At 69.6% G+C, this 44,847-nt stretch carries 54 protein-coding genes and 4 pseudogenes; 15 read left to right on the top strand and 43 right to left on the bottom strand.

What is annotated here, in order from left to right; translation table 11 throughout:
• Nucleotides 1-59: 59 nt before the first annotated feature.
• Nucleotides 60-221 carry a hypothetical protein gene (locus tag ACFVS6_RS14820; protein WP_031140725.1) on the bottom strand — a complete coding sequence of 54 codons (162 nt, stop codon included), beginning with the start codon at nucleotides 219-221 and terminating at the stop codon, nucleotides 60-62.
• Between the two features lie 220 nt (nucleotides 222-441).
• Here ACFVS6_RS14820 and ACFVS6_RS14815 point away from each other — a divergent pair, with 220 nt between their 5' ends.
• Nucleotides 442-885, top strand: coding sequence for a hypothetical protein (locus ACFVS6_RS14815; RefSeq protein WP_389703848.1), 444 nt, complete (start codon nucleotides 442-444; stop codon nucleotides 883-885).
• A 29-nt stretch (nucleotides 886-914) separates the two neighbouring features.
• Here the strand turns inward: ACFVS6_RS14815 and ACFVS6_RS14810 are convergent, their stop codons facing one another.
• Complete coding sequence (locus ACFVS6_RS14810; protein WP_389703847.1) at nucleotides 915-1,496, bottom strand: DUF2231 domain-containing protein; 582 nt, start codon at nucleotides 1,494-1,496, stop codon at nucleotides 915-917.
• Nucleotides 1,497-1,780: 284 nt separating this feature from the next.
• Here ACFVS6_RS14810 and ACFVS6_RS14805 point away from each other — a divergent pair, with 284 nt between their 5' ends.
• Nucleotides 1,781-2,095, top strand: a complete 315-nt coding sequence (locus ACFVS6_RS14805) for a hypothetical protein (protein WP_389703846.1) — start codon at nucleotides 1,781-1,783, stop codon at nucleotides 2,093-2,095.
• Nucleotides 2,092-2,358: a DUF4235 domain-containing protein gene (locus ACFVS6_RS14800; RefSeq protein ID WP_389703844.1), complete on the top strand. Its 267-nt coding sequence runs from the start codon at nucleotides 2,092-2,094 to the stop codon at nucleotides 2,356-2,358. The genes ACFVS6_RS14805 and ACFVS6_RS14800 overlap by 4 nt, the downstream gene beginning before the upstream one ends.
• A gap of 177 nt (nucleotides 2,359-2,535) precedes the next feature.
• On the opposite strand, the gene ACFVS6_RS14795 is transcribed toward ACFVS6_RS14800, so the two are convergent.
• Nucleotides 2,536-2,697, bottom strand: a complete 162-nt coding sequence (locus ACFVS6_RS14795; RefSeq protein ID WP_389703842.1) for a hypothetical protein — start codon at nucleotides 2,695-2,697, stop codon at nucleotides 2,536-2,538.
• A gap of 110 nt (nucleotides 2,698-2,807) precedes the next feature.
• A complete protein-coding gene (locus ACFVS6_RS14790; RefSeq protein WP_389703840.1) occupies nucleotides 2,808-3,041 on the bottom strand; it encodes a DUF6479 family protein in 234 nt (77 codons plus the stop codon).
• Between the two features lie 216 nt (nucleotides 3,042-3,257).
• Here ACFVS6_RS14790 and ACFVS6_RS14785 point away from each other — a divergent pair, with 216 nt between their 5' ends.
• The gene (locus ACFVS6_RS14785) at nucleotides 3,258-3,731 is read left to right on the top strand and encodes a hemerythrin domain-containing protein (protein WP_381621213.1); all 474 of its coding nucleotides are present in this window, start codon (nucleotides 3,258-3,260) and stop codon (nucleotides 3,729-3,731) included.
• 150 nt (nucleotides 3,732-3,881) lie between these two features.
• Here ACFVS6_RS14785 and ACFVS6_RS14780 read toward each other — a convergent pair whose 3' ends face one another.
• From ACFVS6_RS14780 to ACFVS6_RS14755, 6 genes and pseudogenes are all read right to left on the bottom strand, one after another.
• Nucleotides 3,882-4,418: a cysteine hydrolase family protein gene (locus ACFVS6_RS14780; RefSeq protein WP_386515898.1), complete on the bottom strand. Its 537-nt coding sequence runs from the start codon at nucleotides 4,416-4,418 to the stop codon at nucleotides 3,882-3,884.
• A gap of 253 nt (nucleotides 4,419-4,671) precedes the next feature.
• A pseudogene (locus ACFVS6_RS14775) lies at nucleotides 4,672-4,881 on the bottom strand (helix-turn-helix domain-containing protein); the annotation flags it as partial.
• Between the two features lie 152 nt (nucleotides 4,882-5,033).
• Nucleotides 5,034-6,353 carry an alcohol dehydrogenase catalytic domain-containing protein gene (locus tag ACFVS6_RS14770; RefSeq protein ID WP_389703838.1) on the bottom strand — a complete coding sequence of 440 codons (1,320 nt, stop codon included), beginning with the start codon at nucleotides 6,351-6,353 and terminating at the stop codon, nucleotides 5,034-5,036.
• Nucleotides 6,354-6,557: 204 nt separating this feature from the next.
• Entirely contained in the window at nucleotides 6,558-7,709 is a 1,152-nt protein-coding gene (locus ACFVS6_RS14765; RefSeq protein WP_389703836.1) for an aromatic acid exporter family protein, read from the bottom strand.
• A 79-nt stretch (nucleotides 7,710-7,788) separates the two neighbouring features.
• Nucleotides 7,789-8,193 carry a DUF1622 domain-containing protein gene (locus ACFVS6_RS14760; protein WP_389703834.1) on the bottom strand — a complete coding sequence of 135 codons (405 nt, stop codon included), beginning with the start codon at nucleotides 8,191-8,193 and terminating at the stop codon, nucleotides 7,789-7,791.
• A gap of 118 nt (nucleotides 8,194-8,311) precedes the next feature.
• Nucleotides 8,312-9,082 carry a VOC family protein gene (locus tag ACFVS6_RS14755; RefSeq protein WP_389703832.1) on the bottom strand — a complete coding sequence of 257 codons (771 nt, stop codon included), beginning with the start codon at nucleotides 9,080-9,082 and terminating at the stop codon, nucleotides 8,312-8,314.
• A 379-nt stretch (nucleotides 9,083-9,461) separates the two neighbouring features.
• Between ACFVS6_RS14755 and ACFVS6_RS14750 the strand changes: the two genes are divergently transcribed.
• The 7 genes and pseudogenes from ACFVS6_RS14750 (at nucleotide 9,462) to ACFVS6_RS14720 (ending at nucleotide 13,861) form a co-directional block, all read left to right on the top strand.
• On the top strand, nucleotides 9,462-10,127 hold the full coding sequence (locus ACFVS6_RS14750; RefSeq protein ID WP_389703831.1) for a HemK2/MTQ2 family protein methyltransferase: 666 nt from the start codon (nucleotides 9,462-9,464) through the stop codon (nucleotides 10,125-10,127).
• Entirely contained in the window at nucleotides 10,111-10,371 is a 261-nt protein-coding gene (locus ACFVS6_RS14745; RefSeq protein ID WP_389703829.1) for a CDGSH iron-sulfur domain-containing protein, read from the top strand. The genes ACFVS6_RS14750 and ACFVS6_RS14745 overlap by 17 nt, the downstream gene beginning before the upstream one ends.
• On the top strand, nucleotides 10,368-11,411 hold the full coding sequence (locus ACFVS6_RS14740) for an iron-containing redox enzyme family protein (RefSeq protein WP_389703827.1): 1,044 nt from the start codon (nucleotides 10,368-10,370) through the stop codon (nucleotides 11,409-11,411). Before ACFVS6_RS14745 ends, ACFVS6_RS14740 begins: the two co-directional genes overlap by 4 nt.
• A 208-nt stretch (nucleotides 11,412-11,619) precedes the next feature.
• Nucleotides 11,620-12,084, top strand: a complete 465-nt coding sequence (locus ACFVS6_RS14735) for an SAM-dependent methyltransferase (RefSeq protein ID WP_389703825.1) — start codon at nucleotides 11,620-11,622, stop codon at nucleotides 12,082-12,084.
• An 11-nt stretch (nucleotides 12,085-12,095) separates the two neighbouring features.
• Nucleotides 12,096-12,644, top strand: a complete 549-nt coding sequence (locus ACFVS6_RS14730) for a flavoprotein (protein WP_389703824.1) — start codon at nucleotides 12,096-12,098, stop codon at nucleotides 12,642-12,644.
• Nucleotides 12,645-12,681: 37 nt separating this feature from the next.
• Nucleotides 12,682-12,837: pseudogene (locus ACFVS6_RS14725) on the top strand (NUDIX domain-containing protein); the annotation flags it as partial.
• 583 nt (nucleotides 12,838-13,420) lie between these two features.
• Nucleotides 13,421-13,861 (top strand): hypothetical protein, encoded by a 441-nt coding sequence (locus ACFVS6_RS14720; protein ID WP_389703823.1) that lies wholly within the window; start codon nucleotides 13,421-13,423, stop codon nucleotides 13,859-13,861.
• Between the two features lie 13 nt (nucleotides 13,862-13,874).
• On the opposite strand, the pseudogene istA reads toward ACFVS6_RS14720, so the two are convergent.
• Nucleotides 13,875-15,354, bottom strand: a pseudogene (istA, locus tag ACFVS6_RS14715) (IS21 family transposase).
• Between the two features lie 338 nt (nucleotides 15,355-15,692).
• Between istA and ACFVS6_RS14710 the strand changes: the two are divergent.
• The 4 genes from ACFVS6_RS14710 to ACFVS6_RS14695 all read left to right on the top strand — a co-directional run bounded on the left by ACFVS6_RS14710 (nucleotide 15,693) and on the right by ACFVS6_RS14695 (nucleotide 18,094).
• Nucleotides 15,693-16,238, top strand: a complete 546-nt coding sequence (locus tag ACFVS6_RS14710) for a YbhB/YbcL family Raf kinase inhibitor-like protein (protein ID WP_389703821.1) — start codon at nucleotides 15,693-15,695, stop codon at nucleotides 16,236-16,238.
• 122 nt (nucleotides 16,239-16,360) lie between these two features.
• Nucleotides 16,361-17,254 (top strand): AraC family transcriptional regulator N-terminal domain-containing protein, encoded by an 894-nt coding sequence (locus tag ACFVS6_RS14705; RefSeq protein WP_389703819.1) that lies wholly within the window; start codon nucleotides 16,361-16,363, stop codon nucleotides 17,252-17,254.
• Nucleotides 17,255-17,549: 295 nt separating this feature from the next.
• A complete protein-coding gene (locus ACFVS6_RS14700; protein ID WP_389703818.1) occupies nucleotides 17,550-17,864 on the top strand; it encodes a hypothetical protein in 315 nt (104 codons plus the stop codon).
• A gap of 77 nt (nucleotides 17,865-17,941) precedes the next feature.
• Nucleotides 17,942-18,094, top strand: a complete 153-nt coding sequence (locus ACFVS6_RS14695) for a hypothetical protein (protein ID WP_389703816.1) — start codon at nucleotides 17,942-17,944, stop codon at nucleotides 18,092-18,094.
• Between the two features lie 267 nt (nucleotides 18,095-18,361).
• Here the strand turns inward: ACFVS6_RS14695 and ACFVS6_RS14690 are convergent, their stop codons facing one another.
• The 32 genes and pseudogenes from ACFVS6_RS14690 to ACFVS6_RS14535 form a co-directional block, all read right to left on the bottom strand.
• Complete coding sequence (locus tag ACFVS6_RS14690) at nucleotides 18,362-18,829, bottom strand: hypothetical protein (RefSeq protein WP_389703814.1); 468 nt, start codon at nucleotides 18,827-18,829, stop codon at nucleotides 18,362-18,364.
• Entirely contained in the window at nucleotides 18,830-19,471 is a 642-nt protein-coding gene (locus ACFVS6_RS14685) for a hypothetical protein (RefSeq protein ID WP_389703812.1), read from the bottom strand. It lies immediately after the preceding gene.
• Nucleotides 19,472-20,618: 1,147 nt separating this feature from the next.
• A complete protein-coding gene (locus tag ACFVS6_RS14680) occupies nucleotides 20,619-21,425 on the bottom strand; it encodes a class I SAM-dependent methyltransferase (RefSeq protein WP_389703810.1) in 807 nt (268 codons plus the stop codon).
• 484 nt (nucleotides 21,426-21,909) lie between these two features.
• Complete coding sequence (locus ACFVS6_RS14675; RefSeq protein ID WP_389703808.1) at nucleotides 21,910-22,794, bottom strand: phosphotransferase enzyme family protein; 885 nt, start codon at nucleotides 22,792-22,794, stop codon at nucleotides 21,910-21,912.
• Nucleotides 22,795-22,930: 136 nt separating this feature from the next.
• A complete protein-coding gene (locus ACFVS6_RS14670; RefSeq protein WP_389703807.1) occupies nucleotides 22,931-24,820 on the bottom strand; it encodes an ATP-binding cassette domain-containing protein in 1,890 nt (629 codons plus the stop codon).
• Nucleotides 24,821-25,146: 326 nt separating this feature from the next.
• Nucleotides 25,147-25,473: a hypothetical protein gene (locus ACFVS6_RS14665; protein ID WP_389703805.1), complete on the bottom strand. Its 327-nt coding sequence runs from the start codon at nucleotides 25,471-25,473 to the stop codon at nucleotides 25,147-25,149.
• A 50-nt stretch (nucleotides 25,474-25,523) separates the two neighbouring features.
• Nucleotides 25,524-26,318: a hypothetical protein gene (locus ACFVS6_RS14660; protein WP_389703803.1), complete on the bottom strand. Its 795-nt coding sequence runs from the start codon at nucleotides 26,316-26,318 to the stop codon at nucleotides 25,524-25,526.
• The gene (locus tag ACFVS6_RS14655; protein ID WP_389703802.1) at nucleotides 26,315-27,190 is read right to left on the bottom strand and encodes a sigma-70 family RNA polymerase sigma factor; all 876 of its coding nucleotides are present in this window, start codon (nucleotides 27,188-27,190) and stop codon (nucleotides 26,315-26,317) included. The genes ACFVS6_RS14660 and ACFVS6_RS14655 overlap by 4 nt, the downstream gene beginning before the upstream one ends.
• Entirely contained in the window at nucleotides 27,187-27,405 is a 219-nt protein-coding gene (locus ACFVS6_RS14650; protein WP_389703800.1) for a hypothetical protein, read from the bottom strand. Before ACFVS6_RS14650 ends, ACFVS6_RS14655 begins: the two co-directional genes overlap by 4 nt.
• 761 nt (nucleotides 27,406-28,166) lie before the next feature.
• On the bottom strand, nucleotides 28,167-28,853 hold the full coding sequence (locus ACFVS6_RS14645) for a hypothetical protein (RefSeq protein WP_389703798.1): 687 nt from the start codon (nucleotides 28,851-28,853) through the stop codon (nucleotides 28,167-28,169).
• Nucleotides 28,850-29,063, bottom strand: a pseudogene (locus ACFVS6_RS14640) (hypothetical protein); the annotation flags it as partial. The pseudogene ACFVS6_RS14640 and the gene ACFVS6_RS14645, both read right to left, overlap by 4 nt.
• A 264-nt stretch (nucleotides 29,064-29,327) precedes the next feature.
• Nucleotides 29,328-29,555 (bottom strand): hypothetical protein, encoded by a 228-nt coding sequence (locus tag ACFVS6_RS14635; protein ID WP_389703797.1) that lies wholly within the window; start codon nucleotides 29,553-29,555, stop codon nucleotides 29,328-29,330.
• A gap of 203 nt (nucleotides 29,556-29,758) precedes the next feature.
• The gene (locus ACFVS6_RS14630) at nucleotides 29,759-30,742 is read right to left on the bottom strand and encodes a hypothetical protein (protein ID WP_389703796.1); all 984 of its coding nucleotides are present in this window, start codon (nucleotides 30,740-30,742) and stop codon (nucleotides 29,759-29,761) included.
• Between the two features lie 28 nt (nucleotides 30,743-30,770).
• On the bottom strand, nucleotides 30,771-31,721 hold the full coding sequence (locus tag ACFVS6_RS14625) for a phosphotransferase (protein WP_389703794.1): 951 nt from the start codon (nucleotides 31,719-31,721) through the stop codon (nucleotides 30,771-30,773).
• Nucleotides 31,721-32,872, bottom strand: a complete 1,152-nt coding sequence (locus tag ACFVS6_RS14620) for a hypothetical protein (protein WP_389703793.1) — start codon at nucleotides 32,870-32,872, stop codon at nucleotides 31,721-31,723. The genes ACFVS6_RS14625 and ACFVS6_RS14620 overlap by 1 nt, the downstream gene beginning before the upstream one ends.
• 13 nt (nucleotides 32,873-32,885) lie before the next feature.
• A complete protein-coding gene (locus ACFVS6_RS14615; RefSeq protein WP_389703791.1) occupies nucleotides 32,886-33,545 on the bottom strand; it encodes a histidine phosphatase family protein in 660 nt (219 codons plus the stop codon).
• 244 nt (nucleotides 33,546-33,789) lie between these two features.
• On the bottom strand, nucleotides 33,790-34,281 hold the full coding sequence (locus tag ACFVS6_RS14610) for a hypothetical protein (RefSeq protein ID WP_389703789.1): 492 nt from the start codon (nucleotides 34,279-34,281) through the stop codon (nucleotides 33,790-33,792).
• Entirely contained in the window at nucleotides 34,281-34,481 is a 201-nt protein-coding gene (locus ACFVS6_RS14605; protein WP_389703788.1) for a hypothetical protein, read from the bottom strand. The genes ACFVS6_RS14610 and ACFVS6_RS14605 overlap by 1 nt, the downstream gene beginning before the upstream one ends.
• Before the next feature lie 91 nt (nucleotides 34,482-34,572).
• Nucleotides 34,573-34,875 carry a hypothetical protein gene (locus ACFVS6_RS14600; RefSeq protein ID WP_389703786.1) on the bottom strand — a complete coding sequence of 101 codons (303 nt, stop codon included), beginning with the start codon at nucleotides 34,873-34,875 and terminating at the stop codon, nucleotides 34,573-34,575.
• 98 nt (nucleotides 34,876-34,973) lie between these two features.
• Entirely contained in the window at nucleotides 34,974-35,324 is a 351-nt protein-coding gene (locus tag ACFVS6_RS14595; RefSeq protein WP_389703784.1) for a hypothetical protein, read from the bottom strand.
• A 30-nt stretch (nucleotides 35,325-35,354) separates the two neighbouring features.
• Nucleotides 35,355-35,570, bottom strand: a complete 216-nt coding sequence (locus ACFVS6_RS14590) for a hypothetical protein (RefSeq protein ID WP_389703783.1) — start codon at nucleotides 35,568-35,570, stop codon at nucleotides 35,355-35,357.
• Entirely contained in the window at nucleotides 35,567-36,511 is a 945-nt protein-coding gene (locus tag ACFVS6_RS14585) for an AAA family ATPase (protein ID WP_389703781.1), read from the bottom strand. The genes ACFVS6_RS14590 and ACFVS6_RS14585 overlap by 4 nt, the downstream gene beginning before the upstream one ends.
• A 55-nt stretch (nucleotides 36,512-36,566) precedes the next feature.
• Nucleotides 36,567-37,076, bottom strand: a complete 510-nt coding sequence (locus ACFVS6_RS14580) for a hypothetical protein (RefSeq protein WP_389703779.1) — start codon at nucleotides 37,074-37,076, stop codon at nucleotides 36,567-36,569.
• Between the two features lie 114 nt (nucleotides 37,077-37,190).
• Nucleotides 37,191-37,409: a hypothetical protein gene (locus tag ACFVS6_RS14575; RefSeq protein ID WP_389703777.1), complete on the bottom strand. Its 219-nt coding sequence runs from the start codon at nucleotides 37,407-37,409 to the stop codon at nucleotides 37,191-37,193.
• Between the two features lie 51 nt (nucleotides 37,410-37,460).
• Entirely contained in the window at nucleotides 37,461-37,853 is a 393-nt protein-coding gene (locus ACFVS6_RS14570) for an RRQRL motif-containing zinc-binding protein (RefSeq protein ID WP_389703775.1), read from the bottom strand.
• Nucleotides 37,854-37,997: 144 nt separating this feature from the next.
• Entirely contained in the window at nucleotides 37,998-38,558 is a 561-nt protein-coding gene (locus ACFVS6_RS14565) for a hypothetical protein (RefSeq protein ID WP_389703774.1), read from the bottom strand.
• Nucleotides 38,559-38,738: 180 nt separating this feature from the next.
• Nucleotides 38,739-39,281, bottom strand: coding sequence for a hypothetical protein (locus ACFVS6_RS14560; RefSeq protein WP_389703772.1), 543 nt, complete (start codon nucleotides 39,279-39,281; stop codon nucleotides 38,739-38,741).
• Nucleotides 39,282-39,373: 92 nt separating this feature from the next.
• The gene (locus tag ACFVS6_RS14555; protein ID WP_389703771.1) at nucleotides 39,374-39,520 is read right to left on the bottom strand and encodes a hypothetical protein; all 147 of its coding nucleotides are present in this window, start codon (nucleotides 39,518-39,520) and stop codon (nucleotides 39,374-39,376) included.
• A 102-nt stretch (nucleotides 39,521-39,622) separates the two neighbouring features.
• Nucleotides 39,623-39,811, bottom strand: coding sequence for a hypothetical protein (locus tag ACFVS6_RS14550; protein ID WP_389703769.1), 189 nt, complete (start codon nucleotides 39,809-39,811; stop codon nucleotides 39,623-39,625).
• Nucleotides 39,812-39,894: 83 nt separating this feature from the next.
• Complete coding sequence (locus ACFVS6_RS14545; RefSeq protein WP_389703768.1) at nucleotides 39,895-42,045, bottom strand: chromosome segregation protein ParM; 2,151 nt, start codon at nucleotides 42,043-42,045, stop codon at nucleotides 39,895-39,897.
• Nucleotides 42,046-42,126: 81 nt separating this feature from the next.
• The gene (locus tag ACFVS6_RS14540) at nucleotides 42,127-42,543 is read right to left on the bottom strand and encodes a conjugal transfer protein TraB (RefSeq protein WP_389703766.1); all 417 of its coding nucleotides are present in this window, start codon (nucleotides 42,541-42,543) and stop codon (nucleotides 42,127-42,129) included.
• Nucleotides 42,544-42,560: 17 nt separating this feature from the next.
• Entirely contained in the window at nucleotides 42,561-44,789 is a 2,229-nt protein-coding gene (locus tag ACFVS6_RS14535) for an ATP/GTP-binding protein (protein WP_389703764.1), read from the bottom strand.
• Nucleotides 44,790-44,847: the final 58 nt, after the last annotated feature.

Below are 44,847 nucleotides of genomic sequence, written 5' to 3'. Positions count from 1 at the left end.
CCCCGAAGAAGGGGTGACCGGCCACCGCCATGCAGTGTCAGGACTGCACTGTCGTGCGGCTACCAGCGGTACCAGCGGCCGCTACCGCCCTTGGGTCGGGCTACGAAACCGATCAGCCACAGGATCAGGACTGCAATAGCCACCCACCAAAGAATCTTCACCGCGAAACCCGCGCCGAAGAGGATCAGGGCCAGCAGAAGAACGAGAAGCAGGGGAACCATAGTTATCAACCTCCGAAGCAGCGTCTGCCCGACGGCATCCAGGAAATGCGTTCGATTCTTATGTGTTTTTTATCCGGGTGGCTGGGCAGGAGGGCTTGCTTGCATTTCACGAGCCCGCTTCAGCGGAGTCACCTCGGAGCCGATGCATCCGGGGAGACCTTCCTACGCCGGGTGGCCCAATCACCCCACCGGGGAGGCGTCCTTCGGGCAGAACATCCCCATGGACAGCAATCAGGAGATGGATCCGGCACACCAAGTTCCGGACGGCGTCGACGAGAAGACGGTGCGTGCTCTGGGTGCGCTTTCGAAGGCCCTCGAGACCACGGAGCGGGCCCGCGGCCACCTCTACGGGTTCCATCAGCTGACCGGGACGGCGGACTTCGAGCTCGGCGACGCGGCGCGACTCCTGCGGGAGGCGGGCTACGAGGAGCAGGCCGCCCGGGTCGAGCACGAGATCGTGGGCCGCAACGTCATCCCGGGTCATTGGACGTTCCAGATCATCGAGGCCTACAACTCCACCTACTACCAGCCCTTCGCCGCGGTGGAACGCGCAATCGTCGACGAAGTGGCCGGCGGACGCGACCACCTCCTGGAGGCCCGCCTCAAAACGCTTCGCCGCACCCCCCACCATCCTGACCACACCGCAACGCCCCCTCCTGAATGACGGCCCGGCCCGGCGAGGGATCGCCTCCCTCACGCAGCGGCGTGCGCTCCTACGGCTTGCCGGTAGGCCACGTGCCCGCCCAGCGCACCGCTGACGGCTACGGCGGCCATCCCGCCCAGGGCCCACAGCCGGCCCTTCGCCGAGCGGCCGCGGAGCCGTGCGGTCAGGGACGCGGTGTAGCAGGCCACCGCGGCGACGTTGGAGGCTGCGTGGGCCAGGCCGACCCGGGCCTGCTCGGGCGGCAGGTCCGCCCAGTCCGCCCAGCCGGCGAGCGCTGCCGGGGCGACGCCGGCCAGTCCGACGGTGGTCAGGGTGGTCGACGCGTGCTGGGTGCCGGGCACGAAGTCGAGTACCGAGGCCGAAAGCCAGCATCCGATGGGCACCTGCACGAGCACGGGGTGCACGGGGTGGCCCAGAGGTCTGCCGCGCAGCAGATCGCGCATGCCGCCCAGGGGGAGGGAGCGGATTCCCCGTTGCAGCACCCTGATGGCCGGATCGGCCACCGTGGTCCGCTCGAGGCGGTCCAGGGATTTCAGCCAGCATGCCGAGGCGGTGTCGAGGGCCGCGGTCGGCCCGGCCGTGGGCGAGGTGCCGAGGGTGCGTGAGTTCATACAGGACGCCTACCCGCTGCCACGCCGCCATCCCGGCCTGGCGCCGACTGCACCCGAACGACAGGCCCGCCGAGGGGGCCGTGGTCTCTTCGTCGCAGTCCTGCTGCGAAGGCCCGCGCAGAGCTCCTGCTCGAGGGGGCGGGTGCCGAGGCCGTGCTGGGGTAAGCGCGGCGCAGGAAGGCCGCGTGCACTCGCGTCGGGCTCGACCAGAACGTCGAGCAGAACGTCGAGGCTCTGGCCGCCGAGGCCGACATCAGGACCCGAACCAAGGAGAAGACGCCGACATGAAGCAGCAACCCGCCGAGAAGGCTTCCCTCATCGCCGACCAGATCCGCGAGAAGGCGGAACAAGCCGCCCGGCTGGTGCAGGACAACACCCCCGACTCGGTCCTGGACAAGACCGTCCAGGCCGCCACACAGGTGTGGGACGGCGCGACCCGCGCCGGACAGTACGCGGCGGACATGACCCCCGACCCGCTGCTCGAGAGGGCCGACCAGGCTGCGAGGGCCACACGAGGCAACCGCACTCCGCTCCTGGTCGCCGGGGCTGTGATCATCGCCCTCGTGCTGGTGCGCCGCAACCGCGCACGTCGCCGATGAAGGCCTCCGGCGCTGCCTACAAGCCCGTCGGATTCCTCCTCGGGGCGGCGAGCGGCATGGTCGCGGGGGCCGTGTTCAAGCAGGCCTGGAAGATCATCGAAGGTGAGGGTGACGCCCCGGACGCCATTGACGAAGACCGCACGTGGACGCAGATCCTGCTCGCCGCTGCGATCCAGGGAGCGATCTTCGCCGTGGTCAAGTCGTCGGTCGAGCGATCGGGCGCCGTGGCGATACGTCGTGCGACCGGAGCCTGGCCGGGCTGACCCACCGGCGGCGCCGGCCCTCTTCCCCGATCAGATCGGCGCCGCCCGGACGGTCCAGCACGCTCGCCTTTACCGGAGAGGGTGACTCATCATGATTGGCCGTGCGTTCGGGGCGCAGCCGGGCGGCCACGCCCACACCTCGGAGCCCTGCCACGGGTGGACGGACGCTTCCACGCTTCAGTCGATCTGGCCGTGGGTTATGACCTGGATTTCGTTGGTCTTCTCGTTCCGCACCCGGTACACCGCATGCGGGCCGTCGTCGCGGACTTCCTCGATCCGCCCCCTCTGCGGTTCCGGCCGACCGTCGTGATAGGTGATGCGATCGTTCTCTCCGTGCATCATTTTTCCTCCGGTGAAGTCTCTTCTTCTCGCAACTGAACGAGTCTGCCCGTCCCTGATATCCATCTGGCCATTCCCGGTTCACGGATCAGTGGGTCCGGCCCGTCCGGTCAAGGCCGGGGATATCCTTGGTCCTTTTCCTCGCGCGCGTGCTCTTCCGGGGTCTGCCAGGAGTCCGCGCGGCGTTGCGCGACGGGACTCTGCTCGGTCGGCGGAACTTCGCGCCGCCTGCGTCGGCTCCCGTACCAGAAAGCACCGATCAGGAGGATGACGAGGACCACTCCGGCGAAGATCAGGAAGAGTGAGGCCTGGCCTTCGGCCGCGAACGTTTCGATAGCTGTCATGCGCGGCCCCTACCCGCGATCCGTGGACATACCAGCAGTCGAACGGGTTTACCCGACTGTGCGCCTGCCAGGACCTGGCTCGTCCAGCGGACGGCGCAGGCATGTCGCCCAATCTGGCCAATCCCTCGTTCTGGGCGAGCACCGCAAGCGTCGGCCGGGTAAATGGGGGTGGGGTGGCCGGCCGCGCCGCCTGTAGTGCCAAGTCTGGAGGCGTTGGTGGACGGAATCGTTCTGCTCAAGGAAGACCACAAGACGGTCGAGAAGTTGTTCAAGCAGTTCGAGAAGGCCGGCGACGACGCTCACGCGGAGAAGCGGAAGATCGCCGACCAGGTGATCGAGGAGCTGACCACGCACACCTGGATCGAAGAGAAGATCTTCTACCCGGCGGCACGTGAAGCGGCACCCGACACGAAGGACCACGTCCTGGAAAGCATCGAGGAGCACCACGTCGTGCTGTGGATGCTCTCCGAGCTCAAAGACCTGGACGCGGCCGACGAGCGGTTCGACGCGAAGATGAGCGTGTTGATGGAGAACGTCCGCCACCACGTCGAGGAAGAGGAGAAGGAATGGTTCCCCGATGTCCGCAAGGCCATGGGTCGTAACCGCCTCACCGAACTCGGCGAACAGATGGAGAAGGCCAAGAAGAAGGCACCGAGCGAGCCCCTGGCCGTTCCGAGCGCCAAGCACTGACCGGCGTCCGATCGGATCGTTCAGGCGGGCGAGCGGGGCGACTTGCGCGAGGGTGAATCCGCCGAACACTGGTCCAACCCGGGCAAGGCTCAATGCCGTGGACCGTTGAGGGGCGAGACGCTTCCGCCCGCGCGTGCTGGCGCTGTTTCTTCAGTGGAAGACCTCTGTCGCGGGCACGATGCGGGCCGCCATGTTGATCTCCATCATGGTCAGGGCTGCGTCTGCCAGGTCCGAGCGGATGTGGGCGACGGCATCGCGGGCGATGGTGACGGACAGGTGCCTGATGTGGGCGTCGAGCGCGGAGTACAGCACGCACTGCTCCGTCACCTGCCCGCACAGTACGAGGTGGCTGACGCCCAGCGTCCCGAGCAGATATGCGAGGGGTGTTTCGTAGAAGGCGGAGTGGCGTGCCTTGACGATGAAGTAGGAATCCTCGTCCGGCCGTACGGGTTCGACCAGGCTGGCGTGGGGGCCGGCCAGGGCGGCTTCGAGGATCTCCCCGTGGTGGGAGCGCCATTTCCCGAAGTTGTCGTTGACATAGATCACCGGAAGTCCGCGTCGGCGCGCTTCCTCTAGCAGGCGGGCCACGGCGGGTAGAGCCTGTTCTACGGAGGGGACCAGTGCATCGGCATCCTGGTGGTCGTACGTGTTCAGCATGTCGATGATGACAACCGCGGTCTTCGCCATGCTTTCCACGCTGCCAGAAATGCCCGGACGCGAGCCGATGATATGAGCGACCTTGCGGATCCTCGCCCCGATCCCGGCCGCGGAGCAGCGAGCCCGGGGCAGACACCGAGCCGGGAAGGCTATGTAGGCGACGACGAAGAGCGGTTTTCCGTGGATCTTGGCAGCCCGACTCCCTTGCCTGCCGCAACAACGCGTCGACGACCTGGCGGTCCGTGACCCCGTAAAGGTCGCACAGGTCCCGCACATCACGGGGCTTGATGGCGCGGCGGCCGTTCTCCAGGTGACTGATCTTGGGCTGGGAGATCAACAGGTGTTCGGCCTCCTGGGTACGCGTCAGGCCACTGGCCAGGCGGAACCGGCCCTTCTGACGGTGGGGTTCTCGTTCGCCGCCACGGGCGGTCTGCCTCCGGCTCGGGACCGTCCATCGGCACTGCGGGTGCCGGGGCCGAGCCCGGGCGAACACGTTGGCCGTGCAGAAATGATCAATGAGCCCTGTAGCCGAGCGTCACGTGGTGCGAGCTGGGGCCATCATCGCGAAGTGGTGCAGCGTGCACTTCGTCGCGGCCCCTGTTCGGGTTCGGCTCCGCGCCCCGCGTACGACCCGGCCTGTGGTGGTCAATGCTTGAGGGCTCGTTCCAGCTGCTGCTTGTTCATGTGGGAACGCCCTTCGATGCCCTGCGCCTTGGCCTCCTGGCGCAGCTTCTCCACGGTGTGCCCGGAGGAACCAGCCGTGGCGCGGCCGCCTCGCTTGCCGGCGGATGCCCGGTGGCTGCTGCCGTTGCTGCCGTTGGGGTGGAGGACGACCTTGGTCCAGCCGTCGTCGCGGTTGTCGAAGTGTTCGTAGGCCGATGAGGCGTCGTCGAGGCTGAGTTCGTGGGAGACGAGGAAGCTGGGCTCGGCCTTGCCGCCGGCGATCAGGTCGCGCAGGGCGCGGTTGTAGCGCTTGACGGGTGCCTGGCCGGTGCCGATGCGCTGGCCCTTGAACCAGAGCATGCCGAAGTCCAGCGGCACCTTTCCCTGGGCTTCGAGCTCGCCCTGGGCCTCGGCGCCTCCCGGGTCCTCGGGCAGGAACACGCCGACCACGCCGATGCCGCCGGTGAACCGGACCGAGTCGATCAGCCCGTTCATCGTCAAGGTGGCGTCCTCGTGGCCCTGGGGGTCGTGGGCCTGGTAGCCGACGCATTCGCAGCCGTTGTCCGCGCCCAGGCCGAGGGTGGCTTCCTTGACGACCTCGGCCGGATCTTGCTCGGCGGTGTTGATGGCGATGGCGCCGATCTCCTCGGCGATCCGGAGCCGGTCGGGCTGGTGGTCGGCGACCCAGACGCGGCCGGCGCCCTTGAGGATCGCGGAGTAGGCGGCCATGAGGCCGACCGGACCGGCTCCGTAGACGATGGTCTGGTCGCCGGGCTTGACGCCGGCCATTTCGGTGGCGTGGTAGCCCGTGGGGAAGATGTCGGCCAGCATCACGTAGTCGAGCTGGCGCTCGGCGGCGTCCTCGCCCAGGCGCAGGGCGTTGAAGTCGCCGTACGGGACGCGCAGCAGCTCTGCCTGGCCGCCCTGGTAGGGGCCCATCTCGGCGAAGCCGTACGCGGCGCCGGCCATGTCCGGCTTGGGCTGCATGGTGAGGCAGTAGTTGGTGAGGCCCTGTTCGCACTGCTTGCAGAAGCCGCAGGCGATGTTGAACGGCAGCACCACCCAGTCGCCGACCTTGACCTTGCTGACGGCACTGCCCACTTCCACGACCTGGCCGAGGTTCTCGTGGCCGAGGGTCCGGCCCGTTTCGAAGGAGGTCCGGCCCTCATACATGTGGAGGTCGGAGCCGCAGATGTTGGTGGTGGTGATCTTCACCAGGATGTCGCCGGGGTGCTCGATCTTCGCGTCGGGGACGTCCTTGACCGTCACTGTTCGGGGTCCTTCGTACACTGCCGCTTTCATGGTCGTTCCTTGCCGACGCCACGCTTGACCGGACGCTTCACGGCGGGTGGTGGCACCTTTGCGGGTGTTGGCGCGGTCAGTCCTCAGGGGCGACCTGATCGCGGGGCGGCGTCCGGCCGCCTCGGCGGCTGACGCCTCTCGTACCGCGCCTACCCCGCCCCGCGCTCACTGCACATCACGCCGGGACCATCCGAGTGAAGGTCTTCAGATCGTGGCGAGGCTCTGCCGGCCCGACCGGAGATCGGCTAGAAGGCGGCCAGCATCCGTGAGAAGCGTGCCCTGCAAGGCGTGCACGGCCGCAGAGGCTTTCCGAGTGGTCAGTTCCTGCTGTTGCACCTGGTCGAGTTCGGCGGTCGCTTCGTCGATCTTCGCGTCGAGGAGGTCCGGATCGGTCGGGGACACCCGGCCCATTTCCTCCATTACCGTGGCCACGGCACGCAGGACAGTGCTGAAGCCGGGCCGGAAACCGGCGGGGAGGTTCCCGAGTTCGCCGCTGTCGAGGGCGTAGTCCAGGGTCCGGGACATGGAACGGAGGTGGTCCATGCTGCGTTCGGCGACGGTGATCGCCTCCCGAGCACGGGGGAGGGCTTCACCGGACCCGCTGACGGATGGGCGCGGGTTCATGCGTCCGTTCTCGATCTCGGCTTCGATGGTGTGGCGGATGCGCTCGCACTCGGCGGACAGGCTGCGCCAGTCGCGGCGCCACTGACGGAGGTGGTCCCGGTCGGGATCGTTCGCTTCGAGGGTGTCGGCGAGGTCGTCGAGGCGCCGGGACATGGTGCTGTAGAGGTCGGTGACGGCTTGCTGGCGGTGGTGGGCGTGCCGGGCGGGAGCGAGGACGAGATGGGCGGCGAGGCCGCAGAGCGCCCCGATGCCCACGGACGCGACCAGGTGGCCGATGTAGTCGATCCGTCCCTGGCCGGAGGAGAACGCGAAGAACCCGACGATGGCGACCTGGAGGCCCTGCTGGCCGAAGCGCCGGATCCTGCCGATGCAGAGCGCGATCAGGGTGAGGAGGGCGAAGGTCCAGCCGTGGATGCCGGCCACGGCCGCCAGGGTGGCGGCGAGCGTGGCTCCCGCTGCCATGGCCACCACGTACTGGAGGCAGTCCCGGACCGACCGGTACACGGTCGCCTGAAGCGCCACCAGCGCGGTGAACGGAGCGAACGTCGACACGGCAGGCGGCAGCAGGTACCGAGCGAGCATCCACGCCGCCATCGCCGCGACCACGGTCTTGGCAACCAGAAGCACCTGGTCCCGCTCGCTCCCGGCTCCCCGCACCGCGCGCCGCAGATAGTCGGCCTGCTCTGTGGCCGCCGACCAGATCCTTCTCGCCGCTTCCACCCCTCTGGGCAAGACCGACCACCTCCGATGCGCGCCTGCCCCGCCAGCTGCGCTCAACGCTCAGATCCGGGTCGCGAAGGTCCTTCAGCCTTCAGGGAGCCGCGAGGCAAGGCTCGGACCCTTTGCGGTCCTGCTCGATCTCGGCCCGCTCCGCCGCGATCTCCCGGGTCAGGAAGAAGTTCAGGAGGGTTCGGATCGCGGCGATGGCAGCCAACTGCCCGATCGCCGTGAAGCTGGGGGCGACGGCGGTGCGCAATACATCGCCCGCGAGCTGGAACTCCAGTCCCAGAACGAGGAAGCGACCGAGGCTCAACCGGATCTTGTTGAACTCACCGATGAGCGATTGCCTGCGGAGCCCGGTCGAGGCGAAGCGGGCGAACGCCCACAGCGCACCGGTGAAGATGATCAGTGCGCCGGCGGCCTCGATCAAACGGACGAGCCATCCGATCAGCTCCTGGACCCCGGACTCGGACAGTAGGTCTATGGGCAGCGTCATCGCGCCCGTCTACCCGGCCGCAGGCGTTGCACGGGCGATCCGGGGCACGAGACTCAGCTCACGCCGGAACCTCTGCGCTTCGCTCTCCCACGCAGCATCCCCGCGTGCAAGCGCGGTGTCATCCTTGGGGCGCCCGCACTGTGAACAGGGCGCCCTTCGGGTCGCGGAGGGTGGCCCATCGGCTGGTGCTTGAGGTTTCCACTGGAGAGGCGATGCTTCCTCCTGCCGTGGTGGCCGCGTCGACCGCGGCCTCCAGGTCGGGTACCTGGAAGTGGACGTGCCACCGAGGGCGCACGTGTGGGTCGGGGTCCGTGTCCACCGCTCCACCACTGATCCGTGCCACCGTGTTGTTTCCGTGGCGCAGGACGACGTGGTCGTGTTCGTAGGCCGGTACGCAGCATGTGGGCGATTCGCCGGCCCAGTCCAGGACCTCCCCGTAGAAGATGGCGGCGGCGAAGGCGTCGCGGGTGCGGAGTTCCAGCCAGGCGGGAGCGGTGCCGCGGCCCACCCCCCAATCCCTGAAGATTCCGCCCTGCCAGAGCCCGAAGACAGCCCCGTCGGGGTCCGCGGCGAGCACGGCCCGGCCCCGTCGGAAGGACAGCGGGCCCACCGCGACGGTTGCGCCGCGCTCGCGGATACGTGCGGCGGTGACGTCGGCGTCGTGGACGGCGAAGTACGGCGTCCAAGCGGCTGGCAGCGACGGATTCTCCACGAAACCGGCCACGGGAGCACCGTCGCGAAAGGCGAAAGAGAACCACTCGCCAAGTCGGGTCCGCCGGAACGTCCAGCCCATCACGGCACCGTAGAACCGCTGAGCGGAATCGAGGTCCGCGGTTGTCAGACTCACCCAGCAGGGTGCGCCGACGGCTTCATGGCTTGACGTGGACACAGTTACGGGCCGCCCGCCTATCCTGCTGCTCACCTCGTTCGAGACCTTCCCACCGTAGCTCGGTCGCAGGGCTCAGGCGGTGCGGCGGAGCGCCCCTCCGGCAAGCACCCTCCTCACGCACCGGCCTGCCAAGCCATCCCGCACCTATTGCGCATTCGATGCGCCAACTTGATGAGTGTCTGAGAGGCGAATCAGGGTTTCTCAGGTCGACGTGTGGTCTGAGAAATGTTGGCGCCAATTTGGTCTGATCCTCCGAAGATCGCCGCTCAGTCGGATGGGGCGCAGGGGTCAGGGCAGGTGCCGTACCTCAAGCAATCGCTGCGGCTCGCCGGCGAGCCGCAGCGAGACCGGAGGTACGGTGCCCAGTACTGCTCTTTCCATGACCACGCTGCCCAGCGGCCTGGTGGCTCTGCCGGGGGTTTACCAGCCGCAGGCGGACACCAGGCTGCTCGCTGCGGCACTCGCCCATGAGGACCTCGGGTTCCACACGGAGATCCTGGAGATCGGTACGGGTACCGGCGCCCTGGCGCTGCACGCCGTGGCCAGGGGCGCCCGGGTCACGGCGGTCGACGTGTCCTGGCCCGCGGTCGCCACAGCCCGGCTGAACGCCTGGCGTCACCGTCTTCCGCTGCGCGTCCTGCACGGGGATTTCGAGGCTCGCACCGCGGGCCGGCGCTTCGACGTCGTCTTCTCGAACCCCCCGTACGTCCCCGCCCCGGACAACCGCCTGCCTTCGCACGGGCCGGAACGGGCCTGGGACGCCGGACTCGACGGGCGCGCCGTCATCGACCGGATCTGCGCCGATGCCCCGGCCCTGCTGCGGCCGGGCGGCATCCTGCTCATGGTGCACTCGGGGATGTGCGGTGCCGAGAAGACCCTCGACCGGCTGGCGGGGGCGGGGCTGGCTGCTGAAGTCACGGCGACGGCATCCGTGCCCTGGGGCCCCGTCCTGCGGTCGCGACGATCCTGGCTGGAACAGCGGGGCCTGGCGGCCGAGGCCGAGGAGCGGGAAGAGCTGGTGGTCATCCGTGCCCAGCGCCCCTGACCCCGCCCGGTGCCCGGTCCCCACCGCTGCCGAGTTCTGCCGGGTGTCCGTTGAACCGCAGGGCCCGGTGCTGGTCGAGGGCCCGGTCGAGGTCGTCCTGGACGACGGGACGGTGGCCCGGTCCGACCGCTTCATGGTCGCCCTGTGCACCTGCCGCCGCAGTCGCACGTACCCGTGGTGCGACACCAGCCACCGCCGCCGCGAGAGAACCGCGTCGCCGCCCGAGGACAGGAAACCGGAATGACCCCTCCCAGCCCGACCGCCACCGCCACCGTTACGGCAGGCACCTTCACCGGCCCGCACCTCGTCGAGGGCCGGGGCGAGCTGTCGGGCGCCGTGACACGCGCCCTGCGATCGGGCACGGCGCCGGTGTACGCGCCCGGGGCCGTCCTGAAGGCGGACCCGTGGGGCGAGGACCTGCAACTGTCGCTCCACCTGCTGTACGAACTGCACTACCGCGGCTTCGACGGGGTGGATGGCGAACGCGAATGGGATCCTGACCTGCTGCGGCTGCGCCAGGCCCTGGAAGCCCGCTTTCTGCACGCCCTGCGCACCGAACTGTCCGACGCGCCCCGGTCCGTCGAAGAGGCCTTCGCCCCGCTGCTCGTCGAGCCCGTTGACCTCTCCGATAGCCTCAGCCACCACTTGGAGACCGAGGGGGAGCTGTGGCAGTTGCGCGAGTACGCGGCCCTGCGCTCCCTCTACCACCTCAAGGAGGCCGACCCGCACGTCTGGGTTATCCCGCGGATCACCGGTCGGGCCAAGGCCGCGATGGTGGCCATTGAGTACGACGAGTTCGGTGCTGGCCGCGCGGACCGCATCCACGCCAGGCTCTTCGCGGAGCTGATGACCGACCTCGGACTGGACCCGGCGTACGGCCGCTACCTCGACCAGGCGCCGGCGCCGCTGCTCGCGACCGTCAACCTGATGTCCCTCTTCGGACTGCACCGGGCCATGCGCGGAGCGCTCGTCGGTCACTTCGCGTGCGTCGAGGTCACCTCGTCGCCGGGGTCCCGGCGCCTGGCCAAGGCCATGCGGCGCTGCGGGGCGGGCCCCGCGGCCGAGCACTTCTACGCCGAGCACGTTGAGGCAGACGCCGTCCACGAGCAGGTGGTGCGCCACGAGGTCATCGGAGGCCTCCTCACCGACGAACCGGATCTGGAGGGGGACGTCGCGTTCGGCTGCGCGGCGACCGTCCTGGTCGAGGACCGGCTCGCGGCCCACATCCGCGGAGCCTGGGATTCGGGGCGCAGCGCCCTGCGCACGGCCCTGCCGGAGCACTGACTGATCGGTGGCAATGGGCAGGGATCCAGTCATCACGACCTCCTCGGTGAACGGGTGACCGTAGCAGGAACAGGCCCGCTGGCACGAACTATCCGTCAACACGGTCCACATCAACTTCTGCGTCGTCGCTGGGCGTTGTACGAGCTTGGGGGAGCCGATTCGTCCTCTGTAGATTGAGCTGGTGACGACGAGGCACGAGGGGGAGCGCATGACGCAGTCGCTGGAGATCACGTCGATCGGAACCGTGGTCGGGGGGCGGGTAGACCCCCCGGACGACCACTGGGGAGGGCAGGCGATCATCCGCCTGAACCCGGGCTTCCCCGTTGAGGTCGTGCAAGGCCTGGAGGAGTTCTCGCACCTGCTGGTCGTCTGGCACTTCCACAGGGCATCGCCCGACGATGTTGCGCTTCACGCGCGGAGCCCCCGCAACAACCCGGCCTGGCCGCCGACGGGCACGTTCGTGCACCGCAACCACCGTCGGCCGAACCAGCTCGCGCAGTCGTTTCCTCGCCTGGTAAAGATCGACGGCCTGGACCTTCACGTCACCGACCTCGACGCGATCGACGGCACCCCGGTCTATGACATCGCGCCGTACTTCCTGGAGATGGGGCCGCGGGGCGAGGTCCGCGCACCGAGCTGGCCGGCGGAGATGCTCGCGGACTACTGGCACTGAAGGGGACTCGCGTGACGGATCCGCAGCGCAAGCCGTTCCTCTACGTCGTCGTCTGTGCCGCTGGGATCGCTGACGACGTCGGCAAGCTGATCACGGCGGCCCAGGAGCGGAACTGGGACGTTGGGGTAATCGCGACACCCCATGCCCTGCCCTTTCTCGATGCCCCTGCGATCGAGACGCAGACCGGCTTCCAGATCCGTTCCGCCTGGAGGTCGCCGGGCGACGATCGGCCCCTGCCTCCGGCAGACGCCATCGCGGCGGTCCCCGCGACCTTCAACACGGTCAACAAGTGGGCCGCGGGCTTCGCCGACAACCTCGCGCTGGCCACCCTGTGCGAGGCGTACGGAATGGGTATCCCCACAGCTGTCCTGCCATACGTGAACTCCGCCCTGGCGGCGCACCCCGCGTACCGGCGCAGCATCTCTGAACTTCGTGAGATGGGGGTGTCGATCGGCAGCTACGAGCCTCACCTTCCGAAGGCAGGCGGCGGCCCCGATCGCTTTCACTGGGAGGAAGCGATCCAACTGCTGGCACCGCACATTCGGAACCAGAGTGTCTGAGGACGTTCCGCCCCCCAGCGGGCCGGGCGGGCACTGGCTGAGGGTGGCTGCCGCCGTCGTGGTCCATGACGGCCGGGTCTTGCTGGTGCGACGTCGGGTGGCGGAGGGGAACCTCTCGTGGCAGTTCCCGGTGGGCAAGGTCGACCCCGGGGAAGCGTGGGAGGACGCGGCTGTACGGGAGGCGAAGGAGGAGATCGCGACGAGGTTGTTGAGGTTGACGGCGAAGGCTTCGCCGTTGCGCATGCCGCAGCCGCTCATGAGGCCGGCGATGAGGAGGAACCGGTCGTCGCCGGCGGTGCGTATGTCGCGGAGCTGGGTGGGGCAGGGGATGACTGCGCGTTCGGGGTCGTATTGCGGGGGCTTGACCCCCAGGACGGGGTTCTCGGTGTAGATGCCGAGGCGGTAGGCGTCCAGGACTTGCCGGTCGGGAACGCAGCCCGAGTGCGGCGGGTGCGGAGATTGGCCGCGTCGCGGCCGGCGGCCTCCTCCGCAAGTAGGGCCCGGACGATCTCGGCGGGATCCCCGTGCTGGGCTTTCGCGGTGGGGGATGATCTCTGCCATCGCTCGGCGGATGTGCGGCAGCTTCAACCTTCGGGTCAGGGCGATCGCCTCGTCGGACGCGGCGCCGGACGTCGCGGCGACCGCCGACGCGGGTGCCGCCAGCCGGGGCTGGGCCGGCGTCGTGGCTGCTGGAGTGCTGGTCATCGGTGCTGTCTTTCGTGTCGGAGGGCTCGGATAGGTTGCGGGGCATGACAGAGACGAGTGAGGAGAACGGGGTGGCCGAGGCCGAGCGGCTGGCCGAGCAGGTCCGTGACGAACTCACGGCGGCCGGCCTGCCCGTCGCTTCTCCCGGCCCGGCCCCAGATCTGGTCGTCGGCGCGCTGGTCCGCGTCGACGCGTGGAACCAACACTTTCACGGCGAAGAGATCGAGGTCGTCGTGAGCTGGAAGGTCAGCTCCCGGCTGCAAAGCAACGCGATGCGAGACGCGCGGCAGCACCGAGGGGTGACCCCGGCGATCCGGCAGTCCGGCGAGACCCAGATCGCGATGGCCGCCGCAGTGATCGCCATCCTGTCCGCGGCCGGATTCACCGCCCGGGACCACGACAACGACATGAGCCCGTTCGACGTGCGGGTTCTCGCCGGCCCTGAGCCGGGTCGCAGTCCTGCTTGGGCCTTCCCGGAAGAGGAGCTGGATCCGCCCGGTCCTGCCACCTGACGCGCTGGCGAGCTCAGTTGCCGACGCCCGACCAGGCGGAGGTGCCCCGGTTGCAGGCTGTGGGCTTCACTGCGACGGATCGGCTCGGTGCGGTTGTCCTCGCCATGGTGGTCCAGGATCGACAGCAGGTCACCGTCGGCGAAGCGTCCGACCGTCGCGGCGGTGCCGAGCGCGCGGTCGACGTCGGCGGTCCCGTAGAGCCTGGCGAGCGCGACCGCGTCGGTCATCTTCGCCCTGATCCGGCGGATGCCCGTCGCCGCGGCCTCGACCAGCCAGGCCGCCACTCCGGGGCCGATCGCCAGGAACTGGGCCTCGGCCGGGTTGGTCGGCTTCGGGGTGCGCTCGCCCCGCGGGGCGTCGGGGTAGTGCTCGTCGGCGATCCGCGGACTGCCCGCCGTCGAGCGCGGGTGGCGGGCGACCTCGACCGCGCTGCCGGCGGCCATCGCGGTGACGATCAGCTCGTCGCCGTGGCAGCGGACCCAGACGCGCTCGTCGACGAACTGGTGCGGGACCGAGTAGTGGACCGACTCGACCGAGACTGTGGAGTCCTTGCCGACCCTGCGGGTCTCGCCGAACGCGGCGGTGAACGGATGCTCGGGCACCGGGTGCAGCCGCAGCCGCTCCTGGGCCAGCAGCTCAGCCGGGACCCGTCGGGTCTCACGGTGGACCCGTCCGTTCACCTCCGTCATGAAGTCCCCGCAGGCCTGCTGGAGTTCGGCGAAGTCGCCGTAGTCGGGCCGAAGGTTCACCGCGGTGGGGACCAGGTCCCGCTTCGCGATCCGGACCCTCGCCTCCGTCCCGCCCTTCGAGGCCGGGTCGGCCGGCATGCAAGTTCGGGCGGCGGTGCCGTAATAGCGGGCGATCGGCACCAGTTCGGGATTGCGGACCGCGATCCGGGCGACGTGCTCGACCGTGGCGGTCTTCTCGTTGTCGGTCAGACCTTAGGTCGGGACCCCGCCCAGTGCCCGGAACGTCGCGTCCAGGCAGGCCGCGACGGTGGGCAGGGTCTTGTCGAGGACCGGGATGACCACCCGGAACCTGGACCAGGCCAGCCACGCGCACCACAAACTGGTGCGTCTGCCGTCGATGCGCGGGCCCTCGCCCCAGTCCTACTGCAACCATATCGCCGGCTCGGGTATCCACGGCCGGAAGGCCCTGCGGTTCCCGGCCCGGTAGGACTCCTTCGCCGCGGCCACGGCCCGGCGGGTCGTGCGGTCGGTGCCGGTGCAGCCCATCGCTGCGATCTTCTTGTGAACAGCGTCGGCCCCGACCCTGCCCCGAGACCGCTCGACCAGTTCCTCGACCTTCGGCAGGAAGTTATCGATCAGCTTCGACCGCACCGCCCGCTCGGTCGGGTCGACCCCCTGCCCGCGCATCTGCACGCAACGGCGCACCGTGTGGTGATCGCACCCGGCCAGCTCGGCCGCCGTCCGATATCTCCCGGTGAGGTCGTAGGCCTCAAGAATCTCCATGATCTCCTCATCGCTCTTCACCCCGCCACTCTGAGTCGTGGGCTGAGGCGGGTCTGCGGGGAGGCCAAACTGACCGCCAGCGGGGAGTCTGCCGTGTCCTCTGACAACGGGCCCCGGTTCGGGGAGGGGTCGGCCGCCGCCGCTGGATGACGTGTGACCCCCTCGCTCCCCGAAGGCGAACGAAGCCGGACCGCGCATTCATTTGACGTGATACCCGCGCTTCGTGCCGGGTAAAGGTCGCGCGTTCTTGCATGATCCTCCCGTCGGCATCCGCCTCCCGCCGGTTTCGTGCTCCGATGGCGTCATACCCGGGCTCCCGGGCCAACACCCCTTCCCAGACGCGAAGAAGGACGAAGAAGATGAGTGATCAGGTGCTACGGCGTCCGCTGCCGCACGACTTTCACCCGCCGGTGCCCGAGCTCTCGGTGAGCAGCATGGACCTGACCGCCGGTGGCCCCCTCCCGGATGCCCATGTGTACGCGAAGGGCAATTCCTCGCCGCAGATCGGCTGGTCGGCGGGGCCGGATGGTACCGGCAGCTATGCAGTCACGTGCTATGACCCGGATGCACCGACCGGCAGCGGGTTCTGGCACTGGACGGTCTTCGACATCCCGGTGGATGTCGCCGAGCTGCCTGCGGGGGCCGGAACCGGAGGCTTCGAAGGATTGCCTGCCGGTGCCGTGCAGGTGCGTAACGACTACGGCAGCAGGGACTTCGGCGGGGCAGCGCCTCCGGAAGGGGACGGCCCGCACCGGTACGTGTTCACGGTGTACGCCGTCGACCGGGAGAATCTCGGCCCGGATGCGGACGCGACGCCGGCCCTGGTGGGATTCCACTTGCGGTTCCACGCCATCGCCCGCGGCCGGCTGATAGCCCACTATGAGGAGCAGGGGACCGGGGCGTAGCCGCCCGGCGGCCCGCCCCCTTTCGCCGGCCCGGCGCGCGGGAACTCGCCCGATCTTTGCGTGTTCTTGCACGATCCTGCTCCAGGCAGGGGATCATGTCGGGAGCGTGGTGAGATGGGGGCATGTCCCTCGACGAGTTCCGCGACCTGCTGGGCCGCCATGCGCGGCCCGACCTGAGCACGGCCATCGACGGCGTCCGGATCTGCCGAGCCGAACCGGGCGCCGAGCCGGAATACGAGATGTCCGGCGTCATGCTCGCGGTCATCGCTCAGGGAGCCAAGCGGCTCGCGCTCGGCGACAGGGTGTACGAGTACGGCGTCGGCCAGTACCTGGTCGCCTCGGCCGATCTGCCGGTGGTCGGCCGCATCGCCCAAGGACCCGAACTCGGTTTCGGCATGACGCTGCAGCCGGCCGTCATCGCGGAGCTGATGCTGCAGGCGGGTCCGGGCGACCTGCCGCCTTCGACCCGCTCGGTCCTGCCCGGGATCACGGTCAGCGACGCACCGGCAGAGTTGATCGACGCGATCGTGCGGCTGCTGCGCCTGCTGGATCGGCCGCGCGACCGCCGGGTGATGGTCCCCTTGGTCAAGCGCGAGATCCTGTGGCTGCTGATGACGGGGGAGCAGGGCGAAGCCGTCCGGCAGCTCGGCCTGGCGGACAGCAGTTTGACCCACATCGCGCGAGCCGTGGGCTGGATCCGCGACAACTACGCCGAGGCCTTCCGCGTCGAAGACCTGGCCCGCTCCTTCGGGATGAGCGTCTCCGCGTTCCACCGGAACTTCCACTCGGTCACGGCGATGAGCCCGATCCAGTTCCAGAAGCAGATCCGCCTGCAGGCGGCACGGCTCCTGCTGGCCCGTCGCCCGAACGACGTGACCGCAGTCGCCTCCAGCGTGGGGTACGACAGCCCCTCCCAGTTCAGCCGTGAGTACAAACGACAGTTCGGCGCGCCGCCCCGCGCAGACGCGGCACGCATCCGGGCCCGCACCCATCAAGCTGCGGTTGCGACGGCCTGACCGCGGGGGCGCCGGTGACGCCCCCGCCCGTCGCGACCAGTACACCGCACCCTTCGGCGACGCCGGGTATCACCTGGAACTGGCTGGCGATCAATTCGAAGGCACGTTGGGCTGTGGGTGGTCTGGAACGAGCCGCGTTCGTCCGCCAGGTCCTGCCAGAGACACGCTCTAGCTGACCGCTTCGGGTGGGATTCCGGTTTCTGATGGTGCCGGTTGTGGTCTCGTCTCTAGGCTTGAACAACCCTAGGGCCGGTTCGTTCGGCCGGCTCATGGCGATGTGGTGCAGGAGAGGTACGTGCTCAACGGCAAGTTGGTTCGGGACAAGATTCCTCAGATCATTCGCGCGAACGGAGCCGAGCCGGAGGTCTACGTGGCCGACCCGGTCGAGTACCGGCGGCGACTCCGGGAGAAACTCAAGGAAGAAGTCGCCGAGTACATGGAGGCGGACGAGACCGATGCCCCCGAAGAGCTCGCTGATGTCCTTGAGGTCGCCTTCGCCCTCGCGGCCGACCTCGGAGTCGATCCCGCGCAGTTGGAGAAGATCCGGGCTTCCAAGGCCGAGCAGCGAGGCGCGTTCGCTGAGCGTATCGTCTGGACCGGCAACCGCTGAACCGCGGCCGCCGGCACCGTAAGCGCTCTACACGTCGGGCTTGAACAGCACGACGTGGCTTACTCCCGGCAGGAACAGTGACCGCCATCGGTCTCACCCGCACCCAGGCACGTCGCACCCTGCGCTTCGGGATCGGCCGCGAGACCACGCCCGCCGAGATCGAGCGCGCCGCAGCGCTTATCATGCACGCTGCTACCAGGCATCAATCCGCTCGCTCCAACAGCATCTGAACCAGCGCCCGGAGCGCGGCGTATCCGAGTACGAGCCAGCCGGACCGGAAACACGCGAGATGGCGGGGAAGCGGCGGCCGGTATGTGTGAGGGGGCGGCTCACCCGGCCCGTGTTGGCGCGGAGCGTGGGCGGGGCCGGCCAGGCGTTTCCCGGCTGAGGCTTGTTCCCGCTCCCTGAGCCCCAAGACCGTTGGCCCCGCTGCCGGCGCACTCCTACCGACCGCCGCCGTGACGAAGCGTTCTGGTGGGCCCCGGGCGTTCGTGCGTTCAGCGGACGCTGCGGAGGTGCCCGCGACCGGCTTTGCGGGGCGCGGCCGCTTTCCGACGGGCCTTCGCCTGCTGGTAGAGGTTGAGGCGCTGTTCGTATTCTTCCTCGAAGTGGCCGACGTCCAGGCGTTCCTCGTCGGGAAGCGGGGCGAGGGCGATGGCTCGTTCTCGTGGGATGGAGTACGAGGCGAGCATGGGGTGAAGTTGCAGGCGTCCGCGGCCGACGGACTTCACCAGACGCGCTGCCACAAGGTAGGGCATGGCGCGGCTGACGACACCCCGGTCGACCGCGAGTCCGACACCGAGGTCCGCGTGGGTGGCGCGTACGAGGCCACCGGGCTGCTGTTGGGCCAGCAGGTAGAGGAAGATCGCGTACGCGGTGGGCGGCAGTCGGGGAATGTAGCCGAATCCCTGGACCGAGATCTGCGGGTGGTGCTGGGCGAGCGAGTATGGCGCCGCGGCGGTCATTCACTTCGCCTTTTCGCGGCCGGGCCGGGGGACCGTGGGCAGTTCGGCACCGACCTGTGCCATCGCCTTGAACGCCTCGGGCGCATCGTGGTCGTTGAGAATGTCTCGGAGCAGGTCGAGCTGCTCGACCCTCTCGCCGGCGCCACGCACTTTACGCTGCCCAAGTGGCGTCGGCCTGACTCCTCCGCGCAGTGCCGCGGCCGGCTGGAGTTGGTAGACCCCCCGCCGTACACGGCGAAGGACGCCGTCGTCCTGGAGGAGGTTCAGGGCCCAGGAGATGTGGGCGCGACTGTACCCACCGACCTCTAAGCCGATCTCGTCCTGCGTTTTCTCGATGTGCCCCCCGACCTCCTGCAGACCGATCAACGCCACCAGGACGACGAGCACGAACCGGTTCGCGGGCGCTTGGTAGCGTCGTGCCGCCCAGCGCATGAACTGGAGGCTGTCCATGCTGTAGTTGTCGCCGATGAAACCGCGAGTGGTGCTCAGCGGGTAGACGTACGCACCATGGGTCGGAGGCAGTTCCACCTGCGCGCCTTGGTGTACGCGCGAGGCCGACACCTGATCGGGGAGCGGCCGCCGGCGCTTGCGGGGCCGGGGTGCTGCCGGGATCGGCAATGCGGAGTCGTACGCGTCTGGCATTCGCTTGCCCCTTGGTTCTCAGATTCGCAGGGGACAGCGGTCGACTGTTGCACGTCTGCCACGTTCAATGTGCCGGAAGTGCAACAAAACCCTGAGATACGCCAGCCCTGCACTGACGCTCCCTCTCCTCAGAGAACCGCCTCAACCACACCAAAAAACTCACCGCGGAAACCCAGGATCTGCCACCGTTCGGTCACGACGACCCGCGCGTCACTCACCACCCGGCTCCTCGAACTCACCACCCGGCAGGACCTACTGATGGCACCCCCACCCACCACAGGCTTTGGTTGCACCTATGCAACCAAACCCACGCCCCCTCTGTTGCGGTACTGCTACACACTGCAGCCACTACGTCAGCGCTGCACTGACCGATCGCCCTTGGATACGTCAGCACTGCACTGACGCATCTCAAGCCCTACAGCGCGCTGACCAGTGAAAACAGCGGCGCCTCTCTCTTAGAAGGCCCATCTCTCCCGGAGTTCGTCGGACTTCCCGGCGGACCTGCCACCCCTGACCGGGTGCCCCTCGTTGGCGCAACGGCGACGGGACCCCGGGGAGGGGTGCTCTGACCTCTGAACTGCGCCACGGGCAGTGCTGCTCAACGATGCCCTCGGCGGCCTTGCATGGCTCTCGGCCGCCTGCCCCGCTGCAACTGGAACTGATCCGCGAAGCCCGACTGGGCCTCAGCCATAGAAGGCGCGCTCAAGCGACAGCCGCACTTTGCCCCCAGCCTTGACGAGTTCGCTCAGCCCCATCCGGTCTCAGCCACGCTATGACCATTCACGCTCCCGCGCTCCGACGGCGGGTTCCGGGGTGGGCGAGCGGTGGACCCACCCTGCTTGCCATGGAGCGCAGCGAATGGCGAGCAGGATCGCCCGCCGGGGGGCGTAGCCCCGGCCGGCTGCCGGGCCGGGACCCGGCGAACCTCAGGTGACAACAGCCTTCAGAAGAAGGGGCGGGTTCGCGGTTCTTCGGGCTGAGAGAAATCACCGGATTCAGGGGTCGAGGTGGCCGGACGGCAGGTGCCACAGGCCTCTCGCGTACACGGGACCCGCTCGGCGGGACCGCAGTACCTCCGGGCCGCGCTCGCCGTCGCGGCGCAGGATGAGGTGTACGCCGACCGGCACCGTGTGCGGGGGCCCGCCGCTTACCGCGCGACGCCGGGACGGTGCGCGAGGAGCACGGTGAACACGCCGTCCTCGCGGAGGGCTCCGTCGTGGGTGTGTTCGAGGAGGAGGGCGTGGGCCTGTTCCTCGAATCCGGTGTGGTCGGTGAAGAGGTCGGGTCGGGCGAAGCTGGTGGACCGCAGGTAGCCCAGGACGGTGCGTGGTGTCCAGGCGCGGGTGAAGGGGAAGTGGTGCTCGGCGATGTCCCTGAATGGGGAGTCGGCGAGGTCTTCCTCGTAGCGTCGGCCGGGTGCGCGGTAGGTGCCGGAGGTGCCGGCGCGGCGGTCTTCCCCGAGGTGGGACTGAATCAGCGTCCGCAGGGCCAGGGTCCACTCGGTCTGGTGGGTCCACAGGCTGCCGTCCCCCATGATGGCGATGGCGGCGTGCGGGGCGCTCACCCGGTCGGCCATGGTCAGCACCGCGGGACGGTCCATCCAGTGAAATGCCCGGCAGCAGGTGACCAGGTCGGCCTGGTAGCCGGGTTGGTCGGGGACGAACTCCTCGGCAGGCACGGCGTGCGCGGTGACGGTGCGCCCGCCCAGGTGAGGGCGGAGCTCCTCGAGTGCCGTGCCGAGCATCCCCTCGTCCTGGTCCACGAGGTCCATGCGGGTGGAGGGAGGCAGGACGGGGAGCAGGGACAGAGCCACCTGTCCGGTGCCGGCACCGAGGTCCAACAGCCGGGGCGTCGTCGCCCCGGTCAGTTCACGGACCAGGAGATGGACGACCTGGTCGGGCAGCCGGGGGCGGTAGCGGGCGTAGGAGCGGTCCACCGAGTTGAACAGGGACACGGGTCTCCGATCTCGTTGTGCGGGTGTGATGGTCAGTTGCGGGTATCGCGCCAAATCGAAGCGGCCACCGCCACTTCTGTCCTGCAGCTGCTCCTCCAGCAGGCGATCGCGAACCCGCCCACCGGGCGCCGGCCCGTCGACACCCTGGCCGTCGCCGAACTGATCGCCCTGGCCGAGCTTGTCCCGCAATGCGGAAAAGGCGCCCACTCCCGTATGACATCCGTATGCAACGCTGTTACCTGGTAGCGGACTTGGGAGGTCGCGTGATCACCGTAGGGCCGGTCTGATGCGAAGGCGGTCGGCTCGTCGCGGATTCCCTCGACGGAGGGACCAGTGCGTTCGTGTCGGGTGCCGTCGTCATCGGGAGCTGCGGGGTCGGGGGATGGCCGGGGCCACCGGTGGCTGCTCGTCGCCCGGGGCGCCTCTTGCCGTGGGGGCGGGGGCGGCCCGGCCGGGGGTGCCCCCGCCTTGTCGAATCCTGCGTTCACAGCGTGTTCTCCCTCATGAGGCGGTCCAGAGTCCGTCGTCCCCGAGCGGTGACGCTCGGGTCACCGTTGTCCGGGCCCCATGCCAGGCAGCTGACCGCGTCCAGTGCGGTCAGGCAGGTGAGCGCGTGCCGCTCGGCATCGGTGAGGGGGCGTCCGTACGACTGGAGGAAGGCCTGCTCACGGTCTGGGTGATCGAGCCATTCGTTGACGGTGAGGGTGACGAGGTCTTGAACGCGGGCGGCCGGCCGGGTGCGTTCGAAGTCGATGTGCGCAACCCCGGATTCGGAGACCAACCAGTTCCTGGGCCGGTTGTCGCCATGGATGAAGCCGACCGGTACCGGTCCGATGCGGCGGAGGTGAGCGGCGTGGTTGCGGATCAGCTGCTGCTCGACTGTGGTGAGCCGGTCTCCGGCACGGGCCAGGTACTTCTCCGCCCCGTCGGCTGCGGCCGCCAGGGACGCTTCGGCCTCTGTCAGGTCGTCGCGGTCGAGTTCACCGGCTTGGTGGAGTCGGGCACACAGCACTCCGGCCTGCCGGTGAACCGAGCGCCACCCGGTGGTGTCCAGGCCGAGTGTCTTGGCCGGGACGCCGGGGACCGCAGTGAGCAGCAGGAGAAAGTCCTGCGCGCGACTGTCGATGAGGTGCGGCGCACGGCCGTATCCGAGTGCGGGGACGATGTGACGGTAGGCCCGGTTTTCGCGGCTGAAGAACTTCACCGAGGGCGAGATCTTCACGTAGCGGTGGATCCTGTCGGTGCCTTCCAGGTCCCACACGCGGGAGCGGTCCCAGTCGTGGGAGGCGTCGCGTACGGACAGGATGGGGCCGATTTGCTGCTCCGCCCAGGACCGCGCCGTCGCCGGGAGCGGCTTGGTGCGCCTCATCGGGTGCATCACCTGTTGCGGTGTGAGGCCGTCAAGGGACAGGCCGCGGGTCCGTCGGATGGGGTGGGGTCGGGCATTGGGTCCTCCTGACGGTGTCGGAACGCGCCGGCCGGCGGTTTGAACGGGGATGGCCGGGTCATCGGTCCTGGGACAGTGCGAGGAGCTCGGCGAACGTCCCGCCGCCGTGGACCAGGTCGTCGTACCGGCCCTGCTCCGAAATGCGGCCGCCTTCCATCACGATGATGTGGTCGGCGATCCGGGTGTTCTCCAGGCGGTGGGTGACCACGATCGTGATGCGGTCAGCAGCGATGACCTTGATCTGCTCGAAGATCTTGTGCTCGCCGCGGGGGTCCATCTGAGATGTCGGTTCGTCAAGGATCAGTAGGTCAGGGCGTCGGTACAGGGCGCGGGAGCAGGCAGTGCGCTGCCATTCGCCTCCCGAGAATTCGTGGCCGCCGAAGACGTCGCGGGCGAGCAGGGTGTCCAGACCGGAGGGGAGGGCTTCGACGGCTTCTCGCAGACCGACGGCGTCGATGGCCTCCCAGACGGGGGTGTCGTCGTGGGTGCGGGGCTGGCCGAGGGTGACGTTCTCGCGGACCCGTACCGGCCACTGGGCGAAGATCTGCGGCACGAGACCGGTGCGGCGCCACACGGATGCGGGGTCGGTGTCGGCGAGGTCGACTCCGTTCCATGTCACCCGGCCCTTGTCTGCGAGGTAGATCCCGGTCAAGAGCCGGGTGAGCGTGGACTTGCCCGAGCCGTTGGCGCCCACGATTGCGAGGATCTGGCCGCGTTTCAGGGTGAGGGAGATGCCGTCGACGGCGGGCATGTCCTTGCCGGGGTATTGGTAGACGACCTCGTCGAGCCGGATTTCCCGTACGGGACCGTCGAGTTCGGACTGTCCGCGCTGGGGTGCGAGGGCGGCGGCCTCGTCGAGGAAGTGCTGCATGTCGCTGAGGTACAGGCTGGTGTGGAATACAGCGGCGCCGTTGATGACGGCCCCCGAGAGAGCGGCGAGCGCGGTCTGGACGGCGATGACGGCCGTGGCGGCGATGGCCGGTTCGATCCTGCCGGTCACCGCCAGCCAGGCGAGTGCGCCCCAGGTAACGAGGAGGAAGGCGCCGCCGGCGAGCGCGGACAGCAGGGCGATACGCAGGGTCCTCGGGGCGGCGGCCAGGGTGCGGCGGTCGCAGCGGTCGGACAGGGCCCGGTACCAGTACACGAGATAGTCCGTCATCGAGTTGGCCCGGACCTCGTCCCCGTACTTCGAGGTCGTGGCCCACCAGCGCATCATGCCGCGGACATTGCGGTCGGAGACGTTGGCGTAGTGGATCTCGTAGTCGACCCGGGCGCTGAGTACGGCGCCGATGCCGGCGGGGAGGACGGCGAGCAGGAGGAGCGGCAACAACAGGATGTTCAGCACGGACAACACGCTGCCCGCGGTGACCAGGCGGATCAGGGAGGTCAGGAACCGCTGGGCATCGGTGATCATGACGTGCGTGCGGACCACCCCCATCTCGGCGGCCTCCTGCCGGTCGGAGAATCCGTCCTTCGCGTAGGCGGCGGCCTCCACCCGGCAGACCGCTTCCACCAGTGCGCTGTCGACCTCCGAGGTGAGCAGGGGAGTGATGCGCCGGGAGGCGTAGGTGGCCACCGCCGCCGTTCCCCGGTTCAACGCGGCGGCGACCGCCACCACGAGGAGCGCGGGCAGGGCGCCGTGCAGCCGGTCCGCCGGCGAACCGGCGCCGAGCATGGGGCTCATGGCCCGGGCGGTGGCGGCCAGCAGCACCGCGGCCGTCACCCCGGTGACCACCTGGCAGCCGGCCAGCAGCTGTACGGCCCGCCGGTCGGTGCGCCACGAGAGCCGCGCGATCCTGCCCAGGACGGACGGGATCTTCTCGCACATCTGCCGGAAGGAGACCTCGGCGAGCGGGTTGACGGAGTACTGCCCGCTGTAGGTGATCTCCGCGGGAGGGGGCGGTGGGGGCGTGCCCGAGGGGGTGGCGTGGGCGTCGGCTGCGGTCATGTGGTCTCCCTGGACGTTCGGTTGGGCGCCGTCGATGGGTCAACGAGGACGGCGGGATATCGAACACATGTGTTTCAGACGTGCTGGATTCCGCGGAACTCCGGGCGATGCGGAGCATGCGCGATGCACCGACCCGTGCCGCGCACGGAGGGCCTCGGCGAGGCGAATGGCCGAAACGCCGATGGTGTCCTCGGGCGGCGGACATCGGCGGGGAAGCAGAGGCGCGCGTCCTTTCGATTTGGCTGGTGGGGATCTGTTGCGGGAGGTCCGGCCGGGCGGGCCCGCCCGGACCGCACGAAGACGCTGATGTAGCGTGCGGCGCCCGATCAGGGGCTCGCGCGGTCCTCACGTGAATCCGTGGCAGGAATGGGACGGCGTGCGTGGAGTCGCACGATGTCCAGGCCTTGCTGGAAGGCGACCGGGGTCTCCGAGAGGTTGAGCCGTAGGAGCTGGCCGCCGGGATACAGCGCGTCCCAGGCGGCGGAGGTCCCGCCGTGGACGACGGTCGGGTTGAGCCGCAGCCCCGCTCGCCCGCACTGCGCCACCCAGGGCAGGAAGTCCTCCTGCGAGGTGCTGAGTTCGGCGAACGCGGACGGCGCATCCCGGGCATGGAGCCGGCCGCGGGCAGTCGACTGCCGCTTGAAGCAGCACACCACGATGAGCCGGGCAACCGCGACACGTGCCAGGTGCCGCGACCGCGCCGTCAGCGGCTCGCTGCCTCACCCCATGTTCGGCCGCCGCTCCTCACTCGATCTGTCTGCGGGGAAGCACAATCGTGCTCCTCCTTGACCACAGTCGGACGAGCGGGAAGCCGGCTGGACCCCGGACGCTGGTCCGCGGACTTGCCCGGCAAGAGGCTTCGGATCTTGCCAGCGAAGTCAGGGCCTGGGAGTGGGAGGTCCATGTCAGGCTCGCGAAGATAGCCGGTAGCCACAGCGGTGGGCATGTAGTCCATGAGTCCGGTGACCGCGGGGGAGCGGGGCCTGGCGATCTGTTTGGCCAGGTGGTGCAGGATACGCAGGATCGTGGTGGTGGGTGCGCCGTCGATCCGATCAGGCGTCTGCCCTTCGGGCGCGGGCTGGACGTCGTCGGTCTGACGATGCCACCACAGGGCGGTGTCGTCCTCTCCAAGCGCGAGGTGGTGGAGGTAGAGGCAGTAGGCCGCGGCGGCCTGGCCCGCACCGGCGGCGTACTGCCACCAGAACCTGGCGCCGTCCTCCGCGTCGGTCAGTTGGAGAACACAGGCGAGGACCAGGGCGCTGCGAGGCTCGGGTACTTGCTCCGTGACGAACTTGGTGACGGTGCCGGCCGGAGTGTGACTGACCAGGGTCTCGCAGAGCGCTCGGAGATCATCGGCTGCGGCATGGTTCGGATGCTGGCCATTGGGCCGAGGGATGGCCTGCGCGCTGTCGGGGGTGGAGGAGGGCACGATGTCGGCTGGCACGACCCGGTCGCGGACCAGCAGGGCCCGGGAAAGGATCGCTTCGACGGATGTCATTCGATGAGTCCTTCGGTGTCGGGCGGCGGGCAGAGCGTGTTTTCCACGTGTCGGAGGGCGTGCAGTTCGTCGGACAGCACGGTGGGAAGCGGTAAGCCAAGAAGCGACGAAGCTTCCTCGGGAGAACTTCCACAGAGGTAGCGGAGCACCATGACGTCCTGGTGGGCGTCGGGAAGTCCGCTGATCACCCTGAAGAGTTGAAGGCTCTCGGCGAGCTGGGCGGTGCGCTCGGTCGTGTTCGTCAGGTTCTGCAGGGCGACCGTGTCGAAGGCGGCGAGTCCGAGGTCGGGTCGGCCGTCCAGGTGGGGAGTTCTCGCCATGACATTGGACCGCAGGGTGTTCCAGGCGAAGCGGCGGCTGTCGGGGCTGGCGAGGGCCTCGGGCCAGATCAGCCAGAGGATGTTGAAGGTGTTCTCCACAGCGATGTCGATCGACTCGCCGAAGAGGAACACCTGGGCGTAGCGCCGGTAGCCGTTTTGCACTGTCTGGCAGAAGGCTCCGTGGTCCAAGGGTGGGATGTCATCCGTGATCACGAGAGGCTCTCCGGTGGATCGTTCGATCCACCCGGGAGACTTCTGGACGTCGAGAGCCGCTTGGCGCCATAGGCGGTAGAGGGGCCACTCCGGCATTTCCAGCTCGCTGGACAGCCGGTTGAGAACCTCCCACCGCGGATAGAGGCCCAAGCCGCGCAGGAGTTCGGAGAGTTTGGACTTGGCCAGTGGCACCTTCAGACTCAGCTCGTCCAGTGTCATGCCGCTGGCCAGGTAACTGCCTCTGACCGGATCCAACCAGGCCCGGTGGGAGCTTCCGACGTTGGTCGCGATCGGGCCGAGTTTGCGGCCGGGCCGCTTGGGGTCGAAGGAAATCGTCACCGGGCCCCGTCCTCCCCGTCGGGCACCGCCTCAACGCGATGACCGGATGCCGGCGCACTGCGGGCACGGCTTGCCTGGATGACCTGCTGGATCGTCAGCCCCAACACCGGGGCGAGAGTCACGATCGCGGATTCCTGCCCTATCGCGACCATCGCCACGCTCCAGCCGAGCACTATGAGCAGCGCAGCGATGGTCACTATGTGCTTTCGTTCCATGCCATTCCTTAGACGTCGGTGACGGCCTTGTCCGCCTGGCCATCCGGGACCACGGCGGAACTCTCCTCCGCCGGTGCCGAACCGTCGTTGGAGAGGCGCCTCAGCATGGACCGCCGCACCAGCGCTACGCCACGTGATCATGGATTCACGGAACAATCACCCTCACGAACCGTCAGAAAAACGACCACAGATGACCGTTCGCGTCCAGGGAATGGCTCAGGAGTCACTCAGCCGAGAGAAGTTCCGGGTTTTCCTTGCATCCCGCCACCCACAGCCGTCCAATGGAAACAGGACACCATCGGTGTCGGCCTTCCATCCGGAAGCAGCTGCTCTCATGCCGAGATTCACCCCGGGGGCAGCTCAGCCGTTGTCCTCCTGACCGCTGTTGGAGGCCAGGAGGACAACGGGCGCCCATCAGGGCCTGATGACGCTAGCCCACCCCTCTGACAATGCGTCCGACCGCCGCTTCTGGGTGGGCCTCTGGCCACCCCACAGTGAGACTGTGCCTGGCAAGCCAGAAACCGCCCACTCGGTTTACCGCGGTAAACCAGAGCACGTCCGCGGCCCTGCGGCCTGACCCGGTGCCGACTCTGCCGGCCGGTGACCCGTCTTCGTTTACCGCGGTAAACCAGGCGCTGCCGCCAGCGGGGGAGGAGGTCGGCGCTCAAGGGCCACTCGACGTAGCTCCGCAGAGCGACGATCCGCGACAGGTTCCCGATCCTCGCTCGCCCGCTCCAGCCCCTTCCCAAGCGCAGCGGTCATCATTCTTCGTGCCCTGGACGCGCGTTGGCTCGTACTACGGCTGCGGCCAAAAGCACGGTGACGTCGGTCCGGTACGGGTCGATGTAGTTCTCGCGGTCGTCGAAGTCGAACGGTGCGCTCGTCGCCGTGACGGTGAATCCCGGGAGGAGGGTGGCCGCTCGGTCCTGCAGTTCGGTGTTGAGGCGGTCGGCGTCGCGGGAAGCGATCCGGGTCTGCGAGTAGGGACCGAGGCGAAGCAGGGTGAAGCTGGATCCCTCGGGCTCGCGGGCGTGGACGTCGACGCTGTAGTGGGCCGGGGACATGCCGACGTCGTCGGGGAGGTCGAGGCCCGCGGCCGCATGGGAGAGCGCGGTATAGGCCGGCTGCCATCGACCAAGGATTGTGGCGGTCGCGCAGCGGAGCCAGCCGGTGTTGTACCAGCGGTCGTACGGCGTGTGCGGGGTGTTGGGGTGGACCAGGGCGACGGCGATCACGTCGGGTCCGCGGTCGTCGCCCGGCCGGATGTGGGCCCGCTCGATGTGGGCGCCAACCCGGACGGCTACATCCTCGCAGCAGCCGGGCGTCCAGGGTTCGGGGGTGCGCAGGGCGGCGACCATCGCGCGGAACGCGTCGACGACGGCCTGATCCTCGGGGGCGAGGACGGTGTCGCGTGCGGTGGCGCAGCGTCGGAACAGGCGACGGTTCATCTGGGGTTCTCCTGCTCGGGGTGGGTGGTGGAGATGAGGGCGAGGGCGGCGGTCACGGTGTCGTTGAGGGTGGTGGGGACTGGTACGCCGTGGCGGCGGGCGACGTAGATCAGGTAGCGGTTGCGTTCGAGGTTGGGGCAGTCGGGTGGGCAGCCCAGGACCGCCCGTCCCGACCTCGAGGCCGAACTCGACGTTGGTGGTCATGGCCGGCGGCGGGGATGGGCTCGCGGGCCATGACCAGGGTGATGGTGCCGTTCACGCCGTGGCTCCGTTCTGCGCGGCGGCGCGGGCGGCGCACACCGAGGTGCTGAGCGCGGTGATCAGGTCGCCAAGCGACCCAAGGACACCAGCCCGCTGGTCCTCATCGCGGTGAAGGAGACGCAGGGTCTCGCCGCGGACGGCGGGGCCGACAAACTCCTTCGCCTCGTCAAGCAGCTAACTCCGAACCGAGGCGGAAGACGGCAGCCGCCCCGCCTAGGCGACCCACCGATCGGTCGACGGCCGGTCGGCCCGGGTCACGGCGACGATGTCCGGGGCGGCGGCCACCGCCGCGGCGAGCGTGTCCCGCACGGGTACGCGGTGCCGCTCTGCGACGGAAATCAGGTAGCGGTTGCGTTCCGGGTTGGGGGAGCCGTCCGGTCCGATCGGCGGGTGCAGGTAGCCGAACGAGATCAGGCGGATCGAGTGGGTCGGGCGGACCAAGATGCCTCCGGTTCGCTGGTGAAGGTCAGGAACGACACGACGTAGCGCCGTGCCCGGGCGGGAAGGTCGGGAGCCGGAGCTGCAGGGGTGGACGGCGGGGGACCGCTCCAGCACGGTGCGTGGGATGCGGAGGGATGAGCTCCGACGCTCGCCGTGCCGGTGCGTCAGCCGTGGACTCGGATCATGGACGCCGTACGCATGGCTCAGCGAGTCAGGTTGGCGAGGAAGGACTCGGCTGCCGACCACGGGGTCAGCTCGATGCCGAAGCCGCTGTGTACATCGGGTCCTTGGATGTGAACCAATCGGCCGGACAGGTGGACGACGTCGCCGGTGCGGAACGCCCCGGTATAGGCACCGAGGTAGCTGCGAAGGTGGGTGATCCGGCGGGCGAACACGGAGGGCTCGTCAACCGTGGACTCGATGACGGTGTCCACCTCGATCCCGTATAGCGCCGGCGTGACCAGGCCCTCGGAGTGATCCGTGATCCGGGCTAGGACGGAGATCGCCCCTACCTCTTTGGCGACCACCCCCGCGAACGTCTTGTCGCCGTCGGCCCTGAGCGGCTCACAGTTGATGTGCGCCCCCGCACCGGCTGTCAGGCCCTGCAGTTTGCGGGCCTCCTGGCGCATGAGCGCGTCGAAGCTTCCTCCCACCATGTACTTGGCGCGCCGCACGTACAGCCGGGTGAGGCTCTCGCCCTCGTACGGATGGATGAGGGCGCGTTCGGCGAACAGCGCTTGCGCCGCCTCGTAGCCGCGCGGCCCGTAGCAGACCAGATCGATGTCGGAGCGGGCGTTGCAGGCGCCGACCAGGAAAGACCCGGTCACGCCGATGACGTCCGCGGCGCCGGCCGTGACGATCCAATTGATGATGGCGAGCAGGTCCTCGCTGACCGCCGTTCGGTCCAGGAGGCCGGGGGCCTGGTGCAGTGCGGCGAGGGTCTGGCGGCAGGAGTAGTGGGTGACGATGTCCTCACGGGGCACGCCGGTGATGACGCACCCCACGGCGGCGGAGTAGATGTAGCACTCGGGCCGGTCGGCGAGAATCCCGAACGCTTTGGACACGACGCTGTTCTGCCGGTACGTGCGGCCGAACAGCACCCGATCGCCGCGGGCATCCGGGTAGTACTTGACGTACCCGAGGAAGTGCGTGCCGGGATGGACATCGCCGATGACTTTGAAGATCACCCCAGCGCGGTCCAGGAGGTAATCGCGGTCACGGATGGTCGCCAAGGCTGTGCCCAGCGGCGAATTCTTCGAGGCCGGGGAAGTGGGCGGTGTCGACCGTCCCGGTGCGCTCATACTGCTCGAGTCCCTTCATGAAGAGGTGACGGCGGTACTGCCACTTCAGGTGCTTGTCCGTGCGAGAGGCGTCGGTGGGCCGCATCAGGGCGAGGAAGAACAGGGCCTTGACGAGCAGGTAAGCGCCCAGGTTCTGGCTGGCCGGCTGTCCGAATGCGTTCAGGCTCGCGTCGTCCAGCGCATCGAGGTAGCGGCGTCGTTGGCCAGGGCCGGCGGCGTAGCCCTTGTTGCCGCCCTTGAAGGCGATGATTTCCAGGGCCGGGACGGCGTCGTATCCCAGGGGCACCAGGCCGTGGTGCTGCCAGTCGATGACCCCGGCCGGCAGGACGTTGGGCAGGCCGTAGTCGAGGTGGCCCCACACCAGCGGAACCGTCTCCAAGTGGTCCAGTGCGTCATCGAGCGCGGCGTGCGTCCGGGGGTTGTCCAGGTCGGGGTTCTCCTGGAAGACGTTCTGGGTGAACCCGGCGCCCTCCAGCCACTGCCGCAGTGTGCCGGGCGTGGGCTGGACGCGATGGGCGGCCTGGGCGCGCAGCAGCCGGGCGGCGACCTGCGCGGCAGTGTCGACGACGACGTCGGCCAGGTCGCGACCCTCGTCCAGTGACGCCACTGCCCGGTCGTGCAGGGTTTGGTCGCCCAGCGACTCCTCCACGACGAAGTAGCGGCCGGCGTCGGTGACACCCGATTCCAAGATGTGCGGAACCGGGTAGTCCAAGTCTGCGATCCGGCGCTGGAATGTGGCCTCCGCCTGGAGGTCGGCGCCGCCGGTGCGCAGGTAGCGCGTTCCGTCGCTGGAGACGTACACCGCGCCGTCGTCGGCGGCGGTCCGCTTCTTGACGAACCGCCAGCCGTTCTCGTTCTCGTTCATCAGCTCGCTCCTTCCGGCTCCTGCGCGAAGCCGTGGGTGACCGGGTACTCGGGGATGGCCTGGGACAGGGTCCGGACATCCATCACCCAGCGCATATCACCCGCCGCGACGCTGCGCCGCAGTTCGGCGAGGACGCCACCTTCGGGTGTGTCCGGCCGGGCCAGGTGGGCGCGGCGCCAAAACTTCAGCAGGCCCGGAAGCTGTGCCGCAGTGATGCCCGCCCGCAGATGCAGTGAGCACAAAGGCAGGAACCATGCGAGGAACAGATTTCGTAGCGCCGGGCTGACACGCTGCACCTCACACAGCTGCTGCAGCGCCGCGCTGTCGTCGTACGGGATGCGCCCGTGCAGTGCGTACCGCAGCCGCGTTCCGTTGTGCTGCCGGAATGGGGCCCCGTAGGCGGCGACGTTGGCCGCGGCGTTCTCGGTGACCGCCATCACGGGCCGCCCGGCGTCGGATCCGGCGGCCGCGGCCAGTACGGCGATGTGCAGGCCGGCTCGCGGGTCCAGGACCAGGCCGTCGAGCCCGAGCGGTGCGAGGCTGATGCCGTGGTCGCGGGTGCGGGACAGGATCAGCCGCTCCGGAACGTTGTGGGCGATGGTCAGCAGATGTCCCGGTGTCCGCGCGTGGTGGGCGTGGAAGTCATCCCGTGCGAGCACTGGTGCGCCTGGGGGCCGGTCCCAGAACAGCAGCCGCCGCGTGTGGGGCCGCGAGCGCTGATGCCCGCAGGCCCGGCAGGCGTGGGCGACGCTGCCGGTCATGTGACCGCAGCGGGCGCACAGACGCACCGCAGCGGGAGCGACCGCCAGAACGCCTTCCCGCAGAAGGTGTTCAATCATCTCCAGCGCGAGGGCGGCCACGACCGGCGCGGTGTCGGTGAGAATCCCACCGGCCGGGACCGCGCCCGGTGCGTACTTGGCGGCGATCGCGCGTTCTTCCCTTTGCTGCCGGCCGACGGTGCCCCCCTCGGGGGCACCACGGTGGCGCAGGTCTCCGGCCAGAGTGACGGTGTTCCACAGATGCGGGACCGGCCCACGGTCGAGGAGGGCGTTGAGTGCTTCGGCCGCGCGGATACCGGCCGCCTTGCCGGGCCGTTCGGCGAAGGTGAAGAGGCCGTTCTGCACGGGCCCGTTGAGGTACAGGACGTTCATGACCACAGTCCTTTCAGCAGTCCGGCCGGACGGTGCCGCGGGCGTGGAAGAGGCCTCCGGCCTGTTCGTAGACCAGGACGGCGGCGTTGGGTGTCTTGCGCACACGGGCCTCCTCGACCAGTTCCGTCACGGGCCGGCTCTCCAGGACCGCGCGCAGCGCGAGGATCGCGGTGTGGTGCGTGAACGCCACGACATCTGCCCCGCGCGCGACGGGCAAGCCCTCGACGAACGCCGTGGCCCGCCGCATGACCCCGCGGGCAAGGGACTCCCCGCCGGCGCCGGGAGGAGTCCACAGGTGCTTGCGGGTCTGCCGGTCCTGCGTCCCCTCCGGGTAGGTGGCGAACAGCTCTCGTTTGGTCATGTAGGTGGCCGCGCCGTAGTGCTGCTCGTTCAGGAGCGCCGTCACCTCGAACGGCAGACCGGGCAGAGCAAGCGCGGCGGTGTCCAGGGCGCGGCGGTACTGCGAGGTGCGGACCGCCGGTTCGGGTCCGGCCAGCTCTCGCAACGCCTCCCGCAGCCACAGGCACTGAAGGAAGCCACGGGGCGTCAGGCCGACAACGTCCCGGGACAAGGCGTGCGCGGCCGGCCCGGTCCACGGTCGGGGATCCTCGTAGAGGCCGGTGTACTTGGTGGCGTTCTCGATGGACTCGGCGTGGCGGACGAGGAAGAGCATCTGCGTCCTCTCTGTGAAGGTGCCGTGCCGAACAGCGCCGTGCCCGCACGGGAGTCGGGCACGGCGCTGCGTGTGTGTTCGGCGGCTACTGGGCAGTGGCGTTGGCGACCACGAGGAACTGGTCGCTCGACAGGTCCATCAGGACCTGAGCATCGGCGCCCTGGGCCCTCTGGGTGGCGGCGCATTCATCGGCGGGCCAGGAGGAGCCGCTCCAGGACGGTGCGGGGCTGCGTGGTGATGACCATCAGGCGTCGCTGCCGGTCACACGCTCGTGGATGTCGATCAGGGTGGCGATGGCGTCCGGGTTGTCTGCGAGGCCGACCCACATGCCGCCGGTGGTGAAGACGGGCACGGCATCGGTATCCGCGTCGAAGATCACAACGTAGTCGCCGTACCGGTCCAGGACCATCTCCCGCAGGACGGGGAGTGAGGCGGTGTCCAGGACCTTCAGCGCGTCGACGGTGAGCCGGGTCGGGGCGCCGTCGGTGGTGGGCTGGAGAAGGGTACCGGTGACGCGCAGGAGGTCGCCGGGCTGGATGTCGCGCAGCAGGACGTCGGTGATGCGTGGGTCGGCGGTGGTGCAGACGTAGATGGTGTCCGGGGTGTCGGCGGCGATCCGGTCCGCGTCGGCGGGGGAGTGGATCAGATCGAAGACGGCGGTGCCCCAGCCGATGCCGGGGCCCGGGATCGCATCGACGTAACCGTCCACGGCGAGGTGGGGCGGGGGGCCGGCCATCAGCGGGCCTCCGTCGGGGCCTTGGCGGTGCGCGGGGAACGGGGTCGGGGGGTGTACTGGGCGCGGAGCAGGACCTCGCAGTTGTGCTGTTGCCGGCCTGGGGTGATCGGCCGGGCCTTGGGGCCGCTGCGGTGCCAGAGCGGCGAGGCGGGCGGTTCCGGGTAGGCGAGGGCGTGGTCGACGTCGCGGTGGGAGGACATACTTGGGTCTCCGTCTCGTCTCGTACGGGATGGGAGGCCCGGGACAGGCGAGCTGGTTTGGACGCCGATGTGCGTCTGTCCCGGGGCAGGGCTACAGCTCGAACGGGCGGGGGTTGAGCCAGCTGTACGGGCTGTTCCAGGGGCCGGCCTTCGCGGCGGGCCAGTCGAGTTCCCAGCCGGGCCGGTAGCCGCAGGCGCCCCAGCCGTCCGGGCGCCCGTGGGGGATTTCGCGTCCGGCTTCCGCCGCGGCGCGGGCGGCGTCGTAGACCTCGTGGGCGGCCTTGATGGCGGCGCTGTTGCTGTCGGCGCGGCCGGTGAAGACGTGCACGCCGCGCAGGCCCGGCGATTCGGTGTTCCGTATGGGGACGTCCACCTCGAAGTAGTCCTTGGCCATGACGTCCAGCTCCTCTCGTGCTCGCGGTGGTGAGGGACCACCGCGACCGTCCCGGCCCGGGCCGGTGGCGGCAGGGGGCGGGGCGGCACGGAGGACCATCACCCAAGCGCGGCCGGATCCGCGGCGAGGACTTCGTAGACGTCGATCACGTCCTCGCCGCCGGACCAGGTGCCGGGGGCGTGGCGGATGTAGACGATGCGCAGCGGGGAGCCGTCGCGGGCGGCGACGTCGTACTCGTGCACCAGGTGCTCTTTGAGCGCGGACCGTACGGCCGGGGCCACCGACCGGGCGGGTACCCGGGCGGGGAAGGGCAGGAAGTGGGCGTCGTTGACGGTGGTGTACTGCAGGGCCTGGCGCGGCCAGAGCCGGGCGGCGTTCATCGCGCTGTGCTCGCGCAGGGCCTGGGTGTGGGCGTCGTAGTACGTCTTCGCGGATGCGGTCATGGGCATGGGTGGGTCTCCTTCGGAGTGCCGGTCGGGTCAGAAGCCGAGGTCGAGGCGGATCGTGATGGGGATGCGGCGGTCGCCGTAGTCGCGGCGCGGGTCGTGAACGGTGCGGCGGTGCGCGGCAAAGCCGGCCGCACCTCCCTGGATCGGGATGCGGCACTCCCCGCAGCCCGACAGCCACTCGTCCCCGGCCGGGAGGTCGGCCGGGGTGAGGGGGTGCGGGTGGGGGCCGTCGGCGGCGCGGCTCACGCGCGGACCGCCTCGCTGTGCAGCTGCTCCTGGGCCTCGTCGTCCTGGTCGTGGCCGGTGTTCGAGCCGTGGACGGTGCAGACGATGTCCTCGCTGTCGTCGAGGTCGCCGGCCAGGGCGCGGGCGAGGCAGGTGACGCTGTACCCGGGCGCCCAGGCGTAGCTGGTGCATTCGTCGTCGTGGGGGCAGGGGAGCGCGACGTCGAAGCCGTAGTCGCCCTCGCCGTCGACGTTGGTCCGGAACGCGAGGGTGAGGTACTGCCGGCCGAGGCGGATCTCCGCGACGCGGTCACCGTCGGCGGTCGTCGAGCCGGGCTTCCACCGCCACAGCGGCAGGATCTCTTCGCCGAACACGCGGCGTACGAGCAGCATCTCGCCCAGGCCGTCGCCGCCGTCCAGCCCGAGGTCGGCCTGCCGGGCATCGCCCAGCCGCTGGAGGAACGGGAGCAGCTGGCGCAGGCTCTCGGAGAAGAGGACCCCGTTGAAGCCCTCGGCCAGGAGCTTCGGGTGGGAGCGGAGCATCGCGGTGTGCTGCGCGCGGACGGTGTCGTCCGGGACGGTCCGGTTGGCCGCCCGTGGGGCCTGGCGCTCCACGCACACGGAGACCGGGGTGGAGACCATGACCGCGATGGCGGGCATGTTGTGCCGCTTGGCGGCGGCGACCAGCGGCGCCCTTGTCGCGGGGGTGACGTTCGTGGCGTCTACGACGGTGAACCGGCGGCGGCGCATCCGGGCCTCCAGGAGCAGGTGCAGGGCTGCGACGGCGTCGCCGGTCGCGTCCTGGTCGCCGGCGTCGTCGCTGACCGTCTCGCGCAGCGCGTCGAGAGAGAGGACCTGCGAGGCGGGCCAGGTCCTGGCGAGCGTGGACTTGCCTGCTCCGCTGGCCCCGATCAGGACCACGAGGCAGCTGTCAGGCAGGTACGGGAAGAACGACGACGTCATGCGAGAACTCCTTGGATCGTGGCTGCGGACGGGATGCGCGTGAGGGACGGGCGGGTCACCGGGTGGTCGCGCTGGTGGTGGCGATGAGCGCGGCGACGGTCTCGCAGCCGTGGTGGAAGGCGCCGTCGAGGTGGAACGCGCCGTTGATGCCGTGCGAGGCGAGTCGGTAGAAGCCGCCCTTGCCGGTCTTGTCGGCGAGCTTCTCCAGCAGGCCCTTGCCCGGGACGCGGCGATCCGCGGCGTAGTGGGTACCGAACGAGACCGCGAGCGCGGTGGCGGCCGCGGCGGGGTGAACCCGGATGCCGAGCGCGCGGGCGCCGAGCCCGGCGACGATCGCCTGCGTGGCCACATAGGTCAGGCAGTGGTGCAGGCACGCGGCCCGGCCGCTGGCCGTTCCGTGGGTGGTCTCCTTCTCGGTGACGGGGTCCGTGAAGGTGACCGGGTGCTCGTCGGAGGCGCCCTTCACGCGGGCGCAGAAGTCGGACTGCACCCAGAAGTCGCCGATGGCGCTTCCGGCGCGGGTCAGTCCGAGCAGGGCGGCGAAGACAGCGGGGCGGTACGTCATGCTGGGGTCTCCTGATCTCGAATGCGGGTGAGGGAGCGGGGTGGCCGGCCCTTTGCCGATGCGCGGCCACCCGGCGGTCCCGACCCCGGCCGGTATGGCCGGGGTCGGGGTCGTTCAGAACGGGGCTTCGTCCGGCCAGGCCGGAAGGGGCTGGAGCCGGACGCGCAGTTCGCGCCGGTCGGACCAGCAGCCGCACGCCTCCATCTCCGGATTCGCGCCGCCGGTCCACCAGCCGCCCTCGCCCCTGCAGTCGGGGCAGGAGCGGCGAGGCCGGGGCGTCAGCTCGATGCGGTGCCGGTCGGCGTGGAGCTCGAGGTGGCTGGCCCTGAGCACGGCGGTCCTCTCGGATCAGGCGGCAAGCAGGTGCTTGGCCGGGGGAGCGATCTAGGAGGCGGGGTCGGCGAGCGTGCCGTCGAAGCACTCCAGACAGGACCCCAAGGTCTGCAAGGGAAGGCAGTGGAAGTAGCGCCGGCCGCAGGGGCCGGGACACGTCTGGCGTGCGGCCATCGCCTTGTCGAGCGCAGCTTCCTTCGCGAGCGTCATCGCGAACTTCGGCTTCGCCAGGTCGATCCGGTACAACCACGCGAAGCGCTTCCCGCCACGGCACTCGATCCGCGCGACGGGCTCCTGGCCGCCGGGGCGCAGTCCCATCTCCCGCAGTTGGCGGCGGGTCGCAAGGTCCGTGCGCCCGGCCTGCCTCCAGAGGAAGACAGGTAAGGAGCCGTCGCCGGGGTCGTACGGGTCGACGTCGACCAGGTCATGGTCCTGGTCGGCCATCACCTGCTCCATGCGCCGGGCGACCGGTCGGGGCGCTGCGGGTAGCGGGGGCCGGGGCGCTGCGGGCGGAGCCGGCCGATCCGGCGGCGCGGGCGGGGGATGAGCACGGGCTGTTCCTCCGGTCGTCGGTGGGCGGTGCTCGAATCAGGCGGTGATGCCGGCGATCTGCGCGGCCTGGGGGCCGGTGAGGGTGAAGTCGGAAGCGGCGAGGAGTGCTTCGGCGACAGCGGTGATGCGGGCCCACTCGCGGTCGACGCGGTGCTGGGCTGTGGCCATGACGTGGTCCCAGGCCAGACCGCCGCCGGGGGCGGGCCCGGTCTCGGTGACCGGGACGCCTGCGGCGGTGAGGATGTTCAGCGTCATCTGCTTGTCGTGGTCGGCCACGGTGAGGCTCGCCGTCTCGGGGGTGAGCCGGCCGGACTCGGCGAGCTGGTGAAGGTCGGCGGCCTGGCCGGAGGCTCCGCAGACCACGGCGATGTCCAGGTAGCTGCCGAACGAACGGGCCCAGGTGGTGGCGCCGGTCCAGCCGGTGACACCGTCGCGGGCGATGGTGTGGATCCGGACACGCTCGCAGGTGAAGCCGATGAGCTGGCCGAGCACGGTGTGGCCGGCCTCGTGGAAGGCGAGGCCACGCTGGATCAGCGGGAGCGGGGTGAACACGTTGCGCGCGTGCCGGTAGGGCGTGTGCTGGTCGAGCTCGTACATGGCGTCCTCTTCCGGTTCCGGTCGGTAATGGTCAGCGCTGCGCCCCACCGACGTCGTGCTGGTGTCGGCGGGGCTCTGGGGGTGGTGCTGCTGGTCGGGTTCGTCTTGTGGAGGCCGGAGGGCCTGGCCCGCATCCGACCGCGAGCGGTTCGGGTGCGAGGCAGGTGGTCCGGAGCGGGGTCAGAGGCCGCAGGCGTCGGCGAGGTCGGCGGCCTGGTCGAGCATCCGCATGGGGATGCGGCCGCCGGCGAAGCCGTCGTTGAAGGACGGCACGGAGTCGACCTCGCCGAACTGCCGGCGGATCGCGTCCATCAGGACCTCCAAGCCGCGTGACTCCAGGTTCTGGTCGCCGCGGGCCTCGGCGTGGATCGCGCCGTAGAGGCAGCGGGCGCCTTCCGCGTCGACCAGAGCGCCCGCGCACCAGCCGCCGGTGAGCAGCCGGTGGTGCGCGCGCTGCAGCAGGGCGGCTACCGGGGTCGGGTAGGGCGTGGGCGGCTGAAGGGTCGGGGTGAGCGGGACGGTGACGACGTCGGCCAGGTCGACGGGCTCGGTGGAGATGTGCGCGGTGTTGACCTCGTGGGCGACGGCCGCTTCCTCCAGTCGGACGGTCATCGCCGCGTTGATGAACGCCATGCGTTCCTCGAGGGACAGTTCCGCCGTCGGCGCGGCGGCCTGGGTGGTCGGGGGGTGGGTTATGGCGGGGGAGGGGGCGGTGGTGGGCATGGGCGCTCCTGGCGGGGTACGCCGAAGGGCGCCGCCGAGGTGGTTCTTCGGCGGCGCCCTTCGGCGTCGTGCAGCGGGGAGGGGAGGGCGGGCTAGTCGTCGGGGGTCAAGTTCAGCGCGCCGCAGTTCCAGCAGTCCCATTCGTCGGGGACTTCGACCAGGTCGCAGCAGTCGCACCCGTCGCCGTGGACGACGCAGTCCTCGTCGCAGCTCCAGCAGGTGAAGTGCAGGTGTGCCATGTCTCTCGTCTCCCCCTGTGTAATGGGTGGGGCCCGAGACGAGCATGCGCCAGATACCCGAGCGCTGGTACGGCGTTGGCGGAACTGGTCGATGTACGACGATCAGAAGCCGGCGACCAGTCCGGCCAGTGAGGCCAGGGTGCTGTTGATGAACGGGGCCAGGCCGGTCGCGGCGAGGGTGAAGCCGAACAGGGTGCAGACGAGCGCGGAGCCGATCCGGACGTAGCCGCCCTTGACCAGGACAACGACGATGATGCACAGCAGCGCGGCGGCGGAGATGGACAGGGCCACGGCAGGGTCCTCCTTGTAGGGATCGGGTGGGGCCGGCCGTGCTCGGGCAGGCCGGCCCCACCGGTGATGGGTTGGGGGGAGGGTCAGGCGTTGTTGAGGCTCTTGATGGCCTCCAGTGCCTGGCGGGGCGAGGCGATCTGGGGCTCGGAGCGGCTGCTGGCGGCCTTCGGGCCGCGCTTGCCGCCTCCGCCCTTGCCGCTCCCGCTGTGTCGGCGGGATCCGCCGCCGTCGTCGTCGCCGCCGTCCGTCGGCTCGGGCCAGAACTCGCCGGGTCGCGGCTCGGGCTCGCTCCAGTCGAACCACAGGCCGAGCTTGGTCAGCTCCTCGATCTCGTGGTCGGTGAGCCGGTGGATCTCGCTGGGGAACAGGCCGGAGAGGTCGTGGTCGAAGTCCACGTACAGCGCCTTCATCAGGACGGCGCGGCCGTTGTCGAGGACCACGACCGCGACACCGCCGGTGGAGACACCGTTCTCTGGCTCGGCCTCTCCGGCCATGGCCCGCTCGATCGCACTGCCTTCCTTGGGGGCGTAGCGGGCAGGGATGGTCGGGACGTCGTAGGCGTTCTCCATGGTTCCCTCCGCCGCCTTGCGGGTGGCGCCGGGCGAGCCCATGTTGAAGATGACCGGGCGGGAGTTCTGCCGGAGGTTGTCCTTCATCTCCGTGGAGAAGCCGTTGTGCGCGAACGGGCTCTGTCCGGCGGGGTTGAAGCCGATGCCGTACTTGAGGCCCATGACGGTCAGGGCGTCGCCGTCGGCCTGAATGAACTCGCCGTACTCGGGGTCCTGGCTCGCGGTCATGAACTCATCCGCGTAGACGTTGAGCTGCTTGTAGGGGCAGCGCGGGTCGCCGGGCTTGTAGTCGTGCGGCTTGCCGTCGTGCGCCCACGGCATCTCCGCGCGGATCTGGCACAGGGCCTTGGCCGCGCGCAGCTGGCGGGCCATGTAGAGCGGGGTGATGCCCTGGCGGTCGATGTACTCACCGAGGGCGGTCGTCTTCTCGTCCTTGAAGCAGGAAGACAGCCACACGACCTGCCCGGCGTTGGACTCGGCCACCATGGTGACGGCGAAGAACTGCGTCTTGCCGCCGCGGGTGACACCGAGGACCAGGCCGTGCTTGGCGGCGTTCTTGTCGTGCTGGAACACGAAGTTGTGCACCGGCTGGCCGGTGATGCTGAACCCACACACGTACATGCCCTTGGCGTCCGGGGTGAGCAACTCACGGGTGGCCGGGAACTTCGGGGACAGCGGCGGGGTGTCGAACACACTGATCAGGAACTCGGCGCCTTCGAGCAGGACGAAGACGCGGCTGTCGTCATCGGGCAGACCCAGGCCGCGGCAGACCTTGGCCAGGTCGATGCGCGGGGTGTCGGTGGGGTCGGCCATCCTCGCCCGGTAGAACGTCACCCCGCGCTCGGTGTCGCGGGTGGTGTGGACCAGCTCGGAGCCGGGGGCGCCGCCCTTGGGTCCGCCGACCCGGTCCGTCCAGCGCTCCCGGGGGGTCGGCTTGGTGCGGCGGCGCTGGTTGGCGTCGGGGGTGATGCGGGCCTCCAGCCAGCCCGGCCCGCCCTGGCGGCCGGGCTGGACCGCGACGTCCATCAGGACGACGTCGTGGGCGGGCACGCCGAAGGGGGCGGCGACCGCGGTCTCGGACAGGCCGGTGATGGGCCTTCCCGGCTCCGAGGCGCGCAGCAGGAGCGTCATGTCGTGCCGCATCCCGGGGTGGCGGGTGGCCTTGACGATGTGGGTGCGGGCCGGGCTTCCGGCCTGCTCCCACATCGTCCGTGCGTCGCGGGTGAGCGGGTCGGCGCCGTCGTCGACCGGCCGCGGAGCCTCCTCTGCGACGAGTTCGGGCGTCGGCTGCGGGGCGGGGGCGGCGAGGGCGGGGCGGTGGCGGGGGCGGGCGTGCCGGGAGTACGGCATCACCAGGTAGCCGGCGGCCGTCCATCCGGCGGCGAGCAGGCCGTCCAACCAGTAGGGGCCCCAGCCGGTGGTGGTCTTGGCAGTGACGTCGATGGCGGCGGCCAGGACCAGCGGGGACCAGCGCAGGATCTTGCGCCCGGCGCCGTGCGCGTCGCTCTTGGCGGCCAGGATCCAGCCGCCGATCCCGGCGGCGCCGGCCAGCTGCACGACCTGGTTGACGGGGCTGTCGGGGTAGATGTTCGGGGCCACGGCCAGCACGGGCGCGGCGAGGGTGTAGGCGAGGCGTTCGAGCACGACACTGCGCGGCGTGGACACCAGGTTCTCCTTCGGGAACGAGGACGGGCGGCCCCGCAGAGGTGCGGGGCCGCCCGTGACGGGGTGGGGGAGGGGAAGGGGTCAGCGGTTGAAGAAGCCCGGCCTCGGGGTCCTCTCGCTCCGGTTGGAGCGAATGTCGTCCAGCGCCCCGTACAGCTTGGCGTGGGTGCGCTTGGTGTGGTGAGCAAGGTCGGCGGTCTCCTGCGCCCTGTCACACAGCCGCTTGACCTCCAGGGCCGCGCCGCCCAGCGCAACCGAGACCCAGTTCGTCATTTGCACGAACTTGGCATCCAGCTCGGCGTGCTCGATGTCGCCGGCGACGTCGTGGGTGTGGGCGGCGTTTGCTTTCATGCTGCGCCGCAGCGCCTCAAGTTCGAGGCCGGCGTCGTCCATGGCCTTACTGAGCTTGTCCAGCTTGCTCTGGACGGACTTGTAGCGGTTGTCCCCGTCGGCGGGGGCCACGGCCCTGCCGGTACTGCGGGGTGCGGGGTTACTCATCGGCGGGTTTCCTCTTCCTAGTCGTGGTGGGCGGCGGCCGACGCGTGCGTCAGGCCCGCGTCCTCCTTGGCCGCCAGGTCCTCGCCGTAGACGCGGGCAACCTGCTGGGCCGCGATCTTCGCGGCCTCGTTGGCGGTGCCGCACTGCTCGGCGCACCGCCAGGCCTGCTGTTTCATCTCGTCGGCCTTCTCGGCGAGCTCGGCGATCAGGTCGGTGACGTCGGCGGAGAGGTTGTGGTCCTCCGCGAGGTCGGCGGCCATCTCCTCCAGAGCGTCCGCGACCTTGCCGAGCGCCTGCCGCAACTCTTCGGCGCGCTCCTGGTCGGAGGCCGCCTTGAGGGCGATGTTCGCCATCACCACAAGGAAATCGCCGAACGTGATGTCCGTGCGGTGCTGGTTGGGCAAAATGCCGTGCGTGGACGGCCTGCTGACCGGTGCGCTGCTCACGCTGCTTCCTTCCATGCCGGTGGGCCGGCTGGTGCCGGGACGTTCGGTGTGCGGCTCCGGGGCGGGCGGCAGGCCCTTGACGCCGGTCGTCACCGCGGCCGGAGCGTCGGGGACGATGTCCGCGTCGGCGATGTCGTCCCCGGCGGCGGCGGCTCCGGCCGGGCGTGGCGGGCGGCCGGGGTGATCGGGCCACTCCACCGTCGGAGTGGGTGGGGTCCCGAACCGGCCCTCGGAGGACCGTCGTCCGCGCCGGCCTTCACGACCAGGACGACCGGCACCCCGATTACGGTCCCGCTGTCCGGTCCGGCCCGAGCCGTCGGAGCGGCGTCGGAACCGGCGGAACCGGCGGCGCTTCTTCGTACCGTCGGACGGCTCGTCACCGGCCTTGGACTCCTTGCCGATCTCGTCGCCCGCCGGGTCGGCCGTTCCTTGGCCAGAGGCACCGTCAGGGCCGTCCTCGGGGTCCTTCTTGGCCTTGTCGTCGGCGTCGGTGCCGGTGCCCTTCGAATCGGTTCCCTTGGTCTTGTCGTCGTCCTTGGTCTTGTCGTCCTTGGCCTCCTTGTCCTTGGTCAGGTTCACCTTCTCCGTGCCGGCCTTGTCGGCCGTCGCCTCGGCGCGGCGCTTGTTCCAGCGGCGCTGGGCTTCCTCGCCGACGGCCTTGCCCAGCGTGGTGCGGCCCGCGTCGGCCGACACCGCGGCTTCCCGCTTCGCCTTCCGTGCCGTCTCCCGCTCCGCCTTCCTCGCCCGGCGGTCCTCCCACTGCTGTTGCCGGTTGGCGCGCGTCCGGTCCCGGTTCTTGCTCCGGTCGGCGACGCCGGCGGTGTGCCCGGCGCTGCGGCGTTCCTGGCGCCCGGCCTGTCGGGTCGCGGCGCGATCGGCGCGGCCGCGGGCCCGCTCCGCACGGGCGTTGGACACCGGACTGCGGTCTTGGGCCCGGCCGCCGTCGCCCTTGTGACCGGAGCCGCCAGAGCCGCTGTGGGAGCCCTTCGACCCCCCGCCGGAACCGGCGTGCCCCGAACCGGGAGAACGGCCGCCAGAAGGCCGTTCAGGGCCCTTCGCGGCGCTCTTGCCGCTTCCGGCCGCCCCGGATCCCGAACGCCCGGTGGATCCGCCGGAGTTCGAGCCGCGGGGCCCTTGCCCCTTTGAGCCGGGCCCCGTTCCGGCGCCCGAGTTGTTGCGGGACCCGCCGCCACCGCTGCCGCCCCCGCCACGCGACGGCCCGCCTCCGCCGCCGGCCTTCGAGCGGCCTTTGTCCGCTCCGAGCCCGGAGCTGGGGGACTTCGTGCGGTCGGCGTCGGCCTTTCCGCGTGCCGCCGCCTTGTCGCCCTTGGCTTTCATCATCGCGGTGTGGAGCTTTGCGTTCTGCTCCATCATCGCGACTTCCTGCGCGGTGCGGCCTTCCAGCAGTGCGGCCTTCCGTGCTATTTCAGCCTCGCGGAAAGGCGCTTCGCTTTCTTGGTTGTACCGCGCCATTTCGAGGCGGAATTCCAACCAATCACCGAGACGGTCGGCGAGGGAACGTGGTTGGACGTATTCACCTTCCTCATATTCGCCTTCTTCTTCCGCGTATCGCATTGGGGCGAATCCGTCCGAACGTAATGCCGTGGCCGGGTCCGGCGCGGCCGGGATCGCCGGAAGTTCCATCGTGGTTTCTTCGGGCGTTTCCGGCGAGGCGGCGGGAATGTCCTCCGGGGCCGTAATGGTGTCGGCGAAGTCCGGAATCGGCGGCGGGGCGTAGGAGGGCTGATCGCTCCATGGGCCGCGGACCAGGATCCCGTTCGGGTCGTCCACGTCGGACACGGGACGTCTCCTTCCAGGGGTTGACAGACAGGGGGTCTCGTGTGCACGCGTGTGCACG

It is taken from the genome of Streptomyces sp. NPDC057939 (assembly GCF_042887545.1).
In the GTDB taxonomy this organism is placed as follows: domain Bacteria; phylum Actinomycetota; class Actinomycetes; order Streptomycetales; family Streptomycetaceae; genus Streptomyces.
This window is presented reverse-complemented; position numbering and strand designations above follow the sequence as displayed.

Coding starts and splice junctions, on each gene's coding strand:
- ACFVS6_RS14820 (WP_031140725.1), bottom strand. CDS start 221: ATGGTTCCCCTGCTTCTCGTTCTTCTGCTGGCCCTGATCCTCTTCGGC.
- ACFVS6_RS14815 (WP_389703848.1), top strand. CDS start 442: ATGGACAGCAATCAGGAGATGGATCCGGCACACCAAGTTCCGGACGGC.
- ACFVS6_RS14810 (WP_389703847.1), bottom strand. CDS start 1,496: ATGAACTCACGCACCCTCGGCACCTCGCCCACGGCCGGGCCGACCGCG.
- ACFVS6_RS14805 (WP_389703846.1), top strand. CDS start 1,781: ATGAAGCAGCAACCCGCCGAGAAGGCTTCCCTCATCGCCGACCAGATC.
- ACFVS6_RS14800 (WP_389703844.1), top strand. CDS start 2,092: ATGAAGGCCTCCGGCGCTGCCTACAAGCCCGTCGGATTCCTCCTCGGG.
- ACFVS6_RS14795 (WP_389703842.1), bottom strand. CDS start 2,697: ATGCACGGAGAGAACGATCGCATCACCTATCACGACGGTCGGCCGGAA.
- ACFVS6_RS14790 (WP_389703840.1), bottom strand. CDS start 3,041: ATGACAGCTATCGAAACGTTCGCGGCCGAAGGCCAGGCCTCACTCTTC.
- ACFVS6_RS14780 (WP_386515898.1), bottom strand. CDS start 4,418: ATGGCGAAGACCGCGGTTGTCATCATCGACATGCTGAACACGTACGAC.
- ACFVS6_RS14770 (WP_389703838.1), bottom strand. CDS start 6,353: ATGAAAGCGGCAGTGTACGAAGGACCCCGAACAGTGACGGTCAAGGAC.
- ACFVS6_RS14760 (WP_389703834.1), bottom strand. CDS start 8,193: ATGACGCTGCCCATAGACCTACTGTCCGAGTCCGGGGTCCAGGAGCTG.
- ACFVS6_RS14750 (WP_389703831.1), top strand. CDS start 9,462: ATGACCACGCTGCCCAGCGGCCTGGTGGCTCTGCCGGGGGTTTACCAG.
- ACFVS6_RS14740 (WP_389703827.1), top strand. CDS start 10,368: ATGACCCCTCCCAGCCCGACCGCCACCGCCACCGTTACGGCAGGCACC.
- ACFVS6_RS14735 (WP_389703825.1), top strand. CDS start 11,620: ATGACGCAGTCGCTGGAGATCACGTCGATCGGAACCGTGGTCGGGGGG.
- ACFVS6_RS14710 (WP_389703821.1), top strand. CDS start 15,693: ATGAGTGATCAGGTGCTACGGCGTCCGCTGCCGCACGACTTTCACCCG.
- ACFVS6_RS14705 (WP_389703819.1), top strand. CDS start 16,361: ATGTCCCTCGACGAGTTCCGCGACCTGCTGGGCCGCCATGCGCGGCCC.
- ACFVS6_RS14690 (WP_389703814.1), bottom strand. CDS start 18,829: ATGACCGCCGCGGCGCCATACTCGCTCGCCCAGCACCACCCGCAGATC.
- ACFVS6_RS14685 (WP_389703812.1), bottom strand. CDS start 19,471: ATGCCAGACGCGTACGACTCCGCATTGCCGATCCCGGCAGCACCCCGG.
- ACFVS6_RS14675 (WP_389703808.1), bottom strand. CDS start 22,794: ATGAGGCGCACCAAGCCGCTCCCGGCGACGGCGCGGTCCTGGGCGGAG.
- ACFVS6_RS14670 (WP_389703807.1), bottom strand. CDS start 24,820: ATGACCGCAGCCGACGCCCACGCCACCCCCTCGGGCACGCCCCCACCG.
- ACFVS6_RS14660 (WP_389703803.1), bottom strand. CDS start 26,318: ATGACATCCGTCGAAGCGATCCTTTCCCGGGCCCTGCTGGTCCGCGAC.
- ACFVS6_RS14650 (WP_389703800.1), bottom strand. CDS start 27,405: ATGGAACGAAAGCACATAGTGACCATCGCTGCGCTGCTCATAGTGCTC.
- ACFVS6_RS14645 (WP_389703798.1), bottom strand. CDS start 28,853: ATGAACCGTCGCCTGTTCCGACGCTGCGCCACCGCACGCGACACCGTC.
- ACFVS6_RS14625 (WP_389703794.1), bottom strand. CDS start 31,721: ATGAACGAGAACGAGAACGGCTGGCGGTTCGTCAAGAAGCGGACCGCC.
- ACFVS6_RS14620 (WP_389703793.1), bottom strand. CDS start 32,872: ATGAACGTCCTGTACCTCAACGGGCCCGTGCAGAACGGCCTCTTCACC.
- ACFVS6_RS14615 (WP_389703791.1), bottom strand. CDS start 33,545: ATGCTCTTCCTCGTCCGCCACGCCGAGTCCATCGAGAACGCCACCAAG.
- ACFVS6_RS14610 (WP_389703789.1), bottom strand. CDS start 34,281: ATGGCCGGCCCCCCGCCCCACCTCGCCGTGGACGGTTACGTCGATGCG.
- ACFVS6_RS14605 (WP_389703788.1), bottom strand. CDS start 34,481: ATGTCCTCCCACCGCGACGTCGACCACGCCCTCGCCTACCCGGAACCG.
- ACFVS6_RS14600 (WP_389703786.1), bottom strand. CDS start 34,875: ATGGCCAAGGACTACTTCGAGGTGGACGTCCCCATACGGAACACCGAA.
- ACFVS6_RS14595 (WP_389703784.1), bottom strand. CDS start 35,324: ATGCCCATGACCGCATCCGCGAAGACGTACTACGACGCCCACACCCAG.
- ACFVS6_RS14585 (WP_389703781.1), bottom strand. CDS start 36,511: ATGACGTCGTCGTTCTTCCCGTACCTGCCTGACAGCTGCCTCGTGGTC.
- ACFVS6_RS14580 (WP_389703779.1), bottom strand. CDS start 37,076: ATGACGTACCGCCCCGCTGTCTTCGCCGCCCTGCTCGGACTGACCCGC.
- ACFVS6_RS14570 (WP_389703775.1), bottom strand. CDS start 37,853: ATGGCCGACCAGGACCATGACCTGGTCGACGTCGACCCGTACGACCCC.
- ACFVS6_RS14565 (WP_389703774.1), bottom strand. CDS start 38,558: ATGTACGAGCTCGACCAGCACACGCCCTACCGGCACGCGCGCAACGTG.
- ACFVS6_RS14560 (WP_389703772.1), bottom strand. CDS start 39,281: ATGCCCACCACCGCCCCCTCCCCCGCCATAACCCACCCCCCGACCACC.
- ACFVS6_RS14555 (WP_389703771.1), bottom strand. CDS start 39,520: ATGGCACACCTGCACTTCACCTGCTGGAGCTGCGACGAGGACTGCGTC.
- ACFVS6_RS14540 (WP_389703766.1), bottom strand. CDS start 42,543: ATGAGTAACCCCGCACCCCGCAGTACCGGCAGGGCCGTGGCCCCCGCC.